Origin of the sequence: Marinobacter sp. UBA2688, assembly GCF_002352785.1 — a bacterium.
GTDB classification, from domain to species: domain Bacteria; phylum Pseudomonadota; class Gammaproteobacteria; order Pseudomonadales; family Oleiphilaceae; genus Marinobacter; species Marinobacter salarius.
On sequence record NZ_DELU01000005.1, the window covers coordinates 93,529 to 150,857 of the forward strand.

The 57,329-nt window shown below is 56.6% G+C and carries 53 protein-coding genes and 1 other RNA gene (2 of these 54 only partly in view); 10 read left to right on the top strand and 44 right to left on the bottom strand.

Going from position 1 to position 57,329, the window contains the following annotated elements:
• From B3M52_RS00850 to B3M52_RS00860, 3 genes are all read right to left on the bottom strand, one after another.
• Positions 1-22 carry the 5' portion of a branched-chain amino acid ABC transporter permease gene (locus B3M52_RS00850; RefSeq protein ID WP_286748511.1) on the bottom strand. The gene continues 986 nt to the left of window position 1, outside the view, so 22 of the gene's 1,008 nt are visible here — the first part of the coding sequence; the start codon lies at positions 20-22; the stop codon falls past the left edge of the window.
• Positions 22-897, bottom strand: coding sequence for a branched-chain amino acid ABC transporter permease (locus B3M52_RS00855; protein WP_286748512.1), 876 nt, complete (start codon positions 895-897; stop codon positions 22-24). Before B3M52_RS00855 ends, B3M52_RS00850 begins: the two co-directional genes overlap by 1 nt.
• Before the next feature lie 82 nt (positions 898-979).
• The gene (locus tag B3M52_RS00860; RefSeq protein WP_286748513.1) at positions 980-2,134 is read right to left on the bottom strand and encodes an ABC transporter substrate-binding protein; all 1,155 of its coding nucleotides are present in this window, start codon (positions 2,132-2,134) and stop codon (positions 980-982) included.
• A gap of 307 nt (positions 2,135-2,441) precedes the next feature.
• Here B3M52_RS00860 and paaX point away from each other — a divergent pair, with 307 nt between their 5' ends.
• Positions 2,442-3,431, top strand: coding sequence for a phenylacetic acid degradation operon negative regulatory protein PaaX (gene paaX, locus B3M52_RS00865; protein ID WP_286748514.1), 990 nt, complete (start codon positions 2,442-2,444; stop codon positions 3,429-3,431).
• 171 nt (positions 3,432-3,602) lie between these two features.
• Here paaX and B3M52_RS00870 read toward each other — a convergent pair whose 3' ends face one another.
• The 9 genes from B3M52_RS00870 to B3M52_RS00910 form a co-directional block, all read right to left on the bottom strand.
• On the bottom strand, positions 3,603-4,217 hold the full coding sequence (locus tag B3M52_RS00870; protein ID WP_286748515.1) for a response regulator transcription factor: 615 nt from the start codon (positions 4,215-4,217) through the stop codon (positions 3,603-3,605).
• A complete protein-coding gene (locus B3M52_RS00875; protein ID WP_286748516.1) occupies positions 4,210-7,077 on the bottom strand; it encodes an ATP-binding protein in 2,868 nt (955 codons plus the stop codon). The genes B3M52_RS00870 and B3M52_RS00875 overlap by 8 nt, the downstream gene beginning before the upstream one ends.
• A gap of 243 nt (positions 7,078-7,320) precedes the next feature.
• On the bottom strand, positions 7,321-8,745 hold the full coding sequence (locus B3M52_RS00880; protein ID WP_286748517.1) for an aldehyde dehydrogenase family protein: 1,425 nt from the start codon (positions 8,743-8,745) through the stop codon (positions 7,321-7,323).
• A gap of 20 nt (positions 8,746-8,765) precedes the next feature.
• Positions 8,766-9,086: an EthD family reductase gene (locus B3M52_RS00885; protein WP_286748518.1), complete on the bottom strand. Its 321-nt coding sequence runs from the start codon at positions 9,084-9,086 to the stop codon at positions 8,766-8,768.
• A 10-nt stretch (positions 9,087-9,096) separates the two neighbouring features.
• The gene (locus tag B3M52_RS00890) at positions 9,097-10,470 is read right to left on the bottom strand and encodes an OmpP1/FadL family transporter (RefSeq protein WP_286748519.1); all 1,374 of its coding nucleotides are present in this window, start codon (positions 10,468-10,470) and stop codon (positions 9,097-9,099) included.
• Positions 10,471-10,520: 50 nt separating this feature from the next.
• Entirely contained in the window at positions 10,521-11,009 is a 489-nt protein-coding gene (gene styC, locus B3M52_RS00895; protein WP_286748520.1) for a styrene-oxide isomerase StyC, read from the bottom strand.
• Between the two features lie 66 nt (positions 11,010-11,075).
• The gene (gene styB / locus B3M52_RS00900) at positions 11,076-11,591 is read right to left on the bottom strand and encodes a styrene monooxygenase NADH-dependent flavin reductase subunit StyB (protein WP_286748521.1); all 516 of its coding nucleotides are present in this window, start codon (positions 11,589-11,591) and stop codon (positions 11,076-11,078) included.
• A gap of 63 nt (positions 11,592-11,654) precedes the next feature.
• Positions 11,655-12,902: a styrene monooxygenase subunit StyA gene (gene styA / locus B3M52_RS00905; RefSeq protein WP_286748522.1), complete on the bottom strand. Its 1,248-nt coding sequence runs from the start codon at positions 12,900-12,902 to the stop codon at positions 11,655-11,657.
• Positions 12,903-13,354: 452 nt separating this feature from the next.
• A complete protein-coding gene (locus tag B3M52_RS00910; protein ID WP_286748523.1) occupies positions 13,355-14,143 on the bottom strand; it encodes an acyl-CoA thioesterase in 789 nt (262 codons plus the stop codon).
• Positions 14,144-14,341: 198 nt separating this feature from the next.
• On the opposite strand from B3M52_RS00910, the gene B3M52_RS00915 reads away from it, so the two are divergent.
• Positions 14,342-15,856: a DEAD/DEAH box helicase gene (locus B3M52_RS00915; RefSeq protein ID WP_036205678.1), complete on the top strand. Its 1,515-nt coding sequence runs from the start codon at positions 14,342-14,344 to the stop codon at positions 15,854-15,856.
• A 17-nt stretch (positions 15,857-15,873) separates the two neighbouring features.
• On the opposite strand, the gene B3M52_RS00920 is transcribed toward B3M52_RS00915, so the two are convergent.
• From B3M52_RS00920 to B3M52_RS00935, 4 genes are all read right to left on the bottom strand, one after another.
• The gene (locus tag B3M52_RS00920) at positions 15,874-16,389 is read right to left on the bottom strand and encodes a dihydrofolate reductase (protein ID WP_036203793.1); all 516 of its coding nucleotides are present in this window, start codon (positions 16,387-16,389) and stop codon (positions 15,874-15,876) included.
• A 441-nt stretch (positions 16,390-16,830) separates the two neighbouring features.
• The gene (locus B3M52_RS00925; protein WP_075194910.1) at positions 16,831-17,670 is read right to left on the bottom strand and encodes a thymidylate synthase; all 840 of its coding nucleotides are present in this window, start codon (positions 17,668-17,670) and stop codon (positions 16,831-16,833) included.
• Positions 17,667-18,455 (bottom strand): prolipoprotein diacylglyceryl transferase, encoded by a 789-nt coding sequence (lgt, locus tag B3M52_RS00930; RefSeq protein ID WP_036203787.1) that lies wholly within the window; start codon positions 18,453-18,455, stop codon positions 17,667-17,669. The genes B3M52_RS00925 and lgt overlap by 4 nt, the downstream gene beginning before the upstream one ends.
• A gap of 15 nt (positions 18,456-18,470) precedes the next feature.
• Complete coding sequence (locus B3M52_RS00935; RefSeq protein ID WP_286748524.1) at positions 18,471-19,265, bottom strand: sulfite exporter TauE/SafE family protein; 795 nt, start codon at positions 19,263-19,265, stop codon at positions 18,471-18,473.
• A gap of 86 nt (positions 19,266-19,351) precedes the next feature.
• Between B3M52_RS00935 and B3M52_RS00940 the strand changes: the two genes are divergently transcribed.
• The 4 genes from B3M52_RS00940 to dxs all read left to right on the top strand — a co-directional run bounded on the left by B3M52_RS00940 (position 19,352) and on the right by dxs (position 23,411).
• Complete coding sequence (locus B3M52_RS00940) at positions 19,352-20,137, top strand: NRDE family protein (RefSeq protein WP_286748525.1); 786 nt, start codon at positions 19,352-19,354, stop codon at positions 20,135-20,137.
• Between the two features lie 48 nt (positions 20,138-20,185).
• A complete protein-coding gene (locus B3M52_RS00945; RefSeq protein WP_036203780.1) occupies positions 20,186-20,440 on the top strand; it encodes an exodeoxyribonuclease VII small subunit in 255 nt (84 codons plus the stop codon).
• Positions 20,440-21,339, top strand: coding sequence for a polyprenyl synthetase family protein (locus B3M52_RS00950; protein WP_286748526.1), 900 nt, complete (start codon positions 20,440-20,442; stop codon positions 21,337-21,339). Before B3M52_RS00945 ends, B3M52_RS00950 begins: the two co-directional genes overlap by 1 nt.
• Before the next feature lie 137 nt (positions 21,340-21,476).
• Complete coding sequence (dxs, locus tag B3M52_RS00955) at positions 21,477-23,411, top strand: 1-deoxy-D-xylulose-5-phosphate synthase (RefSeq protein ID WP_286748527.1); 1,935 nt, start codon at positions 21,477-21,479, stop codon at positions 23,409-23,411.
• A gap of 18 nt (positions 23,412-23,429) precedes the next feature.
• On the opposite strand, the gene ribA is transcribed toward dxs, so the two are convergent.
• From ribA to B3M52_RS00985, 6 genes are all read right to left on the bottom strand, one after another.
• Positions 23,430-24,044, bottom strand: coding sequence for a GTP cyclohydrolase II (gene ribA, locus B3M52_RS00960; RefSeq protein WP_286748528.1), 615 nt, complete (start codon positions 24,042-24,044; stop codon positions 23,430-23,432).
• Between the two features lie 83 nt (positions 24,045-24,127).
• Positions 24,128-24,616 (bottom strand): cyclic pyranopterin monophosphate synthase MoaC, encoded by a 489-nt coding sequence (gene moaC / locus B3M52_RS00965; protein ID WP_286748529.1) that lies wholly within the window; start codon positions 24,614-24,616, stop codon positions 24,128-24,130.
• A gap of 76 nt (positions 24,617-24,692) precedes the next feature.
• Positions 24,693-25,658 (bottom strand): Nudix family hydrolase, encoded by a 966-nt coding sequence (locus B3M52_RS00970; RefSeq protein ID WP_286748530.1) that lies wholly within the window; start codon positions 25,656-25,658, stop codon positions 24,693-24,695.
• Positions 25,659-25,660: 2 nt separating this feature from the next.
• A complete protein-coding gene (gene argJ / locus B3M52_RS00975) occupies positions 25,661-26,878 on the bottom strand; it encodes a bifunctional glutamate N-acetyltransferase/amino-acid acetyltransferase ArgJ (RefSeq protein WP_286748531.1) in 1,218 nt (405 codons plus the stop codon).
• Between the two features lie 127 nt (positions 26,879-27,005).
• Positions 27,006-29,756 carry a preprotein translocase subunit SecA gene (gene secA, locus B3M52_RS00980; protein WP_286748532.1) on the bottom strand — a complete coding sequence of 917 codons (2,751 nt, stop codon included), beginning with the start codon at positions 29,754-29,756 and terminating at the stop codon, positions 27,006-27,008.
• A gap of 174 nt (positions 29,757-29,930) precedes the next feature.
• Entirely contained in the window at positions 29,931-30,884 is a 954-nt protein-coding gene (locus tag B3M52_RS00985) for a M23 family metallopeptidase (protein WP_286748533.1), read from the bottom strand.
• A gap of 293 nt (positions 30,885-31,177) precedes the next feature.
• On the opposite strand from B3M52_RS00985, the gene B3M52_RS00990 reads away from it, so the two are divergent.
• The gene (locus B3M52_RS00990) at positions 31,178-31,624 is read left to right on the top strand and encodes a DciA family protein (protein WP_286748534.1); all 447 of its coding nucleotides are present in this window, start codon (positions 31,178-31,180) and stop codon (positions 31,622-31,624) included.
• Between the two features lie 11 nt (positions 31,625-31,635).
• On the opposite strand, the gene lpxC is transcribed toward B3M52_RS00990, so the two are convergent.
• The 18 genes from lpxC to rsmI all read right to left on the bottom strand — a co-directional run bounded on the left by lpxC (position 31,636) and on the right by rsmI (position 51,306).
• A complete protein-coding gene (gene lpxC, locus B3M52_RS00995; protein WP_007154571.1) occupies positions 31,636-32,550 on the bottom strand; it encodes a UDP-3-O-acyl-N-acetylglucosamine deacetylase in 915 nt (304 codons plus the stop codon).
• A gap of 196 nt (positions 32,551-32,746) precedes the next feature.
• Entirely contained in the window at positions 32,747-33,904 is a 1,158-nt protein-coding gene (ftsZ, locus tag B3M52_RS01000) for a cell division protein FtsZ (protein ID WP_286748535.1), read from the bottom strand.
• Between the two features lie 101 nt (positions 33,905-34,005).
• Positions 34,006-35,241 carry a cell division protein FtsA gene (ftsA, locus tag B3M52_RS01005; RefSeq protein WP_286748536.1) on the bottom strand — a complete coding sequence of 412 codons (1,236 nt, stop codon included), beginning with the start codon at positions 35,239-35,241 and terminating at the stop codon, positions 34,006-34,008.
• 36 nt (positions 35,242-35,277) lie between these two features.
• Positions 35,278-36,117 carry a cell division protein FtsQ/DivIB gene (locus tag B3M52_RS01010; protein ID WP_286748537.1) on the bottom strand — a complete coding sequence of 280 codons (840 nt, stop codon included), beginning with the start codon at positions 36,115-36,117 and terminating at the stop codon, positions 35,278-35,280.
• Positions 36,110-37,087, bottom strand: coding sequence for a D-alanine--D-alanine ligase (locus B3M52_RS01015; RefSeq protein ID WP_286748538.1), 978 nt, complete (start codon positions 37,085-37,087; stop codon positions 36,110-36,112). The genes B3M52_RS01010 and B3M52_RS01015 overlap by 8 nt, the downstream gene beginning before the upstream one ends.
• On the bottom strand, positions 37,080-38,525 hold the full coding sequence (gene murC, locus B3M52_RS01020; protein WP_286748539.1) for a UDP-N-acetylmuramate--L-alanine ligase: 1,446 nt from the start codon (positions 38,523-38,525) through the stop codon (positions 37,080-37,082). Before murC ends, B3M52_RS01015 begins: the two co-directional genes overlap by 8 nt.
• A complete protein-coding gene (gene murG, locus B3M52_RS01025; protein WP_286748540.1) occupies positions 38,518-39,603 on the bottom strand; it encodes an undecaprenyldiphospho-muramoylpentapeptide beta-N-acetylglucosaminyltransferase in 1,086 nt (361 codons plus the stop codon). The genes murC and murG overlap by 8 nt, the downstream gene beginning before the upstream one ends.
• Entirely contained in the window at positions 39,596-40,798 is a 1,203-nt protein-coding gene (gene ftsW / locus B3M52_RS01030; RefSeq protein ID WP_273623182.1) for a putative lipid II flippase FtsW, read from the bottom strand. Before ftsW ends, murG begins: the two co-directional genes overlap by 8 nt.
• Positions 40,798-42,138 (bottom strand): UDP-N-acetylmuramoyl-L-alanine--D-glutamate ligase, encoded by a 1,341-nt coding sequence (murD, locus tag B3M52_RS01035; protein ID WP_286748541.1) that lies wholly within the window; start codon positions 42,136-42,138, stop codon positions 40,798-40,800. Before murD ends, ftsW begins: the two co-directional genes overlap by 1 nt.
• 14 nt (positions 42,139-42,152) lie before the next feature.
• Positions 42,153-43,238: a phospho-N-acetylmuramoyl-pentapeptide-transferase gene (mraY, locus tag B3M52_RS01040; RefSeq protein WP_286748542.1), complete on the bottom strand. Its 1,086-nt coding sequence runs from the start codon at positions 43,236-43,238 to the stop codon at positions 42,153-42,155.
• Entirely contained in the window at positions 43,223-44,614 is a 1,392-nt protein-coding gene (locus B3M52_RS01045) for a UDP-N-acetylmuramoyl-tripeptide--D-alanyl-D-alanine ligase (protein WP_286748543.1), read from the bottom strand. The genes mraY and B3M52_RS01045 overlap by 16 nt, the downstream gene beginning before the upstream one ends.
• On the bottom strand, positions 44,611-46,095 hold the full coding sequence (locus tag B3M52_RS01050) for a UDP-N-acetylmuramoyl-L-alanyl-D-glutamate--2,6-diaminopimelate ligase (protein ID WP_286748544.1): 1,485 nt from the start codon (positions 46,093-46,095) through the stop codon (positions 44,611-44,613). The genes B3M52_RS01045 and B3M52_RS01050 overlap by 4 nt, the downstream gene beginning before the upstream one ends.
• 4 nt (positions 46,096-46,099) lie before the next feature.
• A complete protein-coding gene (locus B3M52_RS01055; RefSeq protein WP_286748545.1) occupies positions 46,100-47,839 on the bottom strand; it encodes a peptidoglycan D,D-transpeptidase FtsI family protein in 1,740 nt (579 codons plus the stop codon).
• Between the two features lie 30 nt (positions 47,840-47,869).
• Entirely contained in the window at positions 47,870-48,277 is a 408-nt protein-coding gene (gene ftsL / locus B3M52_RS01060) for a cell division protein FtsL (protein ID WP_007154585.1), read from the bottom strand.
• A gap of 2 nt (positions 48,278-48,279) precedes the next feature.
• On the bottom strand, positions 48,280-49,260 hold the full coding sequence (gene rsmH, locus B3M52_RS01065; RefSeq protein ID WP_286748546.1) for a 16S rRNA (cytosine(1402)-N(4))-methyltransferase RsmH: 981 nt from the start codon (positions 49,258-49,260) through the stop codon (positions 48,280-48,282).
• Positions 49,257-49,709, bottom strand: a complete 453-nt coding sequence (gene mraZ / locus B3M52_RS01070) for a division/cell wall cluster transcriptional repressor MraZ (protein WP_007154587.1) — start codon at positions 49,707-49,709, stop codon at positions 49,257-49,259. The genes rsmH and mraZ overlap by 4 nt, the downstream gene beginning before the upstream one ends.
• Before the next feature lie 306 nt (positions 49,710-50,015).
• Positions 50,016-50,377, bottom strand: an RNA gene (rnpB, locus tag B3M52_RS01075) — RNase P RNA component class A.
• Between the two features lie 65 nt (positions 50,378-50,442).
• Complete coding sequence (gene rsmI, locus B3M52_RS01080; RefSeq protein ID WP_286748547.1) at positions 50,443-51,306, bottom strand: 16S rRNA (cytidine(1402)-2'-O)-methyltransferase; 864 nt, start codon at positions 51,304-51,306, stop codon at positions 50,443-50,445.
• A 126-nt stretch (positions 51,307-51,432) separates the two neighbouring features.
• On the opposite strand from rsmI, the gene B3M52_RS01085 reads away from it, so the two are divergent.
• Genes B3M52_RS01085 through B3M52_RS01095 form a run of 3 tightly spaced genes read left to right on the top strand, consistent with a single transcriptional unit; the run spans position 51,433 to position 54,352 of the window.
• Positions 51,433-53,364 (top strand): penicillin-binding protein activator, encoded by a 1,932-nt coding sequence (locus tag B3M52_RS01085; RefSeq protein ID WP_286748548.1) that lies wholly within the window; start codon positions 51,433-51,435, stop codon positions 53,362-53,364.
• Positions 53,365-53,384: 20 nt separating this feature from the next.
• Entirely contained in the window at positions 53,385-53,759 is a 375-nt protein-coding gene (locus B3M52_RS01090) for a YraN family protein (RefSeq protein WP_286748549.1), read from the top strand.
• A gap of 2 nt (positions 53,760-53,761) precedes the next feature.
• Positions 53,762-54,352 (top strand): SIS domain-containing protein, encoded by a 591-nt coding sequence (locus B3M52_RS01095; RefSeq protein ID WP_286748550.1) that lies wholly within the window; start codon positions 53,762-53,764, stop codon positions 54,350-54,352.
• 68 nt (positions 54,353-54,420) lie between these two features.
• On the opposite strand, the gene B3M52_RS01100 is transcribed toward B3M52_RS01095, so the two are convergent.
• The 4 genes from B3M52_RS01100 to B3M52_RS01115 all read right to left on the bottom strand — a co-directional run.
• The gene (locus B3M52_RS01100) at positions 54,421-54,843 is read right to left on the bottom strand and encodes a ClpXP protease specificity-enhancing factor (RefSeq protein WP_178380796.1); all 423 of its coding nucleotides are present in this window, start codon (positions 54,841-54,843) and stop codon (positions 54,421-54,423) included.
• Positions 54,844-54,899: 56 nt separating this feature from the next.
• Positions 54,900-55,529 carry a glutathione S-transferase N-terminal domain-containing protein gene (locus tag B3M52_RS01105; RefSeq protein ID WP_286748551.1) on the bottom strand — a complete coding sequence of 210 codons (630 nt, stop codon included), beginning with the start codon at positions 55,527-55,529 and terminating at the stop codon, positions 54,900-54,902.
• 108 nt (positions 55,530-55,637) lie between these two features.
• Entirely contained in the window at positions 55,638-56,393 is a 756-nt protein-coding gene (locus B3M52_RS01110; RefSeq protein WP_286748552.1) for a cytochrome c1, read from the bottom strand.
• Positions 56,393-57,329, bottom strand: the 3' portion of a protein-coding gene (locus B3M52_RS01115; protein ID WP_286748553.1) for a cytochrome b. Its footprint extends 296 nt past the window's final position; only the last 937 of its 1,233 coding nucleotides appear in the window; its start codon lies off the right edge, out of view; the stop codon is at positions 56,393-56,395. Before B3M52_RS01115 ends, B3M52_RS01110 begins: the two co-directional genes overlap by 1 nt.

Here is a 57,329-nt window from a genome sequence, read left to right on the forward strand (position 1 = left end):
ACTGCATAAACATGTTCAACATCAGACGCGCTCCACTACCTTGGCACCGAACAATCCGCGGGGCATGAAGAACAGCACCAGCAGGATCATGGAGAATGCCACGGCATCCTTATAATCCGATGAGATGTAGCCGGCTGCCATGGCCTCAACGATACCCAGTGACAGACCGCCGACAACCGCGCCAACACCGCTACCCAGGCCGCCAATCGCAGCCGCCACAAAGCCTTTCAGCCCGAGGATGATACCGATGTCGTAAGAAGTAAACGTAATTGGAGCAACCACAATACCGGCTACCGAGCCCAGCAGTGCTGACACCATAAACGCCAGCATCAGAACCATCTGGGTACGGATACCCACAAGGCGCGCCGCTTCCTTGTTCATGGAAGTTGCCAGAATCGCTTTACCAATCAGAGTCTTGGTAAAGAACAGCACCAGACCCACAACCAGAATCGCACCGATACCCAGAACCCAGAGACTCTGGCTGTTCAGTACAGCGCCGAAGACCTCGATAGGCTGGTCCGTGCTGAAATTCTGCATCACGTGGTATTCCTTGCCCCAGACTACCTGGGCAATACCGCGAATAAAGATCGACGCACCGATGGTGATAATGATCAGGGTAACAACATCGGCCTGCTTGGCAGGCGCAATCGCGAAGCGCTGCAGGGCGATGCCGAGGATACCGGCCAGGACTACAGCCAGCACGACCGCCAGGATCATGGGTACACCCATGGCCGTAAGGGAAACCGTCGCCATGCCTCCAATCATCAGGAACTCGCCCTGGGCAAAGTTGATGACGTGACTGGCGTTATAGATCAGGGTAAAACCGAGGGCTATCAGGGCGTAGGTCGCACCGATAGTAATCCCGGTGAACAGGTACTGTAAGAATTCTGCGAGCATAGCGGTGGTTCCGGTCGAACATCGGCTGGCGACTTGCCCTGAAAAGGGGTCATCGCCAGCCGCGAGACAGGTTAAAGGGGGATCAGTCGATTAGTTTCCATTCGCCGTTCTGGACTTCCAGAATGCGGAAGGATTCCGGATCAAGGCCGTTGTGGTCTTCCGGGGACATGTTGAACACGCCCGTTACACCGACATAGCCCTGGATGTTTTCCAGCGCGTTACGAACCGCTTCCGGATCGGTAGAGCCAGCTTCTTCCATGGCGCGAACTGCCAGCATCAGGCCGTCGTAGGCATAGGCACCGAAAGTGGACACCTTGGAATCCCAGCGGGCTTCGTATTCAGCCTTGTAGTTCTGGACCACTTCTTTCTGGGGATCGTCCTCCGGCAGGGAATCCGGCACCAGCAGCGGAGAAGCGGGCAGACGCAGGCCATTAGCCGCGGAGCCAGCGAGCTCGAGGAAGCTGTCGGATGCGACACCGTGAGACTGGTAGAACGGAAGCTCCATACCCAGCTGGGCATAGTTGCGGGTTACGATGGCCGGACCCTGACCAAAACCGAAGTTCAGAACCGCTTCCACACCACTTGTGTTACGGATATTGGTCATCTGGGCGGTCATGTCTGTATCAGATCCGCTGTAGGTAACGTCGGCTACAACCTCCATTCCCATCGCTTCGGCCACTTCCAGAGTCTGGGTACGACCCGAGCTTCCGAAACCACCGGTGCCGGAAATCAGACCAAACTTGGTAATGCCGCGATCCTTCATGTCCGTCAGAATACGCTCTGCCGCCATGCGGTCGGTTTGAGGAGTCTTGAATACCCACTTTTTGACCGGGTTGGTGATAACCACAGCACCGGCCAGGGAGATGAACGGCACTTCTGCCTGCTCAATCAGCGGTACCGCCGCCATGGTAGCGCCGGTAGTACTGCCGCCAACGATGACATCAACCTGGTCCGAGCGGATCAGGCGACTGGCAAAGTTACGGGCAGAGGAAGCGTTGCCAACGTCGTCATAGTGGATCAGCTCCAGTTGACGACCAAGGACACCACCTTCTTCATTAATTTTTTCAACGTACATCTCGAGCGTTTTCAACTCGGGATCGCCGAGAAAGGATGCCGGACCCGTAACAGACAGGAACGACCCGATCTTGATTGGTTCAGCTGCCTGGGCACTCATCATGAGAGTCGCAGCAGCAAATACCGCGCATTTTCCTGCGCGACGCATCATCGTTTTAAGCATTGTTTTTATTCTCCCGAATTGTGCAGGGGCTTGAGTGTGTTGTTTTTACTCCTTCCATCCCTGGTTGCAGCGATCCTGTTTTTTGTCTTCGCTATGATTCGATACCGCTTGCATTTTACAATCGAACTTATTGTATCATAACCGCCATGTCAACCAATTTCAGGGAGTCTGACCTAGGCCCTTTCAGTAATACCGACACTCAAGCGATACGGCAGCACAGCAACCAGAGACAGGCCTTTACCTGACACGCAAGACCCGCATAATACACACAACCTGTTTCATTGATTCTTATTTGCGAACCCAGACCATGACTGCGAAAAACCAACTAGAACTGCTCATCAAAAACTTCCAGGAGAAGCGGCCACTACGCGCCGGCTCTCTGATCATTACCATCTATGGCGACGCTATCGTGCCCCGAGGCGGTAATGTCTGGCTTGGAAGCCTGATGAAGTTGTTAGAACCCATGGGCATCAGCCAACGATTGGTGCGCACGTCTGTGTATCGTCTGGTTCAGGAATCCTGGCTACAAACAGAAAAGGTCGGGCGGTGTAGCTACTACAGTCTTACCGGCCCAGGACTGCGCCGTTTCGAGCAGGCTTTCCAGCACGTTTACAATCTCGATACTGAAGAGTGGAGCGGTAGTTGGTGCCTTGTCTATCTGAATCAGCTGTCTCCAGAACTTCGCCAGAAAGTCCGGGAAGAGTTGAAATGGCTCAGCTTTGGCAGTATGGCTCCCGGCCTGATGGAACATCCCCGATTCACACGCAGCGAACTGATTCCAATGCTCCAGGAATGGGGCGCTCTGGATGACACTATCGTGATGCAAACCATGCCTATGGAGCAGAAAAGCCCTAAAGCACTTCGCCTTCAGGTTCGTGAAAGCTGGAACCTGGACGAACTGGGAGGCCGCTACCGACGCTTTTTGAGTCAGTTCCGACCTCTATGGCGTGAACTGCAGTCTGACGATATCCTAGCCCCGAAGGAATGCCTGCTTCTCCGGGTCCTTTTGATCCACGAATACCGTAAGGTTCTGCTGCGGGACCCACTGCTACCGGACGAATTGTTGCCGGGAGACTGGGAAGGTCGCAGTGCCAAGCAACTCTGCCGCAACCTATACCGCCAGATCTACGTTCGGGCCGAACAGTGCTTGGACGAGACATTGGAAAATGCCTCTGGTCCCCTACCAGGGCCGAGTGACAAATTTTACAAGCGGTTTGGCGGGCTGCGGGATTCAAGCACTATCAACGATGCCATTCCTGAGATACGGAGTACCCAATTCGGCTTATTTAAGGGATAACGCTATCAGCTCTTCAATGTAACGGGATAGCTTCATGGCATGAAGCTCCTATTCAAGGCTCTATCATGCCGGATTTTCCAGTTTTAAATGGACCGACATTCTGGGGAAGGGTCACAGTCCTCACCTTACGGAGAGGTCTCTTCTTGCGTAAAAATTTCTGCCCAGAAGTCGCTAGAATAGATCAGCGTGACGCTCGAATATGCGAACAAGGTCCGCTAAAGACCTGACTCCCAGCTTTTGCATCATATTGTGCCTATGTACCTTAACCGTAACCTCAGCAACTCCCAGATCGGCGGCAATTTGCTTGTTGAGCCTGCCCGTTACCGCCTCTTTCAGAATTTCCAGCTCCCTCGGCGTCAGCAGATTTACTCGGTCTCTTAGACCTGCCACCCGACTGAGCTCATCGTGTCTTTTAGTGTCCCGCTCAAGGCCCTGTTTTACCGCCTCCAAAAGATGCTCTCGATTAACAGGCTTCTGAAGAAACTCAACAGCTCCCGACTTGATTGCCTTTACGGACATAGGAATATCGCCATGGGCGGTTACAAATACAATCGGTATGGCCTCTTCTATCGCAATGAGGTAGTCCTGCAGTTCGACGCCAGTCATTTCAGGCATACTCACATCCAGCACCACACAGCACGGCGTTTCGAAAACCACCTGCTCCAGAAAAACTTCCGCGGACTCACAGGACACGACCTGAAAACCATGAGACCGAAGCAAGTTACTAATCGCCTCCCGCATTGAAATGTCATCATCCACAATGTACACGGTGTATGCGTCATTCATTGTTTCTATCTTCTGTCGGCAAACTCAACTGAAACGAAGCGCCTTCATGCTCGGCTTCATTGTCAAGAAGGACAAGGTCCCCGCCGAGCCGTTTCGCAATCGTTCGGCAGATAGAAAGGCCCATACCCAACCCTTCGGATTTGGTAGTAAAGAATGGCTCGAAAGCCCTCGCTCTGACCTCGGGAGCAACACCTGGGCCGTTATCGGCGACCTGAACAAGAATAGTGTTGGTGTCCGAGCAGAATCGGACCTGCAGCCGGAGTGTTTTACCGTTATTATTCAGATCCTTCATGGAATCCATTGCATTGAGGATGAGATTTAGGAGAATCTGTTGTAACTGCACTTTATCGCTGGTCGTATCAGGCAGCCCCGGGGCTATATCCGTATGGAGTTCAACACCGATTTTTAGGGCAGTCTCATTTACGAAATCCAGCACATCTGATATCAAGGCAAGCCAATCTATGGGCTCAGAAGTTGTTCTGTCCCGTTTCATGAATCCCCGAATACGGATGGCGACATTTGCCGCCCGCTCTCCATCCCTTAGTATACTCCCGATTGCTCCGGCAGCTTCGTCACAGTTGGGCGGTGAATGAGATAACCATTGCAGTGCAGCCTGACTGTTCGAAACAATCGCAGAAAGCGGCTGATTTATTTCATGAGTGATCGATGCAACCAGCTCGCCCATGGAGGTCACTCGCATGACTCTAGCCAATTCTAGATGAGCCTCTTCCAGTTCAAGCTTCGCCTGTTTACTCTCTCTGATATCCTCCACGACCCCCACCAGCAAGGGGGGCGTGTCCTCTGTTTGCGGAATTACTGAGACACTTGAACTTGTCCAGACAGTCTCACCCTGCTTGCTAACGAACCGCTTCTGATAGTGATAGTTTTCAATTTCGCCCGAGAGCAACTGGCTCAATCGACTACCGGTAATCGACCGATCGGCGTCGTGAGTTGTTTCTATTACCGAGCAACCCAGAAGTTCTTCCGCACTATATCCAAGCATATGGCAGAATGCGGGGTTCACGTTTACGAAGGTCCATTCTGTATCGACCACAGCAATGCCGACCGCAGAGTTCTCATGAATCGCTCGCCAACGTCCCTCTGATTTCCTAAGTGCGTCAAAACTGCGCTGCAGCTCCCTGCGGCTTTCAATCAATTCTCGGGTAAGCTGCATAAGGTTTGTGTCTCGGGACTCCAGTTCCTGCTGAAGCGCGAGCCTCGTTTCCCGCATCATCACGAGATTGCGGACTCTTGACAACAATTCGGGAACAAAGAAAGGCTTGGTGACATAATCCTGAACATATTTCGAGAGCAATTCGTTCTTGACGGTGACCTCCGAATAGGCCGATAGCACAAGAATAGGAATCAGTGCGGCATCGATCCGGTTACGGATCGACTTGATCATCTCGTCGCCACTGTACTCCGGCATCATGAGATCAGTTACGATCAGATCTGGCTGAGTCGATTCCAACACATTCAGGGCTTCCTTTGCTCCAACAACTGCAATCACCTGAAATTCATCACGGAGAACACGGTGGATCAGCTCCCTCATTTCGCGATTGTCATCCACGACCAACACCAAGGGTTTTCCGGTTACTTGCGGGTCTGATCGATTTTCCTCCTTACCGCTTTCGCTAGAAAAAAGAGGGGTTGTCTTACGGTCTGTGTTTTTTAATCTCGCCCGAACACCCGTGCCAAAGGGCGCCTGAACAGGTAGTTCAACGCTGAAAACCGTGCCTCCAACAGACGAGTTGGCTACAGTGACATTTCCACCGAGTAGGTCAACAAACTCCTTGACGATCGCCAGACCCAACCCTGTCCCTTTGCGTGAACTCTGAAGCAGCCCCTCTCCCTGTTCAAATCGTTCAAAAATTTTTGCTCTCTGATCTGAGTCGATACCCGGCCCTGAGTCCTTCACACTGATCAGGATCCGGTTGTCGTCAACTTTATCAACTGTACAGCTGATTCGGCCTCCCCGGGGCGTAACGCTGAACGCATTGTAGATAAGGTTAAAGACAGTCTGGCTTAGCCTCTCACGATCAGCCTCAATCTCAAGGTCGTCCGGGACCATTAAGGCAAACGCTATGTTGTTCTGAAGGGCAATGGCATCAAAATGGCAGGCAACCTCTTTTATGAATTCGGACAGAGAGATCACTTCATAGAAAAGCTGAACCTTTCCGGCATCCACTTTGGCAAGATCCAACAGTTCATTCACGAGGTTTAGCATGGTGATGGAATTTCGCCGAATGGCGGACAAATCGGTCATCTGCCTTTCAGAGAGACCGGTGCCATTTGAGAGAATATCGTCTACAGGACCAATTATAAGAGAGAGGGGAGTCTTAAGTTCGTGACTGATATTGGCAAAAAATCGATTTTTCTTTTCATCCAGCTCACGATTTTTTTTAAGCAACTCTTCAAGCTCAGTCTTTTTCCTTGCAACCTCAAATTCAACCTTCTTTTTCTCGGTGATGTTACGGCCCTCAGCCAGAAGAAACCGCACTTTTCCGGACTCATCCTTCAGGGGTGTCAGTGAGTAATCGGTAATAATCGTTTTTTCACCACTAGCCTCACCATAAACCTCAATATCGCGACGAATGAACTCCCCTCTTGCAGCCCGCCGCACCAAATTTCGCTGGAGCGTTTTGCTCTCCTCGGAGAGTGCGAACCAGCGAGCCTCCCAGAAAGGCGTTCCTACAACGTCTTCCATGTTCAGACCGGCGCCCCGCAAAGCGGGAATATTGATTTCGAGAATATTACCTTCAGCATCTAAAAGACCAGCGAAATGGTACATCTGGTCCAGGATAATTCGGGCAAACTTTTCCTTCTTCGTTTGATAATCGTCCTGACTATCAAGATCCACACTACCGATCCTGAACGTTTGTTTATCTCTAAAGATTCTTTTTAGGAACTCATACATGCCCAAAACCTGTTTTGCTTTTCCAGCCCGGTACTAAGCTACCCAGTTTCATAGCCGAAGCGACCCGATCACCTTTCCAGGATAGCAGTCTCTCGGAGCTGAACTTAAAACAGGGGCAAGAGCGATCACTCGCCAAAGCCCCAAAGGGCACAACAACAAACTACGCAGGTAAAATCCTGACAGGGTTTAGTGGCCTCCTCCCCGGTTTAGGTTAACCAGTTGAGCATAGGTGTATTCGAGGAGCCCTTCCTCGCCAAATTCAACGCCAATACCCGACTTTTTGCAGCCACCAAACGGGCAGTGGGGCAGGACCTCAGCGTGGTTGTTGATCCAGACAGTGCCAGCCTCAATCCGAAGAGCTAAAGCCTTAGCCCGCTCAACATCACTACCCCAAATGGACCCACCCAAGCCGTTTGGATTGTCGTTGGCTCGCTCGATCACTTCATCAATGTCGGTGTAGCGAATAATCGGGAGGACCGGACCAAACTGCTCCTCGTCCACAAGGCGGGTACCATCGGAAATATCAGCCACTATCGTAGGTGGGTAGAAGTACCCTTCGCCCGGGAGCCGCTTACCACCACAAACAACTCGGGCACCCTGTTTTTGGGCGTCATCCACAAGCTCTTCCAGATAGTTGAGCTGTTTCAGATTCTGAACCGGACCGAAACTGTTGGCTGGGTCAAACCCGCTACCGACCCCCTGCTCCGTCGACATGACGGCCAAACGCTGAACCAGCTCTTCATACAGAGATACATGAACGTACAGTCGTTTTAATGCCGCACAGGTCTGCCCCATGTTGATGAATGATGCCTGAAATATGGCTTCGGTAATTTCATCGAGATCTGCGTCATCCAGCACGATTCCGGCATCATTCCCCCCAAGTTCTAGAGTCAGCCTTTTCAGCGTATCAGCAGCATTGCGCATGATCGCCTTACCAGTGGGCGTTGAGCCGGTGAATACTATCTTACTGATGCCAGGATGTGCGCTCATAGCGCCTCCAATCTCTGCATCACCCGTTACACTATTAACTACACCAGGCGGAACCACCTCGTTTATGATCTCAACCAGTCTAAGGGTACTGAACGGTGTTAAAGAGGCAGGCTTGATGACCACAGTGTTTCGGGTACGAAGCGCTGGCATTATATGCCAGACGGCAATCATGAGCGGCCAGTTCCAGGGTGTGACCGAGCCCACAACGCCCAACGGCTTGCGATGGAGTTCGGCGAGCCGGGCATCGCTATCTTCGATCACCTTCACGGGTATGGTAAGGTCGGCGGCGTATCGTGTCCAGGCCACCGCGCCACCGACTTCCATCTGAGCAAGAGCCAGGGGTTTTCCCTGCTCCCAAACAACCATTTCAGCCAATTCAGAGGCATTAGCTTCAATGCGATCTGCGATGGCACTCAACATGGACTGAATTTCCCCATCAGGAACATTCTGCCAACTTCTAAAGGCGTTTTCCGCCGCAGTCACAGCTTGATCCAGCTGATCACTTGACGTTCCGGGGCAGGTTGAAAAAACACACCCGGTCGCCGGGTTCACTACTTCGATCGGTCCAGCTTCTCCAGACCTTTTGACACCATCGATCATAAGGGATGCTTGATAGTTCATATTCGTCTCCTTGGAGAGCTTCAGTCTGCGTTAACCGTCAAAGATTTCAGGACTTCGGTTTCCGATACCACAGTGACTGCACCCTTCGGCGAGAAATTCTCGATATCACCCGCCAGAAATTTGCCCACATCGGAGGCCATGGCGTCTGCCAGTGCCTGTCCATGCTGAAAAACGGCTTCGAAATACACAAAATAGGGAGCATTATTATCATCAGTTACGCTATAAGACGCCGATAACAATCCCGGCAATTCAAGCACCCTCGAAAGATGCTCACCCCGGTAATAGTAGAGAAAGGCCTCTTCATCCAACGGCCGCGGGTATAACACCAGAAGCTTTTTCATAACATTAGCCCTAGAAGTTCAATGTGTAGCTCAGAACAAAATTGTTCTGGGATTCCGTCGTTCTCACAGGATGCCCCGTGTTGGTGTTTTTCGGATTCGTCCTGTCGATCTCGAGATTGTGAGAATAGGCAAAATCGACCTGTCCGTGGGACGATATCCGATATGAAAAACCGGCCGATAAGATACGGGTTGGCGTGACTGGCAGTGTTACAAAGAGATCATGATCAGGAACCACTTCGGAGCCGTGCCGGTAACCTGCCCTCAATATCCAATCGTAAATGGCATAATCAGTGCCAACGGCAAGAATGGTCTGATCCTTGTAATTCTGAGGAACCGTAAGGTTCAGATCATCACCACTATCACTGGTGAAGCTCACATGGAGGTCCTTTAGGACATCCCGCCAGAACACTCTGGTTACATCCAGAGACAGACTCCAGTTGTCCTGCAGCTGATGGGTAACACCAGCTCCCAAAGATGCCGGCATCTGAAAATCCCGAACATGTACACGCCCGCTTATGGGGATCTGCCCGGCAACCTGATCTACGGCCGTCAGAACCGCTCCCCCCTGAAGATCGTTCAGGTGGGTTCCGAAGTTATAGGCCGCGCCAAACCGGGTATCCTCAGACAGACTCCAGTTCAGGCCCAGCCGACCGCTCACCCCCCAAGCGTCCGCTCCACTGCTAAGCGGGTGATCCCTTGTGAAACTCAGATGGGCTCCATCAAGGGCGGGCAGCGTTGCCAGGGCCCCCAGTAGACTTCCGTTTACACGACCGTCGGCGATAAGGCCACCAACTTGATTGGCTCCAAGCAACAGATTGAGGTTCATACCGCTCCATACAGCATCAACAGTAGCCCCTACAGAAAGGGCTTCATTGATCTGAAAGCTGAGCGCAACAGGAATATCAACAACCAGCAATCGGCTGCTATTTTCTAATCCGGTCGCAGTTCCACTGGTGCCATCAGAAAGAAAGCTGTCGCTTCCATATTCAGTCCCCAGGCCACCCAGTGCAAAGGCACCAATTCCGAAAGACCAAGAACCACGGTTCAGGGTGTAACCTATTTGTGGGGCAACATAGGGCCCCCTGTTATCCCCTCTGTCAGATGACCGAATCCGTTCGCCCGTCACCAGGTCCTCGTTTACAATCTCAGCGGTGATCACATCCGCACCGATGCTGAAACGACTTCCCTCTGGCGCGATGGACAGCGTGGCAGGGTTAACCATCATTCCAGCCACCCCCACATCCTGAGCCATAGCCGTTCCGCCCATAGCGCGGGAAACTGCACCATAGCCTTCAAGCCTCAACCCTTCGGTAGCCCAAGCTACCTGAGACGCGGCGACTAGCGACGCGCCGAGTAAATCAGTGACTAGTCGATTTCTTCGCATGGTAAGCCTCTTTTATTGTTGTCTTGAATGATGTTGTCGGGTTTTAGCGATCATGCGGAACTGTGGGAACTTGTCCTTAGCGCCTTCAACCCGATAACAAACAGAGCCCATAAAGCCAGAACACCGAACAGATAGGCTGGCGCGAGCGCTAGTACACTGAAGATGTTGCCCTCGCCGTATACGTTCGGGCCAAAGGTCAGACCACGATTTTCAGAAAGGTTGGAGAAAAAGTAGAAACCAACGTTGGACCAGCCATCCGCGACGATGATCCAGCCCAGAATTCGGGCTTTTCTAGCCTCGAAGTCAAGATGCGGAAGAATGAAAGCAACGGCGATGACCATCATCCCGTTCAGGGCTGGCCCGATGTGGGCCTTAGCCCAACCTTCAGGGGTTCCCGGGACGTCAAACTCCACGATATAACCTGGGATAATTTCGAATCCACCGACAAGATTCATCCACAGCGCAACCCCGAACACCAAGGTTGAGAAAATCATAAGAACACCGTGTCCGGCCATTTTCTTTTCAAATGCACCAAACATAAAACCTCCAGAATCATTTTTGTATTTGTTGGAATAAAGAAGAATTCGCACCCTTGCCTACTGCCTTCAGGCAATTGGGGAGGGGTTGTGGTGGTACTTGCTGGCGAAGAAGAGCAACGGCGCCTGGCTGCCCGGCTCGGACCTACCACAGGCCGTTACCTTGGCTATGAACAGAGTGTGATCATTGACGTCTACCATTTTGTCCACTCTGCACTCGAACCAGGCGATGGCATCGGCAAGGGTCTTATAAGCGTGGCGCTTCGTGAATTCAGGAGGGGGCGCATCATTAAAATCCCGCCGGCTGAAATAGGCGGAATAATCCTGGTGATTCTCTCCCAGAATGCTCACACCAAAACAGCCATTCTGAGCAAGTATGCTGTGCATTTTCCCGGGTTTCAGCGAAACCATAATGGTCGGCGGCTCCAAACTGATGGACGTAAAACTGTTTACCGTCGCCCCATGAATATTTCCATCTTCGTCCTCGGAACTGATCACACCAATGCCGGTAGCGAAAAGTGAGACGGCCTGACGGAAGGATTGGCCATCAAGATCTTCTGAAACTGAAAGTTTTTTTGCAGTCATTTTCTCTCTCCTTTATCTTGCTTGAGCCAGTGACCATCCGGTCAGATGGTCACTCTTTTTAGGTCAGGCTGCCCGCCTTTCGGAGTACTTCTCACACCAAGCCATCAAGCGCTCGGAGCTGGAGAAGTAATCCCACTGTTTCTCCGGATAGTTGAAGTTATTGGTAAACTCATCAGCCATTTCACGACTTTGGCTAAGCGTGCCGATGAACTGCTGGAACTCTGGAGGCAACTCCTTCAGATTCTTCAACATGTAGTTCGTCCAGCGGGTAGCACAGATCACCCTGTCCTCCCGACGGGCTTCAACGTGTTCAACAAAACGCGCATCAAAAACACTAGTCCCGACAATCTCTTCACCGAGAACTCTCGCCGCGTGGGAAGCCATATTGGCCCCCTGCCCTAGAAGAGGATCCACGGTTGCCATGACATCTCCCAAGCCGATGACCGTTTTCCCATTTCTAAGACGTGCAGCCCCCTCCCGATAGATAGGAGGAACTGCTCCCTGAAGAAGGTCATTTGAACCCTCGACGAGATCGAACGCCTCGGGATCAATCCGCTCGGCAACCGACGGATGGTGTTTGACGAGTTTTTCAAGCAGCAGATTGAGAAAAGCCCGAGGATCCTCGTCATATTTCACTTTGGAAAGAATTTCTAGCTCGCCACCGATATGATTCTCCATCACCAGAGCCGTGCACATCCCATTAAAAGTCAGAGTAGGGATCTCAATCATCTCGCCCGCACCTGGCGAGAAAGACATGGTCACCGCGCGAATGGGTGCTTCTTTGATGCCTTTAAAAAGGCCAACACATAGTGCTCGCTGCGGGCTTTTGAAGGGGGTCGCAGATTCCCGGGACTCGAAGAGGGATCCAAACCCAGCCTTGCCAGTACAGACGACCAGCAAATCGTATTGCTCCGACAGGGTTTCGAGATCCTCAGATGTCACCTGCTCAAAGACAAAACGCCCTCCCCTTTCGGTAAAGGATTTCATCAGCTCAGGGAGATAAAGTCGGTAGTCCACTGCCCGACTCGGCGCCTCCATATCACCGTAGAATCGAAGGGGGGTAGGTGTTCCAACGTAGTAATAGTGTCCGTAGTAACCGTTCTCGTTCACCGACCACTTGTTTACGTTGAGGTCCGATTCCCGGGCGATAGTAACCGAATGGTGTGCAACGGTATTGAGAAGGCGGGAAGCCCTGTAGTCCTCCGGGCGCCGATCCGAGTATATGGTTACGTCGACACCATGCTGCCGAAGATACAATCCCAGATGCAGACCTGCTGCGCCGGCACCTACGATACAAATTCGTTTGCTCATGAAAGTCACCTCAGTGTTATTGTTGATTCAGAACAACTTCACACTAGCTTTGGCGACAAACCGGAACAATTAACCATGGTTTAGAGCTGGGCCCGATTCTCGAGAAGGCCGAAGAAGCGATTTAGAAGAAACAGGCACAGCTGATCAGAGAGCTCGACACCGTTCGCCCTACACTTATTCGTACCCAGCGGGCGCGCCCAGGGAGATGAACCAAGTTGGAGCCCCTCAAGCTCCTGATCCGGAACCCGAGGCTGCAACTGATGCAAACCTTCAGGAATACCCCGCGTACCTGACTGCTCCCATGCTAGAGCAGTATATTCGCAAGTGAAGTGGGAAGATCTATATACGGATTGAGCAATCAATGCGCGAAAATCTGTAGATCACCTCGCCCCCCTGTCCGCACAACCATTGTGCTGGCCAGAAGGAAGATTGAACCCATCTTGTTTCTTTCTCTACCCAAATACCGTTACCGTTTGTCGGCTCAGCGCCACAAGCTCTCCGCTAGCCGTCCAGATACCAGCCTGGGTATGACCGTATCCCGCGTCAGCCTTATCAATCTCCGCCTTGTATAATAGCCAGTCCCCTGGCTCCAGAACTGGTCTGGGGTGCACAATTTCAAGAGCCCAACTTAAGGAGCTCGTTTTCACCCGCTGCTTCATATACGGCAACACAGCAGGCGGCCATGCATCAACAAGCGCGACAATGTGGGCATCTGAAAAGGTTTCAGGCGTTTGCCGGAACTGCATCCAGCCACCAAGCTCCCGACCACCTTTACCACTGAACGGAAGATTGCCAAACGCCCAGCGCATCTCAATGTGCTGAATGAACTCCGGTGTAACACCTTCAATGAAATCCAGGCCGTGGCACTGCTCCACCGGCTTCGCCGCAGGCGCTGGTGCGGCATCGACCGAAACGTCAGACTCCCGGTCGCTACCAAAACTCGCCAGCGCCACCAACTTCGGCTCTCCGCCCTGGACAATGCGGCCCAAAACCTGGCTGACTGCTTTGCCTTCCCGCAGGATTTCAGCCTCGACTGTCGCCGGCTCATCCGGCGTTACTGGCCCCACAAAGGACACCTGCATTGAACGCATGGGGCGGCCGGGTGCGACAACACTGGCCATTCGGTCAAATACCAGGGCCGCAACCACTCCACCAAAAGAGGCACGTCCTTGGCCCCAGCTTGAAGGAACAACCAGATCTTTACCGTTGGCCCCACTCTTTATCAGCTCATCAAAATTCATGCACCCACCTCGTTAGCATGCTATTCGAAACAATCCGGAGATTGCCGAAGATCCACCCGCAACGCAACCGTCATCGCCGGCAACTACCTACTGCGCTAACTGCATTAGCCGTGTTAAAGCCACAACAAACCAGTTATAATCCCCGCCACAACACGCATTGCATTGCAATGCCCTACCCTCCGAATTCCGAGTAATTTAATGTCTGAATTGTCTTTTGCCGATCTCGGCCTGGATCCAGCTGTCCTCGAAGCGGTTGCCGCCGTCGGCTATGAAAAGCCCTCACCCATACAGGCCCAGACGATCCCTGCGCTGTTGGCCGGTAAGCATTTGCTGGGCGTAGCTCAGACAGGTACCGGTAAAACCGCTGCCTTTGCGCTGCCGTTGCTGAGCCGTATAGACGCGTCTGTCATGGAGCCGCAGATTCTGGTTCTGGCACCCACGCGGGAACTGGCCATCCAGGTGGCCGAGGCGTTTACCACCTATGCCAGCAAGTTCCGCAACTTTCACGTTCTGCCTATCTATGGCGGTCAGGACTTTTTCCCTCAGATCAAGGGCCTGCGCCGCGGTGCCCAGGTGATCGTGGGCACCCCTGGCCGAATGCTGGATCACCTCCGCAAGGGCACACTGAAGCTGGACAGCCTCAAGGCGCTGGTACTGGACGAAGCCGACGAAATGCTGCGCATGGGCTTCATCGACGACGTGGAAGCGATCCTGGCAAAGACCCCGGACAACTGCCAACGTGCGCTGTTCTCCGCGACCATGCCGCCGCAGATCAAGAAGGTCGCCCAGACCTATCTGCGCGACGCCACGGAAGTGAAAATCGAGAGCGAGACCCGCACGGTTGAGCGCATTTCCCAGTTTGTTCTGCCGGTCTATGCCGAACGCAAACTGGATGCCCTGACCCGCATCCTGGAAGTGGAACCGCTCGACGCCGCCATTATTTTTGTGCGGACGAAAGCGGAAACCACGTTGCTGGCTGAAAAACTATCCGCACGCGGCCATGCCGTAGCGCCGCTGAATGGTGACCTGAACCAGCGCCAGCGTGAGCAGACGGTAGAAGACCTCAAGCGCGGCAAGAAAGACATTATCGTGGCAACGGATGTTGCGGCCCGCGGCCTTGATGTCCCCCGCATTACTCACGTAATCAACTACGACGTGCCTTACGACACCGAAGCCTACATTCACCGGGTTGGCCGCACCGGCCGTGCCGGTCGTGAGGGCAAGGCGATTCTGCTGGTCACGCCTCGTGAACGCAGCTGGCTGCGCACGCTTGAGCGCGCCACCAATTCGCCGATGGAATCCTATGAGCTGCCCTCGCCCAACGCTCTGAAGAAGATGCGCGAAGAGCAGTTTGAGTCACAGCTTCTGGGCTTTGCCGAGGATGGCAAGCTGGGCAAGGCGATGGCGTTGCTCGATGAAATTGCCGAACGCAACGACATGGACATTGCGATGGTTGCTGGTGCGCTGGCTTGCTATCTGGAGGCATCCCAGCCGGGCTCACTGCCCTTGGAACAGCCGGAAGCACTGCCGGTGGTTTCTGCCACCGCACCGCCACGTCGTGACCGCAAAGGTGGCCGTCCAGGCGGTAAGCCAGGCGGGTTCAAGCCAGGATTCAAGAAGGGCCCCAAGGGCCGCGGTGGCCCAGGCCCGAAGGGCAAGCCTCCCGGCAAGGGTGGCAAGCCTTCTGGTAAACGCCCACCCCGTCAGGGCTGATCTGCTGACTTAGGCGCTCAAGGCTGACTTGGGCGCTGGTAGACGACGAAGCTGTAGTCGTAAGGATTATTATCGGACGCGGAGAAATCCTCCCGTCCGAGCTCTTCCCACTCATCCCAGTTTACTTCCGGAAAGAATGCGTCTCCCTCCACCTCGGCGTGCACCTGGGTGACGTAGATCCGATCCACCATCGGCAGCGCTTCCGCGTAGATCTGCCCACCGCCGATGATCATGACTTCATCTCCGCCTTCAATCTCGGCCTGTGCTTCGGCTTTGACCAATGCGTCTTCCAATGATTCTGCCGCAACCGTTCCGGCGGGTGCCTCCCATTCCGGATTCCGTGAAATCACCACGTTCATTCGCCCGGGCAAGGGTCTACCAATGGAATCCCAGGTTTTCCGGCCCATGATGATGGGTTTTCCCATGGTGGCCTGTTTGAAGTACCTGAGATCGCCCGGCAAGTACCACGGCAGCTTGTTGTTACGGCCGATGACCCGGTTGCGGGACATGGCTACTATTAGAGCTTTTCTCATTGTTTGTTTATCCTCTTGATTGGGAGCTCCGGATCCCGGGCCCTCGGGACTTAGGGGCTGCAATAGGGCGAGATAATCTGTCCAAAAAACGCCTCAAGGCATCCATGCGCGGCTTGGGCTCCGCCATCCATGGCTCCGCACATTTTTGGACAGATTATCCCGCCCTATTGCGATTCGGCCATACAGATGGTCGATCCACAATTACTTCAATGCAGAGCAGTAGCAAATCTCGAATCATCGCGAACACTCAACCTGACCAACCCTTTCAGATAATCGAACTCTGCTATTCGGTCGCAGGGCAGCGTGTGGGGACTTTCGAAAATGTGCGGAGCCATGGATGGCGGAGACCAAGCCGCACACGGACGTCTCGAGGCGTTTTTCGAAAGTCCCCACACGCCGTTCTGCAGGCACCAAAATAAAAGGGCCAGGCCCAGCTAGAGATCAAATAGCAATGGGTGCCTTAATCCCAGGATGCGGCTCATACCCGTCAAACTCGAAATCCTCCAGCTCGTACTCGAAGATCGATGAAGGCTTCCGCTTGATCACCAGTTGGGGCAACGCCCGTGGCTCCCGCTTCAACTGCTCGAACACGATGTCGTCGGTCAGGTGGTTCTGGTACAGGTGACAATCGCCAAAGGTATGGACGAACTCCCCCACACCCAGATCGCACTGCTGGGCAATCATGTGAGTCAGCAACGCATACGAGGCAATATTGAACGGCACCCCCAGGAACAGATCCGCACTGCGCTGATAGAGCTGACAGGAGAGCTTGCCGTCGGCGACGTAGAATTGGAACAGGCAGTGGCACGGAGCCAAGGCCATGCGACCCTTGCGGACGTTGTCCTGGGGGCCAATGGATTCATCCGGGAGCTCAGCCGGGTTCCACGCCGAGACAATCAACCGGCGTGAATTGGGCTTGTTGCGAATCTGGTCAATCACTTCGCTGATCTGGTCGACGGTGCTGCCATCCGGGCAGTGCCAGCTTCGCCACTGCTTGCCGTAAATAGGACCGAGGTCTCCGCTCTCCAGGGCCCATTCATTCCAGATAGAAACGTTGCGCTCTTTCAGCCAGTTGTTGTCGGTGGACCCCTGCAGGAACCACAACAGCTCCTGGATAATGCTGCGCAGGTGGACTTTCTTGGTGGTCACCAGCGGGAAGCCGTCCTGCAGGTCAAAGCGAATCTGGCGGCCGAAGACCGAGCGGGTGCCGACGCCGGTGCGGTCACCGCGGTCCATACCGTTGTTCACCACGTCTTTCATCAGGTCGAGATAGGCTTTCATTCAGCGTTTCTCCGGTAAGCAATAACGATCAGAACGGCGCCCGCCAGGATCATCGGGAACGACAACACCTGCCCCATGGTCAGCCAGTCGAAGGCCAGGTAACCCAGCTGGGGGTCGGGCTGGCGAACAAACTCCACCAGGAAGCGGAAGATGCCGTAACACGCCAGGAACAGGCCTGAGACCGCCATGCGAGGTCTCGGTTTGGACGAAAACCACCACAGTACGATGAACAGCAGGACACCTTCCAGCGCGAACTGGTAAAGCTGGGACGGGTGCCGGGCCAGACTGTCCGGCGCGGTACGGAAGACCATACCCCAGGCAACATCCGTGGGTTTGCCCCAGAGTTCGCCGTTGATGAAGTTGCCGATGCGACCAGCACCCAGGCCAACCGGCACCAGTGGTGCGACGAAATCCGCAATCTGCCAGAAGGTGCGATCCACCTTGCGACCGAACCACCACATGGCGAAGATCACACCAAGCAGGCCACCGTGGAAGGACATTCCCCCTTCCCACACGCGTAGCAACATCAACGGGTCAGCCGCGAAGGCACTGAAATTGTAGAAGATCACATAGCCAAAGCGGCCGCCCAATATCACGCCAAGGGCAATGTAGAACAGCATGTCCCCCATCTGCACTTCGGTAATGGGCGACCAGGGCTTGCGGGCGCGAAGGCGGCCCAGCCACCAGCCCACAAGAAATCCGACCAGGTAGGTCAAGCCATACCAGTGTATTTTCAAAGGCCCGATGGCAATGGCCACCGGATCGATTTGCGGATGCTGGAGCATCAATAACCCCTCAGGTCAGAACAGAAAACGGATACCTACGACAATCAGGAAGATGGCGAAGATTTTTTTCAACAGGACTGCGTCCAGGCGATGAGCCAGGTTGGCTCCAACCCGGGCGAACAACACACTGGTCAGAACGATACCCACAAACGCAGGCAGATAGATAAACCCGACACTGAGCTCCGGCAGATCTGGGTTCTGCCATCCGGTGCCAATGTTTGCCAGCGCACCGGCCACAGCGATGGGCAATCCACAGGCAGCGGAGGTGCCTACCGCTTGCTGCATCCGCACGTTGCACCAGCTCAGGAACGGAACAGTCAGCGTCCCCCCGCCAATGCCAAAAATAGCGGATGCCCAGCCAATACCGGCCCCGGCACTGCCCAGCCCAACGGAACCGGGCACATCGCGGCCAGGTTTGGGGTTGGCACCGAAAAGCATTTTCAAAGCCACCAGAATGACAAACACACCAATGACCAGCTCCAGGGCCTCACCACTGAGCATGGATGCGGTCCAGGCACCCAACACCGCACCGAGCACAATGCCCGCCGTCATGGGGCGGAATATCTCCCAGCGGACGGCGCCGTGGAGATGGTGGGACCGTATTGAACTGATGGAAGTGAAGACAATAGTGGCCAGAGATGTGCCCACGGCAAGGTGCGCCGCAATGTCGCTACTCACACCCTGCAGGTCAAAACTGAAAATAAGCACCGGAACAATAACCAGCCCGCCACCAATGCCAAACAGGCCGGCCATGGTGCCCGCCAGGGCGCCCAGCACAAGGTACAGGCCAACAACAGCAAAAAGGGTCATACTCAGCCACACGCAGACAGCAAATCAGGCTGGTATGATACACACCGAATCCCTTTTGTTCACTCGCGACTGATGAGCCCGCCACCATGTGCCTGATTGTTTTTAGCGTAAAACAGCATCCTGCCTTTCCATTGGTCGTGGCAGCAAATCGTGATGAGTTCTTTCGCCGGCCCACGGCGGCCATGGACTGGTGGCACAGCGAAACCGCCGGGCGCGATGTCCTGGCGGGACGTGATTTACAGTCAGGGGGCACCTGGCTCGCAGTCGATGAGGATGGAGCTGTTGCCGCCGTGACCAATGTGCGGGAAGGCTCGCAGGTGACCGGCGCCCACTCCCGTGGCGAACTGCCACTGATGGCGCTGGCAGACAACAGTGATGCGCTCGCAGCCCGGCTGCAGACACGAAAAAGCGATTACTCGGGATTCAATCTGGTCAGGCTGAGTGGCCACTCGGGATGGTACTACAGCAACCGTGACGCTCACCCCGGGCGCCATGTTCATCGCGGCACCTACGGCTTGAGCAACCACCTTCTGCAGACCCCATGGCCAAAACTGCTGAGATTGAGAAACTCGGTGACCGATTTGCTTGAAGGTGCGTCGGCAGACCGCACTGATGACCTCCATCACAATCTTATCGAACGCCTGCAGGACACCACGCCGGCGCCCGACCATGAACTACCGGATACCGGTATTGGCAAGGACACCGAGCGCTTTCTGTCTTCGCCGTTCATTATCGGCAGTGACTACGGTACCCGCGCCACGACAGTGGTCACGGTCAGCGCCGTCGGTGAAGTCCGGGTAACGGAACAGTGCTGGGGACCGGAGGGAAAAAAGGAAGGCACAAGGCATTTCTGCTGGCAGCGGTCGGCCTGAAGCTTTGGTATAATCCGCCAAATTCCGCGAAGCAACCGGAGGCCCTTTATGGCCGGTGAGAAAAGCGCGGCGTCCATCGCCGACTTCGAAAAATCCCTGGATGAGCTGGAAAAACTGGTCCATGACCTGGAGCAGGGCGAACTCTCCCTGGAGCAGTCTCTTACTGCATTCGAGCGCGGCGTAAAGCTGACTCGCGAGTGCCAGCAAGCGCTCAAGACGGCGGAACAGCGGGTGGAGCAACTGGTGGAAAACAGCGATGGTACACTGGAAACGCGCCCTTTTAGCCCGGACGAACCCGCCTGATGTCAACTCCGAACACCCGCCTGGCAGCTTTCCTGGAGCAATGCCGCAATCAGATTGACGACGAACTTGAGCGCCAGCTTTGTGCATCCGGCCACGGCTCTGAACGCCTGCAACAGGCCATGCGATACAGTGTTCTGGGCGGTGGCAAGCGCATCCGGCCGGCGCTTTGCGTGGCGGCAGCCACGGCGCTTGGCCAGCCTCAGGAAAGTGCGATCGTTCCCGCCTGTTCGCTGGAACTGATCCATGCCTACTCGCTGATTCACGATGACCTGCCCGCCATGGACAACGATGACCTGCGCCGGGGCCGCGCCACCACGCACATCGCCTTTGACGAAGCCACCGCCATATTGGCAGGCGATGCGCTGCAGACCCTTGCGTTCGGCTGGCTGGCCGAAGCACCGGGACTGGAGGATCAGGTGCGCCTTGCAATGATACGAGAATTGGCGACCGCCAGCGGCCACCAGGGCATGGCGGGTGGACAGGCGATAGACCTTGAGTCCGTAGGCAAGCAACTGACCGTTGAGCAATTGGAAAATATGCACCGCCACAAAACCGGCGCACTCATTGAAGCCAGCGTCCGGATCGGCGCCCTCACCGCAACCGATGTGAACGAAGACCAGTTGTCAGCCCTCACGGTTTATTCGCAAACCCTCGGTCTCGCCTTCCAGGTGCAGGATGACTTGCTGGATATTGAGGGCGATACCACTGTGATCGGCAAACCCCAGGGCTCGGATCTGGCCCGATCCAAGCCGACCTATCCCTCGCTGCTGGGCGCCGACGGCGCCCGAAACTACCTGTCACAGCTGCTTGAGTCCGCACTGGCCAGCATCGAGATGTTTGGCGAGGAAGGCGACCTGCTCCGGGACATGGCCGGTTACGTGGTGGTACGCACCCATTGATCATCAACGGCTCTGGCATGCACACTGACTTATGAAGGACTGGAGGGGCCCGGCTGGCCCAATCAGTATGAAACCGGGTGCCTTCATACCCTATAATAGAACCCACATTTTGAATCACCCGGAAAAGACCCGAGCAGATGCAGGATACATATACTTTTAAGGAAATCCCGTCCCAACGGCCCAACACGCCGCTGTTGGACAGGATCGACACTCCCGGGCAACTGCGCGAACTGGCAGCAGAGCAGCTGACCCAGCTCGCCAGGGAGCTACGTGCCTTCCTGCTATGGTCGGTGGGGCAAACAGGCGGCCACTTCGGCGCCGGCCTGGGTGTCCTGGAGCTGACCGTTGCCCTGCATTACGTCTTCAATACCCCGGAAGACCGTCTGGTCTGGGACGTGGGCCACCAGGCCTATCCCCATAAAATCCTGACCGGGCGCCGGGAACGCATGAACAGCATCCGTCGAAAGGATGGCCTGGCCGGTTTCCCGAAACGGGCGGAGAGCGAATACGATACCTTCGGCGTTGGTCATTCCAGCACTTCCATCAGCGCTGCCTTGGGTATGGCCATCGCCTCCCGCATGCAGGGCACTGGTCGCAAGAGCATCGCCATCATCGGCGATGGTGCCATGACGGCCGGCATGGCGTTCGAAGCCCTGAACCACGCCGGGCACCTGGACGCCAACATGCTGGTGATCCTCAACGACAATGACATGTCTATTTCCCGCAACGTTGGTGGGTTGTCGAACTATTTTGCCAAGCTGTTGGCGAGCCGGACCTACAATCAGGTCCGCGACAGTGGAAAACGGGTACTCCAGGGCACGCCACAGTTGATGGCGCTGGCCCGTAAGACCGAGGAGCACTTCAAGGGCATGATTTCCCCGGGCACGCTGTTTGAGGAGTTGGGGTTCAACTATATCGGCCCCATCGACGGCCACGACCTGCCTCTGCTGCTGGAGACCCTGGAGAACATCCGCGAACTGGACGGACCGCAATTCCTCCACGTGGTCACCACCAAGGGCAAGGGTTTCGCCCCGGCCGAAGCCGATCCAATTGGCTACCATGCCATCAACAAGATCGAACCGGTGCCGCCCAGCAAGCCGGAACCGGTTGCTCCGAAGCCGTCGAAGCTAAAATACGCCAACGTGTTTGGCCAATGGCTCTGCGACGCCGCAGAAGCCGACAACCGCATTGTGGGGATCACCCCCGCCATGTGTGAAGGCTCTGATCTTCTGGCGTTCTCCCAACGCTTCCCGGACCGGTATTTCGACGTTGCCATTGCTGAGCAGCATTCAGTCACCCTGGCTGCGGGCCTTGCCTGTGACGGCGCCAAACCGGTGGTGGCGATCTATTCGACGTTCCTGCAGCGTGCCTACGATCAGCTGATCCATGACGTGGCCATACAGAATCTGGACGTCCTGTTCGCTATTGACCGCGCCGGGCTGGTCGGCGAAGACGGCCCCACTCACGCAGGCGCGTTTGACATCAGCTACTTGCGTTGTGTCCCGAACATGATCGTGATGACTCCCTCTGACGAAAACGAAACCCGGCAACTGCTGCACACAGGCATGCTGTTTGAGGGGCCGGCGGCAGTGCGCTACCCGCGGGGCACAGGCCCGGGGGCAGAGATGGTCCGCGAACTGGCTCCGCTACCGATCGGCAAGGGCCGGCTTGTGAAAGAAGGCTCGGGCATTGCCATACTCAACTTCGGCACACTGCTCACGCCCGCACTGGAGGCTGCCAAGTCTCTGGGCGCCACCGTCGCCGACATGCGCTTCGTAAAACCGCTGGATGAAGATCTCATCCTGGCATTGGCGGAAAAGCATGACCTGCTGGTCACGATTGAAGAGAACGCCATTGCCGGCGGAGCGGGCAGTGCGGTGACGGAATTCCTGAACAGCCGGGATGTCAGCCAGCCTGTGCTTCAGATCGGCCTGCCAGACACCTTCATAGATCACGGTAAGCACGGCGAGTTGCTGTCTTCCTGCGGACTGGATGCCGAAGGCATCAGGCACACTATCGAAACCCGCCTGGAGCGAATAAAGTACAACCAGTCGCTAAAGGCGGTTCAATAAGCGCGCGAAGAAATCACATCAGACGGCGGGATCGTCGTCCTGGTGGGTCTCGAACCAGTGTCCGAGCTTGCTCTGCTTGGTATTGAGGTAATGTTCATTGTGGGGGTTGCGCCCCACATGCAAAGGGACGCGCTCCGCTATCTCTATACCCAGTTCGGTCAATGCATCCACCTTGCGGGGGTTATTGGTCATCAGCCTCAAGCTACGAATGCCCAAGTGTGCCAGCATATCCCGGCACATGCTGTAGTCCCGCAAGTCAGCCGCAAAGCCAAGCTGTTCGTTTGCTTCCACAGTATCCGCGCCCTGATCCTGCAGGTTGTAGGCACGAATCTTGTTCAGCAGGCCGATACCCCGGCCCTCCTGGCGCAAGTACATAAGGATGCCTCGGCCTTCGCGGGCAATACTCCGCAAGGCTTCCTCCAACTGATAACCACAGTCACAGCGCATGCTGTACAGTGCATCACCGGTCAGGCACTCGGAGTGAGTCCGCGCCAGCATCGGCTCCGGACTGTTGAGGTCACCCAGCGTAAGTGCCACGTGCTCCTTTCCGGTGTCCGGCTCTTCAAAGCCGTGCATGTCGAAAACGCCGAAAGGGGTTGGCAGCCGGCAAGTCTGGATGTAACGAACAGCCACAGTGTTTCCTCGTGGTTCAATCAATCGAGCGGCGCATTCTATCACGAGGCCAGCGCCCTGGCGTAGTCTCTGTATGGTGGATCCTACGAACCGGAGTCAGAAGCAGACCAGTGGCCACTGCGACCACCCTTCTTCTCCAACAGGCGGACATTGTCCACGACCATGCCGCGATCAACGGCCTTGCACATATCGTAGAGTGTCAGTGCTGCCACGCTGGCGGCCGTCAGGGCCTCCATCTCAACACCGGTCTGCCCGGAGAGCTTGCAGCGAGTGGCAATGTGGATCGAAGCACCGTCCCTGCCTGGCGTCAGCTCTACCTTTACCGACGTCAGGTTCAGCGCGTGGCACAGCGGAATCAGCTCGTGGGTTTTCTTGGCTGCCATGATACCGGCAACCCGTGCCACTGCCAGCACATCCCCCTTGGGATGCTGCCCTTCCACAATCATTGCCAGGGTGTCCGGCGCCATTCGAATCAGGGCCTCGGCCCTGGCCTCACGCTCGGTAACAGCCTTGGACGTAACGTCTACCATGCGCGCGGCGCCAGTATCGTCAAGATGCGTCAGTTTGCTCACGGTGTCTCCCAAAATCGTTGATAAAAGCAGCCTTAACGGATCTATCATACCAGAGCGTATAGAACTGGCGGCTGGATCAGTATCCGTTCCCTGACCACCAGAAACCAATACCCGCAATACCCTGAGCGCCAGCCTGGCGCGCTGCGCGGGTATCATCAGGGACAAGCCCTCCAAGGGCGTAGACAGGCATCGCTGCGCCTGCGGCCAGCGCCTGGAACCGCTCCCACCCAATTCCCGTCGCGCCAGGATGAGAAGAGGTAGGCTTTACCGGGCCCAGGGTAATGAAATCTGCCTGGAGCTGTTCTGCATGGGCAATTTCCTCTTCATCGTGACAGGAGATTGCCAGCAGGTATCCCTCGGGTATCGGCCGGGCGGAATACTGTCGGGCCTCCCGCCACGGCAGGTGCAAACCGGCGGCCTGGGGCAGGCGCTCAAGCAGCGACGGGACACCGTGAAGCATCAACAGGGAATCGCTTGCGCGACACGCCTCCAGTGACCAGCCCGCCAACCGCTCGTAGACCTCATCGCTTAATCCCGGTGCCCTGAACAGGCACAACTGCGGGCGCGTTTCGAGCAAGCGCTGGCGAAGTTGTTCAGGGAATGCCGAGGGGTCACCGGCAGAACCGGTAATGGCATAGCGACGAGGCAGCTTCAGGGCGCGGATAATCGGACGGTTTGCGGCGGGAAAATCAACATCCGCCAGATCCTGGACATCGAGCCATTGTATCGCCTGCCCTTCAAGGCCCTCGGGGTCGCCTTCAGCGGATGAGGCTTCCCAGACATCAAGAAACACCCGCTTGTCCCCATAATCGTGGCGAATTTCAATCACCGGCTCAAGAAGGCCTGGATCTATCCGCAACCCGGTCTCTTCCCGAATTTCCCTGACCAGGGCCTGTTGGACCGTTTCACCAGCCTCAACCTTGCCACCCGGAAACTCAAGTAAACCGCCTTGGTGAACATGGTCCGGCCGACGGGCAATCAACACTTTCCCATCACGAAAGACAACACCCACCGCAACGTGTATTTCCTGAACTGGCGTCATAATCAGGTGCGATACTCAGCATTGATGGTGACGTAGTCATGGGAGAAGTCGCAGGTCCACACCCGTTCACTGACATTCCCTCGCCCGAGATTAATGTGGATGGTAATTTCCTCACCGTCCATCACCGCCTGCCCGCGGGACTCGTTGTAATCCGCAGCACGGCCGCCTTTGCGAACCAGGCACACATCTCCCAGCCAGATCTCGAGGGCGTTCAGGTCCAGTCCATCGACACCGGCACGACCCACGGCAGCCAGTATCCGCCCCCAGTTGGGATCGGACGCAAACAGCGCGGTTTTGACCAGTGGTGAGTGGGCAACGGTGTAGGCAACGTCCAGCGCCTCCTGGACCGATGTCGCACGGCTGACTTCAATGGTGACAAACTTGGTGGCACCCTCACCGTCACGGACAATCGCATGCGCCAGTTCGAGGAACACCTCGCGCAGCGCTTCCCTGAGCCTTGGCAGGGACGGGCTATCCGCCGTGATTTCAGGACCACCAGCTTGACCGCTGGCAATCAGCATGCAGGCATCGTTGGTGGACGTGTCGCCATCAATGGTGATCCGGTTGAAGGACGCCTCCCCCAATTCCGACGCAAAGCTCGCCAACACGTCCGGTGCGATACTCGCATCGGTGGCAATGAAGCCCAGCATGGTGGCCATGTTGGGACGAATCATACCCGCGCCCTTACTGATACCGGATATCGATACCGTTTGGCCATCCAGATCAATCTGGCGCGAGGCACCCTTGGGACGAGTGTCGGTGGTCATGATCCCCGACGCCGCTTCAGCCCAGTGGGACTCGGAGACATCCGCCAGTGCCTGCGGCAACGCGCTGACGATTTTATCAACCGGCAGTGGCTCCCCGATAACCCCTGTCGAAAACGGCAGTACGCTACCAGCGGGGACACCGGCGTTATCCGCCAGCGCCTGACAACAGGCCTGGGCATCCTTCATGCCTTGTTCGCCGGTGCCGGCATTGGCATTGCCGGTGTTGATCAGCAGGTAGCGCGGTGCATCGCTTGCCAGATGACTTCGCGTGACGTGAACAGGGGCCGCGCAGAACTGATTACGGGTGAAGATACCGGCCACTCGGCTACCCGGCGCCAACTCAATAACCACCAGATCCTTCTTGCCGGGTTTCTTGATACCGGCAGTGCCGATACCCAGCCTGACACCGGCCACCGGGAAAAACGTCGGCAAGGTTCCTGGACCAACTGCCATTTTCACTCTCCTTTCGTCATGATCGGCTTCTACCGGGCGGCCCGGCCGGAACACCGGTTACCAAACGAAAAACCCGCAACCTGTCGAGCAGGGTGCGGGCCTTAGTTCGATCACTCAGCGGCGGAAATCAGCTGACCTTTCCACAACACTGTTTGTACTTCTTGCCGGACCCGCACGGACAGGGCTCGTTCCGCCCCACTTTTCGGTCCTGACGCACAAAGGTCTCCGGTGTGCCCTGAGCTTCCTCAGCACCAGACCTACCTGCGTTGTCATCCTGCCTTTGCTGAGCGGTAGCACTGGTTTCATCGTGGCGCAGTCGCGCCTGGGCAAGCTCCCGCTCCAATTCTTCCTTGCGGCGGCGCTCCACCTCTTCCATTTCTTCACGGCCCTGAACACGGACATGGGACAACACCCGAACCACATCGCGCTTCATGGTTTCCAGCATACTTTCGAACAGGTTAAAGGCCTCGCGCTTGTACTCCTGCTTGGGGTTCTTCTGGGCATAACCACGCAGGTGGATACCACGGCGCAGGTGATCCATGTTTGAAAGATGCTCTTTCCAGAGCGTGTCGAGCACTTGCAGGAACACCTGCTTCTCGAACTTGCGCATCGACTCGGAGCCCGCCAGTTCCTCTTTGGCGTCGTAGGCCGCGACAATCTCTTCCAGAATACGCTGACGCAGATTCTCTTCGTAGAGCTTGCTGTCCTCGTCCAGCCATTGCTGAACAGGCAGGTTGATCGCCATTTCTGATTGCAGCTGGCTTTCCAGGCCGACAACATCCCACTGTTCCGGCATGCTCTGCGGCGGGATGAACTCACTGACCAGCGAATCCACGACATCCTCGCGGATGGTTTTAATCATCTCGGAAACGTCTTCCGACGACATGACCTCGTTACGCTGATCATAGATCACCGTACGCTGATCGTTGGCGACGTCATCGTATTCCAGCAGGGTTTTCCGCATATCGAAGTTGCGGCCTTCCACCTTACGCTGGGATTTTTCAATGGCGTTGGTGACCATTCGATGCTCGATGGCCTCGCCTTTTTTCATACCCATGGCCTGCATCAGGCTCTTCACGCGATCCGGCGCGAATATCCGCATCAGGTTATCTTCCAGCGACAGGAAGAACCGTGATGAACCGGGGTCGCCCTGACGACCGGCGCGGCCTCGAAGCTGATTGTCAATGCGGCGGGATTCGTGACGCTCGGTACCGATGATGTGCAGCCCGCCAGCCTCAAGTACCTGATTGTGACGCTCGGTCCACTCGGCCTTGATGCGGGCAACTTCCTCTTCGGTGGGATTTTCCATACCCGCCACTTCAAATTCCCAGTTACCACCCAACACGATGTCCGTACCACGGCCGGCCATATTGGTGGCAATGGTGACCGCACCCGGGCGACCTGCCTGAGCGATGATCTGTGCCTCACTCTCGTGCTGTTTCGCGTTCAGGATCTTATGATCAATTCGCGCCTTCTTGAGCAGCATGGATAGAAGCTCTGAGGCCTCAATTGAGGCAGTGCCCACCAGGATTGGCCGGCCCTCTGCCGTTACGTCCTTGATCTCATCAATAATGGCGTGGAATTTTTCTTCCTGAGTCAGGTAGATAAGATCGTTGTAATCGATTCGCTGGATCGGTTTGTTGGGAGGAATAACAACAACGTCCAGACCGTAAATCTGGCGAAATTCAAATGCCTCGGTGTCAGCGGTACCAGTCATACCGGCGAGCTTGTCGTATAGACGGAAGTAATTCTGGAAGGTGGTAGAAGCCAGGGTCTGGCTCTCTGCCTGGATACGAACTCCTTCCTTGGCCTCAATCGATTGGTGCAGGCCTTCGCTCCAGCGACGGCCTGGCATGGTACGACCAGTATGCTCATCAACAATCACTACCTGATCGCCCTGGACAATGTAATCCACGTCCTTCTGGAACAGATGATGAGCTCGGAGGGCCGAGTGGACGTGATGCAACAGGCTAAGGTTGGCGGCCGAATACAGGCTTTCACCTTCCTTCAACAAGCCCCTTTCCAACAACAGCTCTTCCACTTTCTCATGACCGGTTTCGGTCAACTCCACCTGACGGGATTTCTCATCAATGGTGAAATCGCCACTGGGCTCGCCTTCTTCACTGACTTCGCCCAACTCGAGGCTTGGCACAAGCTCGTTGATCGCCAGATAGAGTTTTGAACTGTCTTCGGCCGCACCGGAGATGATCAGCGGTGTGCGAGCTTCGTCAATCAGAATGGAGTCCACTTCGTCCACGATGGCAAAGTGGAGGCCTCGCTGCACCTTGTCTTCCGTGCTGAAGGCCATGTTGTCGCGAAGATAGTCGAAACCAAACTCGTTATTCGTACCGTAAGTAATGTCCGCCTGATAGGCAGCCCGCTTCTCTTCAGGAGGCTGGCCGGCTGCTACAACACCTACCTGCAGACCCAGGAAGCGATACAGCTTCCCCATCCATTCGGCATCGCGGCGAGCCAGGTAGTCGTTCACGGTGACCAGATGCACGCCCTTGCCGGTCAAGGCATTCAGGTACACGGCCAACGTCGCTACCAGCGTTTTACCTTCACCGGTTTTCATCTCGGAAATACGGCCTTCGTGAAGCGTGATACCGCCAATCATCTGCACGTCGTAGTGGCGCATCCCCATGACCCGACGACTCGCCTCACGAGTGGTGGCAAACGCTTCCGGAAGCAATGCGTCAAGGCTTTCGCCTTCGTCATAGCGGCGGCGAAATTCCGCGGTCTTACCTTGCAACTCGGTGTCGGACAAATTGCCATACTGCTCTTCAAGCTCATTAATACGCGATACGGTTTTTCGCATTCGCTTGATTTCTCTGGCGTTCTTACTGCCGAACATCTTGGTTGCAAGCTTTGTGAACATAGACCACTGCTTCTTTGATTAAACGGAGGAAGCCGGCATTCTAACCTTATTTCGCAGCAGTACAAAAGTCAGGCCTCACAGAAGCCTGTCACAACGCTGAAAAGATTGAAAAAAGGGTGCCGGAGGGGACAACGGGAAGAAATCAGGTGCCCTTGCAGGCACCTCTACAGGCGGTTAGCGGCTAGCCCGCTTGATGTAGGTTTCCGGATTTTCGGACTTGCCGTTGCGGATTACTTCAAAATGCACGTGAGGCCCGGTGGAACGGCCTGTGCTGCCCATCAGAGCCAGCACCTGCCCCTTCTGGACAACGTCGCCCACTTTGACCTTGATGGTCTTGGCATGGGCGTAGCGGGTTACCAGGCCATCGCCGTGGTCCACCTCAACGAGGTTGCCATAGCCATAGCGCTCGTCGGCGTAGGTAACCACGCCACCCGCCACGGAAATGATATCACTTCCGTCCTTGCCAGCCAGATCCACACCAGCGTGCCAGGTACGCTTACCGGTGAACGGATCGGAACGATAGCCGTATTTCGAGGACAGCCAGCCCCAAGTAATAGGACGGCCCTCCACAAAAAGCTCTTTCTCAAGCTTCTGGCGGGAAGTGACCATGTCCAGCATGCGTAATTGCTGCTCCCGATCTTCAATGCGGCGTGCAAGCTGATCAATCATGCTGGTCAGTTCTGGCGCTGTAAAAGAGTCGCCATCAAGATTTTCTTCAGGGCCACCAACAGCAGCTGGCTGATCAAAATCGAACTCGTCGCTGGCCACCAGGCCCGACTCCAGGAAGCGCTGCCCGAGGGCATCAAGCCTGAGAAGACGTCCCTGCATATCACCCAACCGCAGCGTCAACGCATCAACCTGCTGCTGGACGTTCCGCTCGATTCGGGACAGCTCGGTCTTTTGCTCGCTCAGCCGGGACTGCCACTGAGCCACCAATTCCGATTCTGCGGGCTCGGCCGGCTCAATCTGGCTCACCGCCACCTGATAACCAGACCAACCCGCCAGTATCAGTAGTGCAGTCACGATAAACACCACTCCTGCCAGAACAGGGGCGTTTATCGAAACCGTACGGGATTTCCCATGGCGCTTGCCAACGAGGATAATGTTCATATCGTCTTCTGGTTTCACGGGGACGCAACCTGATCCTGTAGTGTTGCATCCTGAGTGTTCTGACTGGGCCTGCCGGGGCATCCTTTGCCAGATTGCGGAATTCCTCTCCGACTACTCAATCCTGGGCAGCATAAATCGCGTCTGAAACCGCACGTGCTATCCATTGCAACGACTACGTTTAATAAAATAGCAGCCGCCCGTGGACATACACACACCAGACAATGTAAAACGAGTGTAATACAGGCGCTGCCTATTAACCGTGCCGAAGTGTAACCAATCGTTACCGTTGTCGTCGAGAATTACTGATTGCCATGAAAAAGAAAACCGACCTCGAATTGACTCCGGACAGCTTTTCCAGAGCTTCAACCCTGCGTGAACTGATGGCAAAAGCCCAGCATCATACTCAGGCAGAGCAGCTCGTTATCGCTGCGCTTCCGGAAAGCCTGGCCAAAGGCACACGGTTTGTCAGTTGCCGTGACGGGGAGCTGATTCTGTCGGCTACAGCGGCCACCACTGCCAGCCAGATCCGTTTCCGCCAGCATGAAATCATGGAAGAGCTTCGCAAGCAGGAGCTGTTCCGCTTCGTCTGGAAACTGAAGGTCAAGGTCGCTCCGCCGCGATTCAGCGAGCGTCCGAAAGCAAAAATGACGCCCCTTAGTAACGAAAATGCCCGGCTCCTCAAAGAGGAAGCCGGGCACACGAAGGACAAACAATTACGCGAGGTTCTCGAAAAACTCGCAAGCCACGTCCGGGATTAAGGCGTCCTGCCTCAGCCCGCCGCCAGCACAGGTTTCATGTAGGAAATCGGGGCAGCGGCCTCGTCGTCGAAGGTCACCACTTCCCACGCATCCTCTTCCGCCCTGAGCTTGCGCAGCAGCTTGTTATTCAGGTCGTGGCCGGATTTAATACCACGGAACTCGCCAATCAGGCTGTTGCCCAACTGGTAGAGGTCACCGATGGCATCCAGCAACTTGTGCTTTACGAATTCGTCATCGTAACGCAGACCGTCTTCGTTGAGGATTTTGTAATCGTCAACGACGATGGCATTGTCAACGCTTCCGCCCAACGCCAGGTTCATCGCACGCAACTTTTCGATATCGCGCATGAACCCAAACGTTCGTGCGCGGCTGACTTCCTTCACGAACGACGTGCTCGAAAAGTCAACGGTTGCGGTCTGGGCGCGCCCCTTGAAAACAGGGTGGTCGAAGTCGATACCGAAGCTGACCTTGAAGCCTTCGAAAGGCAGCAGGGTCGCCTTTTTGTCACCTTCTTCAACCGTCACTTCGCGCTTGATGCGAATGAAACGCTTGGCAGCGTCCTGCTCGGCAATACCGGCGGACTGCAGAAGAAACACAAATGGACCGGCAGAGCCGTCCATGATAGGCACTTCCGCGGCACTGAGCTCGACGAAACAGTTATCAATCCCGAGACCAGCCATGGCTGACAACAAATGCTCCACTGTTGCAACCCGGACACCGTCTTTCAGCAGTGTCGTGGAAAGCATGGTCTCACCGACGTTTTCCGCACAAGCACGGATTTCAACCACAGGGTCAAGATCCGTACGGCGAAAAACGATCCCCGAGTCCACCGGAGCGGGCTTCAGGGTCAGATACACTTTCTCCCCCGAGTGCAAGCCAACGCCGGTGGCGCGGATGGTGTTCTTAAGTGTCCGTTGTCTGATCATCGGTACATATTTCCGTCACATAAGTGCGATATAGTCTGGGCAAAATTCTGCCCGGAGAATACCAGAAAGTAACACTGAATACCATTTAACCAATCGTTAACCTTTGATTGGCCTCCCGGCACAAGTCCGGACTGATAGTCAGCACACGTTATTCGGTCACAAAGGTTCCATTACCGAATACATTTGCAACAGATTATCAGTCAGCCTGACGGCGAAGGAATGCGGGAATATCGAGATAGTCGACTCCCTGCTCCTCGCTGTCCTTGCTCTGATCAATCGCCACATTACCGTGAGCCACGGCACGACGACGCAGAACGGCCGGACGGTCAAGTTGGTTGTAATCCGTTGTGCCATCCAGGCTACGGGTGTTATCCACTACCTTGGTCGGCTTCTCGCGGTCGCCGCCCAGGCCGGTCGCAACCACCGTCACCTTGAGTTCGTCCGTCATTTCCGGATCAATCACGGTACCCACGACCACCGTGGCGGAATCCGAGGCGAATTCACGAACAATGTCACCAACCTCAGAGAATTCTCCCAGATTGAGGTCCATACCTGCTGTGATGTTGACCAGGATACCCTTGGCGCCCTGCAGGTTGATGTCTTCCAGAAGCGGGCTGCGCACAGCGGCTTCTGCAGCTTCGCGTGCACGATTCTCGCCAGTGGCACGCGCGGTACCCATCATGGCATTGCCCATCTCGGACATAACCGTTTTTACGTCGGCGAAATCCACGTTGATCATACCGTTGCGGGTAATCAGGTCAGCAATACCCTGAACCGCCCCCAGCAGAACATCGTTCGCCGAGCCAAATGCATCCAGCAGGCTGGTTTTCTTACCCATCACCGCCAACAACTTTTCGTTGGGGATGGTGATCAGCGAGTCAACGGTTTCCTCCAGCTCCTTGAGGCCAGCTTCCGCCACACTCATGCGCTTACCGCCTTCAAACATGAATGGCTTGGTGACAACGGCAACGGTCAGGATACCCATTTCCCGGGCCACTTCAGCCACAACCGGCGCGGCACCGGTGCCGGTTCCGCCGCCCATGCCGGCGGTAATAAACACCATGTCGGCGCCTTTCAGTGACTCGGCAATGCGGTCACGATCTTCCAAAGCGGACTGACGCCCCACCTCTGGGTTGGCGCCGGCACCCAGCCCTTTGGTGATATTGCCACCGAGCTGGATGATCTGACGTGCGTCCAGGTCGGTCAGGGCCTGGGCGTCGGTATTGGCGCAGATGAACTCTACACCCTCGACATCACTGTTGAGCATGTGGCGAACGGCATTGCCGCCACCACCGCCAACGCCTACTACTTTAATGACAGCGTTTTGCTGGACATTATCGACGAGTTCAAACATTTCCCCTACTCCTTCGTGCTGTTTATCAGCCTTTTCCAGACTGATTTTTCGAGATTATGATTTTCGAGATACCTTCGTGTATGTCTTCTCCCGGCTCGCCGTCAGAAATGACCGGTAAACCAGGCTTTCATGCGCTCAAACAGCGTGGGTGCATCTTCACCCTTAAGCGCCGGCGCCCGCCCCAGATCCATCTGGCGGAAGCCATGGATCAACAACCCAACGCCCGTGGCGTAGATGGGGTTGTTAACCACCTCCGTCATGCCGGAGACCGCCTGCGGACAGGCCAGCCTTACCGGCATGTGGAAGATTTCCTCCGCCAGTTCCACCACGCCTTCCATGGTGGAGGAACCGCCGGTAATCACGATGCCGGCCGGGATCAGGTCTTCGAATCCCGAACGACGAAGTTCAGACTGCACCAGGGTGAACAGCTCTTCGTAACGCGGCTCCACCACCTCGGCGAGCGCCTGACGGGACAGATCCCGTGGTGCCCGGTCGCCCACACTGGGCACCTTGATGGTTTCATCCGCGCCGGCCAGCTGAGTCAAGGCGCAGGCGTATTTGATCTTGATTTCCTCGGCATTCTGTGTGGGTGTTCGCAGGGCCATGGCAATGTCGTTGGTGACCTGATCACCAGCAATAGGAATGACCGCCGTGTGCCGAATGGCGCCACCGGTGAACACAGCGATATCGGTGGTACCACCGCCAATATCAACCACGCAGACACCCAGTTCCTTTTCATCCTCGGTGAGGATGGCGTGACTGGAGGCCAACTGCTCCAGGATGATGTCATCCACTTCCAGACCGCAGCGTTTCACGCACTTCTCGATGTTCTGAGCGGCGTTCACCGCACAGGTGACGAGGTGAACCTTGGCCTCCAGGCGAACGCCGGACATCCCCATGGGCTCCTTGATGCCCTCCTGGCTGTCGATCACGAACTCCTGCGGCAGTATGTGAAGGATCTTCTGGTCCGCCGGAATCGCCACCGCCTGGGCGGCGTCAATCACCCGGTCAATGTCAGCCTGGGTCACCTCCCGATCACGGATCGCTACAATGCCGTGGGAGTTGAGGCTCTTGATATGGCTGCCGGCAATGCCCGCGTAGACCGAGTGAATCCGGCAACCCGCCATCAGTTCGGCTTCTTCCACCGCACGCTGTATCGCCTGGACCGTGGTTTCGATATTGACGACCACACCACGTTTGAGCCCGCGGGAAGGGTGGGAACCGATACCCACCACTTCAATGGTCCCATCCATTTTGCGCTTGCCGACAATCGCAACCACTTTCGAGGTTCCGATATCGAGGCCGACAATCATGTTTTCCGTTTCATCCGATGACATCTATTCCACCAAACCGTAGGTCTGAATTTAGCGTTGCTATGATTTCGTCCGCGAGGCCGTTTCTGACGGCTTCCATTGAACCGCCACTCCATTGCTGTAGCGGGCATCCACCCGTCTGACTTCGTCTGAACGCGACGCCAGCCGTTCCTGATAAACCGTGACAAAGCGTTCAAAACGCGCCTCAACCTGGTCCCTGCCCAGAACCACTTCGATACCGTTGGCAAGCGTCAGCGTCCAGGCACCGCGCTGTTCCAGGCTCAGCCCGGCAAACCCGAGATTATGGCCGGTGAGCGTATCCGACATGGTCCGTGCCATATTGATCACGTCCTTCACGCGCTCATCCGGGCCGGCCAGCCGAGGCAGTCGCCCGGCTACTTCCGGGTTAGGCGGCGCAAACAATTCTCCGTTGCGGCTCACCAGCCGATGGCTATTCCAATACGCCAATGGCTTTTTCTCACGGATGTCAATCTGAAGTCGGTCTGGCCATACCCGCTTGACCGCTGCAGACTCCACCCATGGGCGCTGCTCCAGGCTTTCTTTAATGTCTGAAAGATCCGTGGCGAAGAAACTCCGACCTATCCACTTGCCCGCACTGCGCTCCAGTGCCGTGCGGTTTTCACCCACCAGCTCGCCCTTTACGTCGATGGCCATGACCTGACGATCCATGGCGCTCAATACTTCGCTGGTTCCCCAGGGCACCAATGCCGCCAGCAGGACGATACCCGCGCCCATGAGCGCCTGCCCCCAAGGCACGGCAGACAATACTGCTCTCAGCAAACCAAACCGGTCCCGTTCTGGCCCAAGGGAGGTAGCTCCCCTGCGCTTCGGTGGGTCGGACGGTACCGCCCGGCTCCGGATCAGCAGCCTTTCAAGCATCGCTGGCCTCCAAGGTGTCCATGAGGATCCTCACCACCAGTTCCTCGAAACTGATACCCGCTGCCCGGGCCGACATGGGCACCAGGCTGTGGTCGGTCATTCCAGGGACCGTGTTCACTTCCAGAAGCCAGAATTCGCCCTGGCTGTCCTGCATGATGTCTACGCGCCCCCAGGTGCGGCAGCCCAGCCCCCGGAACGCTTCCAGCGCCAGATGCTGGAGCTTCAGTTCGCTGTCCGGGTCCAATCCGCACGGGATCTGGTAGCGGGTGTCGTCGGCCAGATACTTGGCGTCGTAATCGTAGAAAACGTGATCCGTGCTCAAACCAATGGCCGGCAGTGCCTGGTCCTGCAAGAGGCTGACGGTAAATTCCGGGCCTTCAATCCACTCCTCAACGAGAACCAGAGGATCCAGTACGGCCGCCTGCGTATAAGCCTCAACCAGCTCCTGCTCATTGTTCACTTTACGAATGCCAATGCTGGAGCCTTCCCGCGAGGGTTTTACGCTCAACGGCAACGACAGCGACTGTAATAAGCTGCCAGCTTCCTCCACGGAACCCATGGCACGGAATTTCGGGGTTGGAAGACCGCAGCCTTCAAACACGTATTTGCTACGCAACTTGTCCATAGCCAGCGCAGAGGCCAGCACGTCACTGCCCGTAAAGGGAATACCCGCCTGGGACAGAATGGCCTGAATCGTGCCGTCTTCCCCACCGCGCCCGTGCAGGGCAATAAAGACCCGGTCAAACTCAGGCTCTTCCACGGTTTTCAGCAAACAACCGCGCACATCCACGGCATAGGCATCGACTCCGGCGGATACCAGTGCTGACAGCACTGCCTGCCCGCTTTTCAGTGACACTTCACGCTCAGCGGAATCACCGCCCATGAAGACAGCCACCCGCCCCAGTGCTTTCAGCGTGTCCGGATCGCCTTGATAACCTTGTGAATCGACAGTCCTGGCCATCTCACTCATCCGCAATCACTCCCGCAGCTGCCAGTCGCGCAGCCACTCCGCCTATATCACCCGCGCCCTGTGTAATCAGCAGATCACCGTCTTGTAACGTGTTGGCAAGCAGGGCTTCGATCTCTCCGTTTTCTTCCACAAAAAGCGGCTCCACACTGCCTCGCTGCCGCAGGCTGCGACACAATGCACGGCCATCCGCACCCGGTATCGCTGGCTCACCCGCTGAATACACGTCCATCAGCAACAGCCCGTCCACGTCCGAGAGTACCCTGACGAAATCCTCATAGAGATCCCGGGTACGGGTGTAGCGGTGAGGCTGATAAAGCATGACCAACCGGCGATCGGGCCAGGCATCACGGGCGGCTCGGATAACGGCCTCCACTTCCGTGGGGTGATGACCATAGTCATCGATCAGGGTGACAGTGCCCTTGCGGGTGGCGTAATCGCCGTAGACCTGGAACCGACGGCCCACCCCGGCAAAGCCTGCAAGACCCCGACAGATGGCAACATCGTCCACGCCCTCGTCGGTGGCCACGGCAATGGCCGCCAGGGCATTGAGTACGTTGTGGCGGCCCGGCATTTTCAGTTCAACGTCCAGGTCACTGCGGCCACCCGGGCGACGAACCACAAACCGTGTCCGCAGGCCGTCGGATTCAATGTTCTCGGCCCGGTAGTCGGCGTCCGGATTATCGATGCCATAGGTGATAATGGCGCGGGAGATCCTGGGGATGATTTCCTGCACGAAGCCGTCATCCACACACATCACCGCAACGCCGTAAAATGGCAGGTTGTGGAGGAAATCCACAAATGTCTGTTTCAGACGCCCAACATCGCCGCCATAGGTGTCCATATGGTCGGCTTCAATGTTGGTCACCACCGAGATCACCGGCGTCAGGTGCAGGAAAGACGCATCGCTTTCATCGGCCTCGGCCACCAGATAGCGGGAACCACCAAGCTGCGCGTTGGTTCCGGCGCTATTGAGTTTGCCACCAATCACAAACGTGGGATCCAGGCCGGCCTCTCCCAAAACCGATGCAAGTAGACTGGTGGTGGTTGTTTTGCCATGAGTGCCAGCCACGGCAATGCCATGGCGATAGCGCATGATTTCCGCCAGCATTTCTGCACGAGGCACGATCGGCACCCGTCGACTACGAGCCGCCGATACTTCCGGGTTATCACCCGTTACCGCAGACGACACCACAACCACGTCAGCACTGGCACTGTTCTCCTCACGATGCCCGATGAACACCTCAACGCCCATGCCGGACAGCCGGTCTGTCACGGCACTCTCACGAATGTCAGAGCCGGACACATCGTAGCCCTGGTTCTTCAGGACCTCGGCAATACCGCTCATGCCAGCACCGCCAATCCCCACAAAATGAATATTGCGGATACGGCGCATCTCGGGCACCTGATAGACCAGCGGGGGATTTGTGGATTCAGCCATTTGCGGCCTCCAAACAGTAGTTCACGACTCTCTCCGTTGCATCGGGGCGAGCCAGCGTCTTTGCGGCCTTCGCCATGTCCAGAATCCGGCGGCGGTCCTTGCCGAGATCGGTCAGGGTTTCCGCCAGCAGATCGGCCGACAGCTTTGGCTGCGGGATCAGAATGGCGCCTTTCGCGTTAACCATTTGCTGTGCGTTTCGGGTCTGGTGGTCGTCCACAGCATGGGGGAACGGCACCAGCACGGCGCCTACGCCGGCAACACACAACTCAGACACGGTGAGCGCACCAGACCGGCAGAGCACAATGTCGGCCCAGCCGTAGGCCTCTGCCATGTCTTTGATAAACGGCTCCACCGAGGCGTCCACGCTGTGGTCACGGTAGGCATCACCGGCTTCCTCGATATTCTTCTCGCCACATTGATGGCGTACCGTCGGCCGCTCGGCTTCAGGCATCTGGGCCAGTGCCGCCGGCAGCGTGCGATTGAACACCTGGGCACCAAGGCTGCCACCCACCACCAGTAACCGCATCGCACCCGCCCGGCCGGACATCCGCTGATCGGGCTCGGCGAGCTCGGCCAGGTCCTGCCTGACCGGGTTGCCGGTACAGCGGGTTACCACAGTCGTGCCGAAGCTCCCGGGAAAGGCCTCCAACACGGTATGGGCGAAGCGCACCAGAATGCGATTGGTCATTCCGGCAATGGCGTTCTGTTCGTGGATCACCAGCGGCACCCGGTTCAGCCAGGCGGAAAGACCGCCGGGACCGGTCACAAAGCCCCCCATGCCGATGACGCAATGTGGGCGGATGGTGCGAACGATCGTAAAGGCCTGTCCAAGAGCGCGCATCAGCCGGAACGGCGCCATCAACAAAGCCAGGCGACCCTTGCCCCTCAGCCCGGAGACCTGGATCAGCGACAGCGGTATGTCGGTTTCGCCGATCAGTCGCTCTTCCATACCGCCACGAGAACCCAGCCAGAAAACCTCATGCCCCTTGTCCTGCAGCTGTCTCGCCGTTGCCAGGGCAGGGAAAACATGGCCACCGGTGCCACCAGCCATCATCAGAAAGCGCCGTTTATCAGTCATAAACCGCACCTCCCCTGGCCGCTGGTTTACGGGTCTTCTCGCTGGCCAGTTTTTCGCGGTCCAGCCGCTCCATCTCCACCCGTGCCAGCACACCAATGCAGACAGCGGTAATCATCAGGCTGGAACCGCCATAGCTCACAAGCGGCAAGGTCAGCCCCTTGGTAGGCAGTAGGCCCGTACTGACCGCCATGTTGATACCGGCCTGCAAACCAATCAGCAAAGTAATGCCATAGGAGAAACACGCAGCGAATGGCATGCCCGCTTTCTCGGCCCTTCTGGCAATCACAAATCCGGTCACCACCAACACAGTGAACAGGCCCAAGACCATCAGCGACCCCAACAACCCGAATTCTTCCGCAATGATCGCGAAGATAAAGTCGGTGTGGGCCTCCGGCAGATAGAAGAGTTTCTGTACCGAATTCCCCAACCCGGTACCCGCCCAGTCGCCACGACCGAACGCAATCAGTGACTGGGTTAGCTGGTAACCGGTATCAAACTGGTCTTTCCAGGGGTCGAGGTAACTCACAACCCGCTTCAACCGGTAGGGCTGGGTGAATACCAGCACGGAACCCATCACCACCAACACACCAATCAGCGGCATAAACCGGCTAAGCCGGACGCCACTCAGGAAAATCATGCCGGCTGATGCAGCAACCAGTACCACCGTGGCGCCAAAATCCGGCTCGATAACCAATAGCACCGAGGCAATACCCAGCACGCCCAATGGCTTGAGGAACCCAGGCCAGGTATTTAGCAACTCATCCCGACGACGCACCACGTATCCCGCCAGGTAGGCAATCAGGCAGAGCTTCGCGATTTCCGACACCTGAACATTGAACAGACCAAAAGAGATCCAGCGTGTGGAGCCATTGACCGTACGCCCGAGGGGCGTCAGTACCAGAAGCAGAGACAGCAAACCGACCCCAAGCAACAGCCACCCGCTGCGCTCCCACCACGAGATCGGCACGTTGACGGCAATCAGCGCAAGGACGCAGCCGATGCCGGCAAAAATAAGCTGACGGATCACATAGTGGTAACTGTTGCCCATGGTTTCCGCCGCCATGTCCATGGAGGCGGAAGAAATCATCACAATGCCCATGACCAGCAACGCAGCAGAACTGATGATCAGTAGTGGCAGCGGACGCAGATCACGGAACAGGCCGTGTTGGCTGGTGAGGGATAGGTCAGCGTGCATCACAGCCCCTCCACCTGTTGACGGAAACGATCGCCACGATCCCCGTAGTCGCGGAACATGTCGAAACTCGCGCAGGCAGGTGACAACAGTACCCGGTCACCCGGATGGGCCAGTTTTTTTGCCGTATGGACAGCGTCTGCGATGTCAGCAGCGTTGACCGTCTCAACCCGATTACCCAAAGCGGTGGCGATGATTTCAGCATCAGCGCCGATCAGTACAACCGCGCGACAATGAGTTGACACGGGTTCAGCGAGCAAGGAGAAATCAGCGCCCTTGCCTTCACCACCGGCAATCAGCACGATTTTCCCACCCGCTGGCACCAAACTCTCAATGGCGGCGGCCGTCGCTCCCACATTGGTGCCCTTGGAGTCATTGATGTAGTCGACATCGCTCACCCGCCGAACGAATTCGCACCGATGCGGCAGCCCCTTGAAACGCTTGGCAGTTTCCAGCATCACGTCCATCGGTAACCCGGCGGCGTGCCCAAGTGCCAGTGCCGCCATCACATTGCTGATATTATGCTGACCCATCAGGCCCAATTCCTCGGCCAACAGCAGGTTGTCAAAACCGAAGGTAATCCAGGTGCCTTCATCGTCATCTCGGGTACTGAACGTATCCGGGTTAACACGGTGAAAGCCGAAACACAGGAACCGGAGGCTATCCCTCGCCATGGGCGTGCTAAGGGCATCGTCCAGATTGACCACGGCGTTCTGGCAGCCGTTGAAAATTCGTTGTTTGGCCTGGAAATAGGCCATCTTGTCCGGGTAGCGATCCATGTGATCATCGCTGACGTTCAGCACCGTGGCCGCCAGGGCATTCAGTTCCCGGGTGGTTTCGAGCTGGAAGCTCGATAGTTCCAGAACATAAAGGTCCGCACCGCGACCAAGCAGATCCAGCGCCGGAGTGCCGATATTGCCGCCGACTTCCACGCGGCGGCCAGCGGCCCCGGCCATCTCTCCGACCAGCGTGGTCACCGTGGTTTTTCCATTGGAACCGGTGATGGCGATGATCGGCGCGTCCGCTACTTCGGAAAACAGGTCAATATCACCGCGAATGACAGCCCCTTTATCGGCCGCCCCCCGAATAGCCGGTTCCGCAACACTGATCCCTGGGCTGACCACCAATTCGTTAAAGCCGGAAAACAGGTCGGCATCGAACTCACCCAGGTACACGGGCAGGTCCGGCCATTCGGCCCTGAGATCATCCAGGCCGGGCGGCGACAGGCGGCTATCAGCCACGGCAACATCGCGGCCTTTTTCGCACAGATAGCGCACGCAGGAGAGCCCGGTTTTACCGAGCCCCACAACCAGCGTTCGACGATCTGAAACGATGACACCCATGGTGCTTTGCTTCCCTATCTCAGTTTCAGGCTGGCTAAGCCAACCAGTACTAACACGACAGTGACAACCCAGAAGCGCACAATAACGCGCGGCTCCGGCCAGCCTTTCAATTCAAAATGATGATGCAGCGGCGCCATGCGGAATATCCGCCGGCCGGTAAGCCGGAAGGACGCCACCTGAAGAATCACGGAAACGGTTTCCATGACGAACACGCCGCCCATGATGAACAATACGATTTCCTGCCGTACGATCACGGCCACGACACCCAGCGCCGCGCCAAGCGCCAACGCGCCCACGTCGCCCATGAACACCTGGGCGGGATAGGTGTTGAACCACAGAAATCCCAGCCCGGCACCCACCAGCGCACCACAGAACACAATCAACTCCCCGGTGCCCGGCAAGTGAGGAATCAGCAAATAATCGGCGAACTGAGCGTGACCAGACACGTAAGCAAAGATGCCCAGGGCCGCCGCCACCATCACCGTCGGCATAATGGCGAGCCCGTCGAGGCCATCGGTCAGGTTCACCGCGTTGCTGCTGCCCACAATCACGAAGTAGCTCAACAGGATGAACAGCACCGGCCCCAGGGTCAGCGATACGTTCTTGAAAAATGGCACGTAGAGCGACGTTTCCTGGGGCAATGCAGAACTCATGAACAGCGCTATCGCCGCCGTCGCTCCGATCACTGACTGCCAGAAATATTTCCAGCGTGCAGGCAATCCCCTCGGATTGCGCTCCACCACTTTGCGGTAGTCGTCCACCCAGCCAATCGCACCGAACAAAAGGGTGACCAGAATCGCCACCCAGACATACCGATTGCTCAGATCCGCCCACAGCAATGAGCTGACCCCGACAGCCACCAGAATCAGCGCACCACCCATGGTCGGCGTGCCGGCTTTGCTCAGATGCGTTTGTGGGCCGTCGTCACGAACTGCCTGCCCGATCTGGTACTGGCTGAGTTTGCGAATCATCACCGGGCCGATCAGCAGGGAGATCAACAGGGCGGTCAGCACCCCGAAGATCCCCCTGACGGTCAGGTACTGGAAAACCGTCAGCGCGGAAAAGTACTGTGAAAGAGCCTCTGTCAGCCAGAGCAGCATGCGTTACCCACCTTTTCTTGTATTCCCTCCACCACGCGATCCATGGCGGAACTGCGAGAACCCTTGACCAGTACCGTCTGTGACTCGGCAGGCCCCTCAAACAGACGACGCACAGCGTCGTCATGGCTCGCACACACCTCAGCGGCGTCTCCGAAACCCTCAACATATCCTTCACAGCCGGGACCCACGGCGATCAGTCTTTCGATGCCCCTCGCCCTGGCGAATTCACCAACCTCCCTGTGCAGAGCTAAGCTGTCCTGCCCTAACTCAGCCATCGCCCCCAACACAACCACGCGGCTGGCCGGTCGCGCAGCCAACACATCCAAAGCGGCTTTCATGGAGGCAGGGTTGGCGTTGTAGCTGTCGTCGATGACGGTCAGTTTCGGTGTCAGCACCATCATTTGCAGGCGCCCCTTTACCGGCTTCAGAGCCGCCAGCCCCGCCTTTATCGCCTCATCGCCTGCACCCAGCTCCCGTGCAGCGGCAATCGCCAACAATGCATTGGTGATATTGTGCTCGCCCTGCAGGGAAAAGCTGATGTCACAGAACCAGCCGTCCGGCCCCTGTGCACGAAACTGCCGCACATCGCCATCGCTGCGGATATCTTCGGGGACGTAATCAGCCCCTTCACTTGCCCGGCCACTGACACTTGCAACCCGACGCTTGCCCGCCCGCTGACGCCATAGATCGAAGGCAGGGTCATCACTGTTCAGGACCACAAGACCGGATGCTGGCGCGCCATCAATGATTTCACCCTTTGCACGCACCACGTTGTCGTATCCACCAAACCCTTCCAGGTGCGCCTGCCCGGCGTTGGTGAGGATGACCACCTCCGGCCGAACTATATTGACGGTGTGGGCTATCTCTCCCAGACCGCTGGCTCCGAGTTCTATCGCGCCCAGCTGGTGTTCCGGTGACAGCCTGAACAGCGTCAAGGGAACGCCAATGTGGTTATTGAGGTTACCCTCGGTGGCGAGGGTATTACCTACCTGCGAAAGAATCGCGGCCACCATTTCGCGTACCGTGGTCTTACCGCTGCTACCGGTGATCGCCACAAAACGCGCGGTGCTGGCATTGCGATTGGCCAGGGCCAGTTGTGCCAATGCGTCTATCGTGTCCGAAACCCGGATCTGCGGAAGCCCCAGGCTCGGGTCTGCCTTGTCTACAACAGCAGCCACGGCTCCAGCCTTCTCGGCCACCGCCAGATAATCATGCCCGTCGAAGTTCTCACCCCTAAGCGCCACGAACACGTCTCCGCTGGCGATTAGGCGCGTATCGGTCGAGACACCCTGAAACATCAGGCCGTCCAGATCACCCACAGCCACAGTGCCGCCAAGCCAATTGACAGCCTCAGCCAGCGCAAATGGCCGCATCATGCGACACCCCCATTCAACGACAGCGCATGTCGCACCTGTTCAGCGTCGCTGAACGGAAATCTCTGGCCTGCCACTTCTTGCCACGCCTCGTGGCCCTTTCCGGCGATCAGCACAATATCCCCCGCCACGGCGGAGTGAATAGCCTGGCGAATCGCCTCAGCACGATCATGGATAACCGCGACCTGTTCTGGGCGCTCGAATCCGGCAACGATGTCGGAGGTAATGGCATCCGGGTCTTCACTGCGCGGATTGTCGTCCGTCACGATCACGACATCAGCCCCTTTTTCTGCTTCCCGGGCCATCTCTGGCCGCTTACCGGTGTCGCGGTCGCCGCCACAGCCGAATACACAGAAAAGCCGCCCGCCAACATGGGGACGCAAGGCGGCAAGTGCACTGTTCAGGGCATCCGGGGTATGGGCGTAATCCACAACAACACGCACATCATTACTGCCGGCGAAGGGCTCCAGCCGTCCCGGTGGGGGCGACAACCGCTCAACCGCTTGCTGAACCCGCTCTACCGGCACACCCAGGCTGAGCACGGCTGCGATGGCTGCCAGAATATTGCTGACGTTAAAGCTTCCCAATACCCGGGCGGACACATTAAACCTGCCCCAAAGCCCGTCTACACCGGCGCTAAAACCGTCAATGGACGGTGCGAATTCCGTCAGCCAGAGCTCGGTCTGGGCCTCGTGCAAGCTGTAACGGACACGGTCACATTTGCCATCAAGCTTCTCATAGAGCTGCCTTCCAAACGGATCATCGAAGTTGATGACCGCGAAATGCAGCTCTTCGCGATGAAAAAGACGGGCCTTCGCCGCTCCGTAAGCATCCATGGAACCGTGGTAGTCCAGGTGGTCCCGGGTAAGATTGGTAAACACCGCACCGGTCATGGTCAGGTTGTCGACCCGCCCCTGTTCGAGTGCGTGTGAAGAGACTTCCATCGCCGCCGCGCGTCCGCCCTGGGCGATGATTTTTGAAAGTACCCGATTTACCTGCACAACATCCGGCGTGGTGTGTGCACCTTCCTGCAGCGCACCGGGCATACCATAGCCGAGGGTGCCGATAACGCCGCAAGGGGTGCCGGTCTCCTGGAGCAATGTCGCTATGTAATGGCTTACCGAGGTTTTGCCATTCGTTCCGGTCACGCCAATCAGGCGCAATCGCTGAGAGGGATGCTCGAAAAATCGATCCGCGATCTTCCCGAGGTGAGCGCGCAACATCGTCACCGGAACAATAAGAACACCTTCATGCTCGTAGCATTCATCCGGCTGCGCTGACTCCAACAGGATTACGGTGGCACCCGCACCGATCGCCTGTTCGATGTAGTGGTCGGCGGGCGTTCGGGCACCGGCCAGGGCAACGAACGCGTCGCCCGACCTGACGTCACGGCTGTCGGTCTTCAGGCCGTGGATTGTGACATCAAACACCGACGGTACCGGTGCGATTCCCTGCAACAATGTGCTGAGTGATGTAATACACATAACCCTAACCCCGCTCCCCGGAAGCCCGACGCGGCGCATTTGCCTCGCCCAGCTCCAGTTCCGGCTTTACGTTCAGTAGCCGCAATGCATCACCCATTACCCTGGCGAATACGGGCGCAGCCACTTCGCCACCGTAGTATTCGCCGGACTGGGGTGCATCGACAGCCACGACTGTGACAATCCGCGGATTGTCGATGGGAGCCATACCGGCAAATATCGCCTTGTACTGGCTATCCTCATACCCATTCTTACCCACCAGGTGTACCGTGCCGGTTTTACCACCGGCAGAATAGAACCCCGGTTGAGCGCGCTTTCCGGTACCGTTCTCGACCACCTCTCGCAACATTTCCCTGATCTGGAATGAGACTTCTTCGGAAAGAACTCGTTCCCCAACGGGTTTTTCATCCGCCTTCAACAGACTCAGCGGGTAGCGGATTCCGCCATTGGCCAGAACCATGTATGCCTGCGCCAGTTGAAGCGCATTGACGCTCATGCCATACCCATAGGACAGGGTTGCCTCTTCGACGGGGCGCCACTTTGGTGGTGCCGGCAGCACGCCAACAGCCTCACCGGGGAACCCGATACCGGTAGGTTGGCCCAGCCCCAGGCGGGCATAAAGATCCCGGATAGTGTCACCACCCAACTCGGTGGCGATCTTGCTGATGCCGACGTTGCTGGATTTCGCAATCACGTCGGTCAGACTTACCACTCCATAATTCCGGTGATCACGAATCGTGAAACGGCCAAAGCGCCGGTACCCCGGCGCTGTGTCTATGGTGCTGGAAGCCTTGAACTTCCCCGATTCCAGTGCTGCAGCCATGGAAACAGGCTTCATCGTGGACCCCGGCTCAAACAGATCGGTAATGGCCTTGTTCCGTAAACGGTCAGGGCTCAGCTGGCTGCGGTCGTTGGGGTTGTAGGAGCCCTGGTTCACCATGGCCAACACCTCGCCGGTGTCCACGTCCAGCATCACCAGAGTGCCACCCCTGGCGTCGTGCGCGCCGACAACGGCTTTCAGCTCCCGATAAGCCAGATACTGGAGCCGCAAATCAATGCTGAGTTCGAGGTTGCGACCAGGCTTCGCGTCGCGGATCAACGTCAGATCCTTGATCACACGGCCACGGTTGTCCTTGAGCACCCTCTTGCGACCACTTTCACCACTCAGCCACTGGTTGTAGGCCAGCTCGATACCTTCCTGACCGCTTTCATCGATATTCGTAAACCCGACCACATGAGCCGTCACCTCTCCAGCGGGATAGTAACGACGGTACTCCTGGCGGCTGTACACGCCCGGAACACCCATTGCCAGCACCTGTCGTGCAATCTCTGGCTGAAGCTTACGGCGCAGGTAGATGAATTCCCGGCCTGAATACTTACGCAGCCGCTCCCGCAGTCTGGCCTCCTGGAGGCCCAACAGGCGTGCGACATTGGTCAGTCGCGGTCCATCCGCGTCGATTTCGGAGGGATTCGCCCAGATGGTCTGGACCGGAGTGCTCACCGCCAGTGATTCTCCGTGCCGGTCCGTCACGACCCCACGATGAGCATCGATACTTTCCACCCGAATAGTGCGCACGTCGCCCTGCTTGCGCAGGAACTCGTTGTCCACCACATGCAGATCCACCAACCGCCAGGCAAGGGCACCGACAACCAGCAGAAAAACACCCAACACGGTGCCGTACCGCCAGGCCCCAAGCCCGGCGGTCAGTCGCTGACCCCATGTTGCTGTTTTTCCCTGGTCCGACACTGTCTTCACCTTACGGTTTGTTGTTTTCGCTTAACGCGACCCGACAAGCGGCGCCATCAACGGCACCAGAACGATGTCCTGCTTGCCCGGCACGACCATTCCGAAACGCTCGGAAGCCAGTTGCTCTACCCGTCCGTGGGCGCTCAAAGCACTCTGCTCCAGCAACAACTGACTCCACTCACGCTGGTAGTTGTCACGCTGTTCCTGCAGCTGAGACAAGGAGTTGAACAATTCACGGTTCTCATGGGCACTGACAACAACGCCCAACGAGGACACAATCAACAGCATTACCAAACCCACGGTGATCAACACGCGCTTCTGCTGAAGTGCGGTAAAGACCTGGTTCGACAACCTGACCGCAGTGGCGACGCCGTCCCTGACACGTTTTCTGTTCAGTCGCGCTGTTTTTGTTGGCTGTTCAATCGCTACCGCGCCCATGATTACGCGCTCCCTAACTTGTGTTGTTCCGGTATCCGTTCAAGTACACGCATAACCGCGCTCCTCGCCCGCACGTTGTCGCTCACTTCTTCTGTATCCGCCTTGTTCGCCTTGCCGATCAACCGAAACGCCGATGCTTCCTGCTCCGCCGTCACCGGCACGCCTTTTGGCAATCTCGGCCCGCGCGCCAAGTCCCGCATGAAGCGTTTGACCAGCCGGTCCTCTAACGAATGGAAGCTGATAACCACCAGCCTTCCACCGGGCATCAGCTTTTCAACAGCGGCATTGAGCCCAAGCTCCAGATCTTCCAGCTCCCGGTTGATAAAAATCCGGATTGCCTGGAACGTCCGGGTGGCCGGATGCTTGTGCTTTTCTTTTTTCGGCACCGCCTCACTGACCAACGACGCCAGTTGGCGCGTGGTTTCCAGGGGCGCCTCCTTACGTCGCTCCACAACAAGACGAGCGATACGGCGGGAGAACTTCTCCTCGCCGTATCGCCAGATCACGTTCGCGATGTCTTTTTCGTCCGCCTCGGCCAACCATTGCGCCGCACTTGGCGCCTGCCCGGGGTCCATTCTCATATCCAGCGGCCCATCGCGCATAAAGCTGAACCCCCTGGCGGCATCGTCCAGCTGCGGGGATGAAACACCAAGATCCAGCAAAACACCATTAACCTTCATCCACCCCTGGGCTTCAGCGGCAGCGCCCAGTTCCGCAAACGAGCCGTGAAATGGCTGAAACCGAGCATCGCTCGCAGACAAGTCACGGGCCACCTGAATTGCGTCCGGATCCTTGTCGATACCCAATACCTTTCCGCCCTGCCCGAGCTGCCCCAGAATCAGCCGGCTGTGACCTCCGCGACCAAAGGTGCCATCGATATAAACGCCATCTGGATCGTTGACCAGCAAATCCACCGCCGAGTCCAGGAGCACGGAGCGATGCCGGTACTGACCGGCAGTCTCATGCCCGCGGCCGACTGTCATAGCGACAACGCCTCCATTTCCGGCGGCATCTCGTCTTCATCCGATGACTCGTCAAGCCAAGCGAACCAGCGCTCTTCGCTCCACAGCTCCAACTTCTTGCCCTGACCAATCAGCATCAATTTTTTCTCCAGGCGCGCATAACTGCGCAACGTGGGTGGCACCAGAATGCGCCCCGCCGAGTCCAGTTCCAAAGGCGTGGCATGGCCCAGCAGCAGTCGCTGCAACCTGCGGGCGGCTTTATTCATATTGGGAAGTGCTTCAATTTGTGGCCTCAATGCCTCCCACTGTGGTTCCGGATACATCAGCAAGCAGCGCTCTTCATCGGCATTGGCCGTCAATACAATGCGGCCACTGCAGGCATGCGCGAGCTCTTCGCGCACCCTGGCGGGGATCGCCAAGCGACCCTTCGCATCCATATTGATGGCATGACTGCCAAGAAAATTGCTCATTAGCACCAATTCCGGGGTTCAGAAACCACAAATAACCACTAGAAACCACTTTTTCCCACTTGTGCACACTATAGAAACACGCAATACACAATGCAAGCGCCGCGAACAGCGCCACACCCGGAAAAGTTCCTTTCACGACAAGAGGTTACAGAACAAGATTGGTCAAAAGCTGGAGATTACGGAAAAGAAAAACCTAAAAATCAATCACCTGCAGTCAGTTCTGAAGATGGCAAGTGAACTCTAAGATTTTTTGGCTATAAAAGCTTGCTGGTGAGAATGACAAATGTCACATCAAGCGGAGAAATAAAAATGAGCTCGCCGGTAAGCCGGGTTCTGTCTGGGACAGTCATTCATCTAGGGCCTGCGTCACCACAGGCCTCAAGCGACCTACCCGAATCCAGCGCGGGCCGCGCCATAGGATTCCTATTTGGTCTTGCTCCAGGTGGGGTTTACCATCGCCGTGAACTGTTGCCAGTCACGCGGTGCGCTCTTACCGCACCGTTTCACCCTTACCGGTGCCCGCGAACATGTCACGGCCACTTAGGCGGTATACTTTCTGTTGCACTTTCCGTCGGCTCGCGCCGCCCAGGCGTTACCTGGCACCTTGCCCTGTGGAGCCCGGACTTTCCTCCCCCGGTAAAACCGGCGGCGACTGTCTGGCGAGCTCGGGCGAGACCATACTCCAGCCTGCAGCGGCAGGCAAGAAAAACCGCGAACCAGCGACTTCCTGAGATCAGGCCTTCAGAGACAACGCTCGCTGATACAGCTCATTCTTGGAGATTCCGGTTAACTCCGAGGCCAGCTTCGCCGCCTTTTTCACCGGCAACTCTGTCAGCAGCAACGCCAACACCCGGTCCGCCTCTGCCGCCCCCACCGACAACTCCTCTGCGCTAGCGCCACGCACCATCACCACGAATTCGCCACGACTGCCATGGGGGTCCGCCTCCAGGGTCTGCCTGACATGGACCGCCGCCCCTACATAGAAAGTCTCGAACGTTTTGGTCAGCTCCCGGGCCAGCACGATCTCTCGCTCTGCTCCCATCACCTCCGCGATATCCCCCACCGTATCGACAATACGGTGGGGCGACTCGTAGAACACCAATGTGGCGGATTCCCTCGCCAGGCGGTCCAGGGCAGACTTGCGCGCTCCGGACTTGGAGGGCAGAAAACCCTCGAACAGAAACCGATCCGTCGGCAACCCTGCCGCGCTCAGCGCCGAAATGAGTGCACAGGCACCAGGCACCGGAGTAACCCGATAACCCTGAGCCCGAGCCTCCCTTACCAGCACAAAGCCTGGATCAGAGATCAGCGGCGTCCCCGCATCGGAAATCAGAGCCACATCCTGGCAGGCCGCAAGCTTGTCCAGTACCTGGCCAGCCCTGTCCCGTTCATTGTGTTCGTGCAAGGCCATCATTGGCTTGCTGATGCCCAAATGCTGCAATAGACGGCCACTGTGCCGGGTATCCTCGGCCGCAATCACCGCCACCCGCGACAAAACAGCCGCGGCCCTGGGAGACATATCGTCCAGGTTGCCAATCGGTGTAGCAACGATATACAGGGTGCCAGCCTGTTCTGGCGGCTCACTTTCTGAGTTCACACATCCCTCTCTTTGCCCCCTGCGCATGACACCAACGTCATGTGAATTCACGCGGGAGCTGTTAAACTTGCGGCCTGATAAATCAAACCATTAATGGGAAGCCCGGCGGGCACCAGGGCTCCCGGCATGATGCCGCCGATTACCCGGCGCCACAAGCGTAATAACCCGGAGTATTGTGAGCCAGCCATGACCAAATACCGCCAGAACCTGAAAACCATCACCATTCTCCTGGCCACGACGGTGCTGTTTGCGGGTTGCGCAAGCGTGAACCTGGAATCGTACATTGCCAAAACCGCCGGAGAAGCCCTTGAAGTCGCTGCCAGCGAAACCAACCGACAAAGCGCACAGGCTTACCTGTTGAGAGCAGCAGACAGGTTCCAGGGTCAAAACGAACACCGGGCCGCCAGAAAGTTGCTTCAGAGCCAGCAATTCTCGCCGGCCACGGAGGCCACAGAAAACCAACGGCTTCTGCTGGCCATGGCCAGCGCCACTGCGCTTGAGGATGGCGATTGGGCGAAGAACATTGCATCCGGCATTGGGCCAGATCATTTCCTTAATTATGAAAGAAACCTGATCAACCGCGCTGCAAGATTGCAGGAGCGAACCTATCGGCTTGCCGGAGACAACCTTGCGGCGGCCATTACCCTGATCTTGCTGTCCGGAGCGGACTCAGACGCCAATACACAATCGGTCCATGACGACATCTGGAAGAACCTGAAACAGACTTCCGACACCCAGCTCGCCGACAGGCAAGGCCGCGCCATTGGCTATGAAGCCCAGGGCTGGCTTGAACTGGCTGGCATTCTCCGGCAGCCGGGGATCAATCTGGACGAACAGGGAAGAATGATCCGCAGTTGGCAGAACAACTGGCCTGACCACCCCGCCGCCGGGGTTTTACCGGCTGAACTGCAATTGATTGCAAACCTCGCAGAGAGCCAGCCCGAAAGAATCACCCTGGCATTGCCACTCAGCGGACCATTATCGAGTGCGGGCGCTGCCATCCGCGATGGTTTTTTCGCCGCTTACTACGGGGACAAGTCGGCGGAGCGTGGAGAAATCAGCATTCGAGTCATCGATACCTCGGATCGAGACTTTCGCTCGCTTTATGACGAGCTGACCAAAGAGGAACAGGATCTGATCGTCGGACCCCTGGAAAAAGAGTCCCTGGCAGCACTCGCCGGCATGTCGACTCTGCCTGTACCGGTTCTGGGCCTGAACTATCTGCCACGAGATGCCACAGCTCCCGACGGACTCTACCAATTCGGGCTGTCGGCAGAAGACGAAGCCAGACAAATTGCCAATCGCCTTGATGCAGAGGGCATCGACCAGATCCTTGTACTGATCCCCACGGGCGAGTGGGGAGACCGCCTGGAAAGCGCCCTGCTTGACCAACTGTCGCAAAACGGAGGCATTGCACTGGATATTGAGCGCTACTTCCGCGAGGACAATCTCCGTGCCGTCACTGCCGACCTGCTTGGCATCACAGTATCCCGCGATCGGGCCATAGACGCTGAACGCACGGCCGGCATTGACGTGGAGTTCGAGCCCCGGCGGCGCCAGGATGCTGACGGCATCGTTATGGTCGCAGAGCCAACCATCGCACGGCAATTCAAACCATTATTCGCCTTCTATTTTGGCGGTGATCTGCCCGTATACTCACCCTCCATGGTCTACGAGGGCAATCCGGACCCATCACGGGACCGGGACCTGAACGGCGTCACCTTTACCGACACGCCCTGGGTTCTTGAAAAGACAAACCGCTTTCGCGACATCGTCAAGGAAGCCATGCCCGATGTCCGGGGCCAGCTTGGCCGTCTGTTCGCCATGGGCGCCGATGCCTGGAATCTGAGCAAACGACTGCCACTGCTGAGACAGGTCGAGGGAGCCACGATAGACGGCCAGACCGGGGTGCTGAGCATGACCCCCGAAGGCAGCATTCATCGGGAACAACTCTGGGCCCGATTCAGTGAAGGAACACCAGAACAACTGCCACCGCTGGAACCCGAAGAAACAGAATCGGATGCCCCAGCTATGGAAGACGCCTCCAACCCAAATTAACAACCAGGACACCTTATGCCATGGATGGCAGCACAGGAACACGAAAAGCCACCGGGGACCATGCCGAGGGCGTTGCCGCACGCTACCTTCAGACGCGAGGCGTCACTATTCTGGCACGCAACGTGTTCAGTCGCGGGGGCGAAATTGACCTCATCGGCAGGGACAGTGATGTGCTGGTTTTCTTCGAGGTGCGATACCGCGGAAGCGGCAGCCTGACCGGTGCAGCCGAATCCATCACCCCCATAAAGCAAAGGCGCATCATCCGCGCCGCTTCGTTTTACCTCCACAGGCATGGGCTATGGAATGCGAACGCAAGAATTGACGTAATAGCAATCGCACCGGGCGAACGCAAAAAATACCGGATACAATGGATAAAAAACGCCATTCAGGTCTGACTATGACGGATACCGAACAACAGATAAACCAGTGGTTTGCCAACCATATGGAACACACGGCCCACGCCGCCAGCCTGACGGCACCGGCCATCGAGAGCGCCTCGGACGCACTGGTCAACACGCTACTCAATGATGGCAAAATCATTACCTGCGCTAACGGTAACGCCAACGTACTTACACAGTACTTCTGCACGGCGCTGCTCAACCGCTTTGAACATGACCGACCGGCACTGCCAGCCATCAACCTGGGAGCGGATGCGACAACCTACTCCGCAATCTGTCGCGACAATCGCTTCAATGACACCTTCTCAAGACAGGTTCGCGCTATTGGTAAAGCCAACGATCTGCTCTTGGTGATTGTGGACGATGGCCACAAGGCCAACCTGATCCAGGCGATACAGGCTGCGCATGACAGGGAAATGAATGTGGTAGTACTGAGCGCCAAGGAAAAAACCGACATCACCTCGCTGCTACACCCGGAGGACCACGAAATAGCCCTGGACAATCTTTCCCCGACTGCAGCAACGCCCATCCTGCTAGTGATTATCAACGCCCTGTGCGGGCTGATCGACGAAAAACTGTTCGGTGGATAAACAAAAAAGCCAGCTGTTAAAAACAGCTGGCTTTTTAGACATCCTGAGGCTTTCCTTTCAAGACGGAGCTATTTCACGACCTTAAGCGTTGGCCGACCGCTGGGCCGATCTCCACCTTGACCGCTATCGCTACTGCCATTCTCGGAATCCTTTCCGCCGGGGCCTTCCGGATCAGGAGAGCCTGGTTCGCTACCGAAGACCATACCCTCACCGTTCTCCTTTGCGTATACCGCCATGACAGCCTGCAGGGGGATGAAGACCTGCATCGGCACACCGCCAAAACGCGCGCTGAATTCCAGGGCGCCATTACCAATCACCAGACCACGCACGGCTCCAGGACTGATATTGAGCACGATCTGCCCATTGGCAACGTGCTCAGTAGGAACCTGAACACCCTGCACCCCCGCATCCACTACGATATACGGCGTGCAGTCGTTATCGAGGATCCACTCGTTGAATGCCCGAACGAGGTAGGGACGGCTTGATGTCATCGTTATCTTACTATCAGGCACTGCCTTTCTCCTGAACCGGTTTCAGGCGCTGCATATCAGTTACGGATATCTTCTTCCAGGTCTGACAGACTCGCCTTGAAACCTTCACGACTGAATATGCTATCCATGTACTTTTGAAGCGGCTTCGCCTGCTTTTCATTCAGCTCAATACCCAGCGACGGCAAGCGCCACAGAATCGGAGCAATACAGCAATCCACAATCGTGAACTCTTCCGACAGGAAAAAGGGCATTTCACCAAACAGCGGCGCCGTGGCCAGCAAACTTTCGCGAAGCTCTTTTCGGGCGCCATCCGACGCCTTTGCGTTGGGCTGAGCCAGAATCTGATCCACCAATCCACACCAGTCTTTCTGGATGCGGTGAATCATCAGGCGACTGTTCGCCCGCGCAACAGGATAAACCGGCAGCAATGGCGGATGTGGAAAACGCTCGTCCAGATACTCCATCATGATATTTGGCTCGTAGAGCACAAGGTCACGATCCACCAGCGTCGGCAGGGCATTGTACGGGTTCAGGTCAGCCAACTCTCCAGGCGGGTTATCCGGATCAACGTTAACTACGTCAACCGTTACCCCCTTCTCTGCCAGCACAATGCGGACTCTGTGGCTGTAATGACTGGCCGGGTCCGAGAAAAACGTCATTGATGACCGCTTGGTCACAACGCCCATAGAACTACCTCACGATTTGACTAACCGAATTGATCCTGAAAAACGCAAAAATCCAGCGGGCCGGCTATTGCCCGCTGGAACTCAGGGACAGGAATTATACCTGAAATCTCAGTGTACGTCCTTCCAGTACTCGCGATTAAGCAGGTAGGCAAAGATAAAGAATATCGCCACGAAGATCAGTACGAACATACCCAGCCTTTCACGCTCAACCTTTACCGGGTCGCCCATGTAAGACATGAAATTGGTCAGGTCATACATAGCCCGGTTGAATTCCTCCGGCTCCATGGAACCTTCGGTTTCCCATTCCGGGCAGATATCCGCATTACGAACATCGCCGCTGAGAGGATCAACACTCGCACCCTCACCAATTTTCGGCTCAACCGCGCACAGACCCTGCAAACCGATCAATGCGTGGGGCATACCGACATTTTCAAAAACCACGTTGTTCACACCCAGCGGACGACTTTCATCCTTGTAAAAGCCACGAAGATAGGAATAGATCCAGTCTTCACCGCGAAGACGCGACTCCAGCGTAAGATCTGGCGGCGGAGCACCGAACCAGCTCGCCGCCATCTCCTTGCTCATGGAATTTTTCATGAGTTCGCCGATTTTTGCACCGGTGAAAATCAGGTTTTCTTCGTAAAGCTCGGCGGGAATCCCCAGATCATCCGAAACACGCTTATACCGCGCATACTCCATGGAGTGACACCCCATGCAGTAGTTGGTGAAAAGGGCCGCACCGCGCTGGAGCGACGCTTTGTTGGTATGGTCCGGCTCCATGGTATCAAGCGGCACGGACGCTCCTGCTGCCAGCCCGAGGGCCGGCAGGATCGCTATGAAAAGACCAACTATCAGCTTTCTCATCATCCTGTCACCCTCTCTGGAACTGGCTTTGTTTTCTCCATGCGCGTGTAGAACGGCATGAGAATAAAATAGAGGAAGTAGAACGTTGTCAGGATCTGGGCAACCGTTGTGCGGCCTTCAGTGGCCGGAACAATGCCGAGATACCCCAGGACGACGAAGCTGATGGCAAAGATCGTCAGAGCAATCTTGCTCAACCAGCCTTTGTAGCGCATTGAACGTACCGGGCTCCTGTCCAGCCAGGGCAAAACAAACAGGATCGCGATAGCGGCACCCATCACGACAACCCCCCAGAACTTCGCGTCCAGGCCGAAGAGGTCAATGGTCACCGCCCGCAGCATGGCGTAGAACGGTGTGAAGTACCATACCGGCGCGATGTGGTCGGGCGTCTTGAGGGCATTGGCCGGTTCAAAATTCGGCTTTTCAATGAACAACCCGCCCATCTCGGGGAAGAAGAAGACCACGATAAAGAAGATGAAGAAGAAAACACCCACACCCAAAAGGTCATGCACCGTGTAATAGGGATGGAACGGTATACCATCTTTCGGAACGCCGTTTTCGTCCTTGTTCTTCTTGATATCGATACCGTCGGGGTTATTGGACCCAACTTCGTGCAGAGCAAGGATGTGCAGCACCACCAAACCAAGCAGAACGATTGGCAATGCGACGACATGCAATGCAAAGAAACGGTTCAGGGTAATACCGGAAATCAGGTAGTCGCCGCGGATCCACAGGGACAGATCATCACCAATTAGCGGAATAGCACCAAACAGGTTTACGATCACCTGTGCACCCCAATAGGACATCTGGCCCCAGGGCAGCAGATAGCCCATAAATGCCTCGGCCATCAGTACCAGGTAAATCAGCATACCGAAGATCCAGATCAGCTCGCGCGGCTTTTGATAAGAGCCGTACATCAAGCCACGGAACATGTGGAGA

What these genes read in the sequence shown, in the direction of transcription:
- B3M52_RS00855 (WP_286748512.1), bottom strand. Translation starts at nt 897, where the DNA reads ATGCTCGCAGAATTCTTACAGTACCTGTTCACCGGGATTACTATCGGT.
- B3M52_RS00860 (WP_286748513.1), bottom strand. Translation starts at nt 2,134, where the DNA reads ATGCTTAAAACGATGATGCGTCGCGCAGGAAAATGCGCGGTATTTGCT.
- paaX (WP_286748514.1), top strand. Translation starts at nt 2,442, where the DNA reads ATGACTGCGAAAAACCAACTAGAACTGCTCATCAAAAACTTCCAGGAG.
- B3M52_RS00870 (WP_286748515.1), bottom strand. Translation starts at nt 4,217, where the DNA reads ATGAATGACGCATACACCGTGTACATTGTGGATGATGACATTTCAATG.
- B3M52_RS00880 (WP_286748517.1), bottom strand. Translation starts at nt 8,745, where the DNA reads ATGAACTATCAAGCATCCCTTATGATCGATGGTGTCAAAAGGTCTGGA.
- B3M52_RS00885 (WP_286748518.1), bottom strand. Translation starts at nt 9,086, where the DNA reads ATGAAAAAGCTTCTGGTGTTATACCCGCGGCCGTTGGATGAAGAGGCC.
- B3M52_RS00890 (WP_286748519.1), bottom strand. Translation starts at nt 10,470, where the DNA reads ATGCGAAGAAATCGACTAGTCACTGATTTACTCGGCGCGTCGCTAGTC.
- styC (WP_286748520.1), bottom strand. Translation starts at nt 11,009, where the DNA reads ATGTTTGGTGCATTTGAAAAGAAAATGGCCGGACACGGTGTTCTTATG.
- styB (WP_286748521.1), bottom strand. Translation starts at nt 11,591, where the DNA reads ATGACTGCAAAAAAACTTTCAGTTTCAGAAGATCTTGATGGCCAATCC.
- styA (WP_286748522.1), bottom strand. Translation starts at nt 12,902, where the DNA reads ATGAGCAAACGAATTTGTATCGTAGGTGCCGGCGCAGCAGGTCTGCAT.
- B3M52_RS00910 (WP_286748523.1), bottom strand. Translation starts at nt 14,143, where the DNA reads ATGAATTTTGATGAGCTGATAAAGAGTGGGGCCAACGGTAAAGATCTG.
- B3M52_RS00915 (WP_036205678.1), top strand. Translation starts at nt 14,342, where the DNA reads ATGTCTGAATTGTCTTTTGCCGATCTCGGCCTGGATCCAGCTGTCCTC.
- B3M52_RS00920 (WP_036203793.1), bottom strand. Translation starts at nt 16,389, where the DNA reads ATGAGAAAAGCTCTAATAGTAGCCATGTCCCGCAACCGGGTCATCGGC.
- B3M52_RS00925 (WP_075194910.1), bottom strand. Translation starts at nt 17,670, where the DNA reads ATGAAAGCCTATCTCGACCTGATGAAAGACGTGGTGAACAACGGTATG.
- lgt (WP_036203787.1), bottom strand. Translation starts at nt 18,455, where the DNA reads ATGCTCCAGCATCCGCAAATCGATCCGGTGGCCATTGCCATCGGGCCT.
- B3M52_RS00935 (WP_286748524.1), bottom strand. Translation starts at nt 19,265, where the DNA reads ATGACCCTTTTTGCTGTTGTTGGCCTGTACCTTGTGCTGGGCGCCCTG.
- B3M52_RS00940 (WP_286748525.1), top strand. Translation starts at nt 19,352, where the DNA reads ATGTGCCTGATTGTTTTTAGCGTAAAACAGCATCCTGCCTTTCCATTG.
- B3M52_RS00945 (WP_036203780.1), top strand. Translation starts at nt 20,186, where the DNA reads ATGGCCGGTGAGAAAAGCGCGGCGTCCATCGCCGACTTCGAAAAATCC.
- B3M52_RS00950 (WP_286748526.1), top strand. Translation starts at nt 20,440, where the DNA reads ATGTCAACTCCGAACACCCGCCTGGCAGCTTTCCTGGAGCAATGCCGC.
- dxs (WP_286748527.1), top strand. Translation starts at nt 21,477, where the DNA reads ATGCAGGATACATATACTTTTAAGGAAATCCCGTCCCAACGGCCCAAC.
- B3M52_RS00970 (WP_286748530.1), bottom strand. Translation starts at nt 25,658, where the DNA reads ATGACGCCAGTTCAGGAAATACACGTTGCGGTGGGTGTTGTCTTTCGT.
- argJ (WP_286748531.1), bottom strand. Translation starts at nt 26,878, where the DNA reads ATGGCAGTTGGTCCAGGAACCTTGCCGACGTTTTTCCCGGTGGCCGGT.
- secA (WP_286748532.1), bottom strand. Translation starts at nt 29,756, where the DNA reads ATGTTCACAAAGCTTGCAACCAAGATGTTCGGCAGTAAGAACGCCAGA.
- B3M52_RS00990 (WP_286748534.1), top strand. Translation starts at nt 31,178, where the DNA reads ATGAAAAAGAAAACCGACCTCGAATTGACTCCGGACAGCTTTTCCAGA.
- lpxC (WP_007154571.1), bottom strand. Translation starts at nt 32,550, where the DNA reads ATGATCAGACAACGGACACTTAAGAACACCATCCGCGCCACCGGCGTT.
- ftsZ (WP_286748535.1), bottom strand. Translation starts at nt 33,904, where the DNA reads ATGTTTGAACTCGTCGATAATGTCCAGCAAAACGCTGTCATTAAAGTA.
- ftsA (WP_286748536.1), bottom strand. Translation starts at nt 35,241, where the DNA reads ATGTCATCGGATGAAACGGAAAACATGATTGTCGGCCTCGATATCGGA.
- B3M52_RS01010 (WP_286748537.1), bottom strand. Translation starts at nt 36,117, where the DNA reads ATGCTTGAAAGGCTGCTGATCCGGAGCCGGGCGGTACCGTCCGACCCA.
- B3M52_RS01015 (WP_286748538.1), bottom strand. Translation starts at nt 37,087, where the DNA reads ATGAGTGAGATGGCCAGGACTGTCGATTCACAAGGTTATCAAGGCGAT.
- murC (WP_286748539.1), bottom strand. Translation starts at nt 38,525, where the DNA reads ATGGCTGAATCCACAAATCCCCCGCTGGTCTATCAGGTGCCCGAGATG.
- murG (WP_286748540.1), bottom strand. Translation starts at nt 39,603, where the DNA reads ATGACTGATAAACGGCGCTTTCTGATGATGGCTGGTGGCACCGGTGGC.
- ftsW (WP_273623182.1), bottom strand. Translation starts at nt 40,798, where the DNA reads ATGCACGCTGACCTATCCCTCACCAGCCAACACGGCCTGTTCCGTGAT.
- murD (WP_286748541.1), bottom strand. Translation starts at nt 42,138, where the DNA reads ATGGGTGTCATCGTTTCAGATCGTCGAACGCTGGTTGTGGGGCTCGGT.
- mraY (WP_286748542.1), bottom strand. Translation starts at nt 43,238, where the DNA reads ATGCTGCTCTGGCTGACAGAGGCTCTTTCACAGTACTTTTCCGCGCTG.
- B3M52_RS01045 (WP_286748543.1), bottom strand. Translation starts at nt 44,614, where the DNA reads ATGATGCGGCCATTTGCGCTGGCTGAGGCTGTCAATTGGCTTGGCGGC.
- B3M52_RS01050 (WP_286748544.1), bottom strand. Translation starts at nt 46,095, where the DNA reads ATGTGTATTACATCACTCAGCACATTGTTGCAGGGAATCGCACCGGTA.
- ftsL (WP_007154585.1), bottom strand. Translation starts at nt 48,277, where the DNA reads ATGGGCGCGGTAGCGATTGAACAGCCAACAAAAACAGCGCGACTGAAC.
- rsmH (WP_286748546.1), bottom strand. Translation starts at nt 49,260, where the DNA reads ATGACAGTCGGCCGCGGGCATGAGACTGCCGGTCAGTACCGGCATCGC.
- mraZ (WP_007154587.1), bottom strand. Translation starts at nt 49,709, where the DNA reads ATGAGCAATTTTCTTGGCAGTCATGCCATCAATATGGATGCGAAGGGT.
- B3M52_RS01085 (WP_286748548.1), top strand. Translation starts at nt 51,433, where the DNA reads ATGATGCCGCCGATTACCCGGCGCCACAAGCGTAATAACCCGGAGTAT.
- B3M52_RS01090 (WP_286748549.1), top strand. Translation starts at nt 53,385, where the DNA reads ATGGATGGCAGCACAGGAACACGAAAAGCCACCGGGGACCATGCCGAG.
- B3M52_RS01095 (WP_286748550.1), top strand. Translation starts at nt 53,762, where the DNA reads ATGACGGATACCGAACAACAGATAAACCAGTGGTTTGCCAACCATATG.
- B3M52_RS01100 (WP_178380796.1), bottom strand. Translation starts at nt 54,843, where the DNA reads ATGACATCAAGCCGTCCCTACCTCGTTCGGGCATTCAACGAGTGGATC.
- B3M52_RS01105 (WP_286748551.1), bottom strand. Translation starts at nt 55,529, where the DNA reads ATGGGCGTTGTGACCAAGCGGTCATCAATGACGTTTTTCTCGGACCCG.
- B3M52_RS01110 (WP_286748552.1), bottom strand. Translation starts at nt 56,393, where the DNA reads ATGAGAAAGCTGATAGTTGGTCTTTTCATAGCGATCCTGCCGGCCCTC.